44 protein-coding genes and 1 tRNA gene are annotated in these 55,522 nt (G+C 45.0%); 19 read left to right on the top strand and 26 right to left on the bottom strand.

Features of this window, described 5'->3' with window-relative positions:
* Positions 1-519: 519 nt before the first annotated feature.
* Both gap and QUA16_RS12650 read left to right on the top strand, forming a co-directional pair.
* On the top strand, positions 520-1,551 hold the full coding sequence (gene gap / locus QUA16_RS12655; RefSeq protein ID WP_333103712.1) for a type I glyceraldehyde-3-phosphate dehydrogenase: 1,032 nt from the start codon (positions 520-522) through the stop codon (positions 1,549-1,551).
* A gap of 158 nt (positions 1,552-1,709) precedes the next feature.
* A complete protein-coding gene (locus tag QUA16_RS12650; protein WP_333103672.1) occupies positions 1,710-2,075 on the top strand; it encodes a DUF1823 family protein in 366 nt (121 codons plus the stop codon).
* Positions 2,076-2,468: 393 nt separating this feature from the next.
* Here the strand turns inward: QUA16_RS12650 and QUA16_RS12645 are convergent, their stop codons facing one another.
* On the bottom strand, positions 2,469-3,194 hold the full coding sequence (locus QUA16_RS12645; protein WP_333103673.1) for a glycosyltransferase family 25 protein: 726 nt from the start codon (positions 3,192-3,194) through the stop codon (positions 2,469-2,471).
* Positions 3,195-3,356: 162 nt separating this feature from the next.
* On the bottom strand, positions 3,357-5,666 hold the full coding sequence (locus QUA16_RS12640) for a protein phosphatase 2C domain-containing protein (protein WP_333103674.1): 2,310 nt from the start codon (positions 5,664-5,666) through the stop codon (positions 3,357-3,359).
* Between the two features lie 1,284 nt (positions 5,667-6,950).
* Here QUA16_RS12640 and QUA16_RS12635 point away from each other — a divergent pair.
* Positions 6,951-7,307: a hypothetical protein gene (locus tag QUA16_RS12635; protein WP_333103675.1), complete on the top strand. Its 357-nt coding sequence runs from the start codon at positions 6,951-6,953 to the stop codon at positions 7,305-7,307.
* A 380-nt stretch (positions 7,308-7,687) separates the two neighbouring features.
* Here QUA16_RS12635 and QUA16_RS12630 read toward each other — a convergent pair whose 3' ends face one another.
* The 3 genes from QUA16_RS12630 to QUA16_RS12620 all read right to left on the bottom strand — a co-directional run bounded on the left by QUA16_RS12630 (position 7,688) and on the right by QUA16_RS12620 (position 10,579).
* Positions 7,688-8,032 (bottom strand): NAD(P)H-quinone oxidoreductase subunit M, encoded by a 345-nt coding sequence (locus QUA16_RS12630; RefSeq protein WP_333103676.1) that lies wholly within the window; start codon positions 8,030-8,032, stop codon positions 7,688-7,690.
* A 75-nt stretch (positions 8,033-8,107) separates the two neighbouring features.
* On the bottom strand, positions 8,108-8,665 hold the full coding sequence (locus QUA16_RS12625; protein ID WP_333103677.1) for a hypothetical protein: 558 nt from the start codon (positions 8,663-8,665) through the stop codon (positions 8,108-8,110).
* A 237-nt stretch (positions 8,666-8,902) separates the two neighbouring features.
* Entirely contained in the window at positions 8,903-10,579 is a 1,677-nt protein-coding gene (locus tag QUA16_RS12620) for a pentapeptide repeat-containing protein (RefSeq protein ID WP_333103678.1), read from the bottom strand.
* 25 nt (positions 10,580-10,604) lie between these two features.
* On the opposite strand from QUA16_RS12620, the gene QUA16_RS12615 reads away from it, so the two are divergent.
* Positions 10,605-11,405: an ion transporter gene (locus QUA16_RS12615; protein ID WP_333103679.1), complete on the top strand. Its 801-nt coding sequence runs from the start codon at positions 10,605-10,607 to the stop codon at positions 11,403-11,405.
* A gap of 143 nt (positions 11,406-11,548) precedes the next feature.
* Here the strand turns inward: QUA16_RS12615 and QUA16_RS12610 are convergent, their stop codons facing one another.
* Together QUA16_RS12610 and QUA16_RS12605 are read right to left on the bottom strand one after the other, a co-directional pair.
* The gene (locus QUA16_RS12610) at positions 11,549-12,925 is read right to left on the bottom strand and encodes an ATP-binding protein (RefSeq protein WP_333103680.1); all 1,377 of its coding nucleotides are present in this window, start codon (positions 12,923-12,925) and stop codon (positions 11,549-11,551) included.
* 211 nt (positions 12,926-13,136) lie between these two features.
* On the bottom strand, positions 13,137-14,522 hold the full coding sequence (locus QUA16_RS12605) for an ATP-binding protein (RefSeq protein WP_333103681.1): 1,386 nt from the start codon (positions 14,520-14,522) through the stop codon (positions 13,137-13,139).
* Positions 14,523-14,928: 406 nt separating this feature from the next.
* Between QUA16_RS12605 and QUA16_RS12600 the strand changes: the two genes are divergently transcribed.
* Positions 14,929-15,114: a hypothetical protein gene (locus tag QUA16_RS12600; RefSeq protein WP_333181154.1), complete on the top strand. Its 186-nt coding sequence runs from the start codon at positions 14,929-14,931 to the stop codon at positions 15,112-15,114.
* Positions 15,115-15,481: 367 nt separating this feature from the next.
* Here QUA16_RS12600 and QUA16_RS12595 read toward each other — a convergent pair whose 3' ends face one another.
* The 5 genes from QUA16_RS12595 to QUA16_RS12575 form a co-directional block, all read right to left on the bottom strand.
* Entirely contained in the window at positions 15,482-16,048 is a 567-nt protein-coding gene (locus QUA16_RS12595) for a hypothetical protein (RefSeq protein ID WP_333103682.1), read from the bottom strand.
* A 75-nt stretch (positions 16,049-16,123) separates the two neighbouring features.
* Positions 16,124-17,689, bottom strand: a complete 1,566-nt coding sequence (locus QUA16_RS12590) for a hypothetical protein (protein WP_333103683.1) — start codon at positions 17,687-17,689, stop codon at positions 16,124-16,126.
* A 234-nt stretch (positions 17,690-17,923) separates the two neighbouring features.
* Complete coding sequence (locus QUA16_RS12585; protein ID WP_333103684.1) at positions 17,924-19,300, bottom strand: oligosaccharide flippase family protein; 1,377 nt, start codon at positions 19,298-19,300, stop codon at positions 17,924-17,926.
* A gap of 185 nt (positions 19,301-19,485) precedes the next feature.
* Entirely contained in the window at positions 19,486-20,274 is a 789-nt protein-coding gene (locus QUA16_RS12580) for a TIGR03943 family putative permease subunit (protein ID WP_333103685.1), read from the bottom strand.
* A gap of 209 nt (positions 20,275-20,483) precedes the next feature.
* Positions 20,484-21,563, bottom strand: a complete 1,080-nt coding sequence (locus tag QUA16_RS12575) for a permease (protein ID WP_333103686.1) — start codon at positions 21,561-21,563, stop codon at positions 20,484-20,486.
* Positions 21,564-22,230: 667 nt separating this feature from the next.
* Here QUA16_RS12575 and QUA16_RS12570 point away from each other — a divergent pair.
* Together QUA16_RS12570 and QUA16_RS12565 are read left to right on the top strand one after the other, a co-directional pair.
* On the top strand, positions 22,231-22,365 hold the full coding sequence (locus tag QUA16_RS12570; RefSeq protein WP_333103687.1) for a hypothetical protein: 135 nt from the start codon (positions 22,231-22,233) through the stop codon (positions 22,363-22,365).
* 318 nt (positions 22,366-22,683) lie between these two features.
* Complete coding sequence (locus QUA16_RS12565; protein ID WP_333103688.1) at positions 22,684-24,144, top strand: ATP-binding protein; 1,461 nt, start codon at positions 22,684-22,686, stop codon at positions 24,142-24,144.
* 108 nt (positions 24,145-24,252) lie between these two features.
* Here QUA16_RS12565 and dnaN read toward each other — a convergent pair whose 3' ends face one another.
* From dnaN to dnaA, 3 genes are all read right to left on the bottom strand, one after another.
* Positions 24,253-25,392, bottom strand: coding sequence for a DNA polymerase III subunit beta (gene dnaN, locus QUA16_RS12560; RefSeq protein ID WP_333103689.1), 1,140 nt, complete (start codon positions 25,390-25,392; stop codon positions 24,253-24,255).
* A 227-nt stretch (positions 25,393-25,619) separates the two neighbouring features.
* On the bottom strand, positions 25,620-26,084 hold the full coding sequence (locus tag QUA16_RS12555) for a hypothetical protein (protein ID WP_333103690.1): 465 nt from the start codon (positions 26,082-26,084) through the stop codon (positions 25,620-25,622).
* Between the two features lie 11 nt (positions 26,085-26,095).
* Positions 26,096-27,463: a chromosomal replication initiator protein DnaA gene (gene dnaA / locus QUA16_RS12550; protein WP_333103691.1), complete on the bottom strand. Its 1,368-nt coding sequence runs from the start codon at positions 27,461-27,463 to the stop codon at positions 26,096-26,098.
* Between the two features lie 210 nt (positions 27,464-27,673).
* On the opposite strand from dnaA, the gene QUA16_RS12545 reads away from it, so the two are divergent.
* Complete coding sequence (locus QUA16_RS12545; protein ID WP_333103692.1) at positions 27,674-28,915, top strand: HhoA/HhoB/HtrA family serine endopeptidase; 1,242 nt, start codon at positions 27,674-27,676, stop codon at positions 28,913-28,915.
* Here the strand turns inward: QUA16_RS12545 and QUA16_RS12540 are convergent.
* On the bottom strand, positions 28,900-29,034 hold the full coding sequence (locus QUA16_RS12540) for a hypothetical protein (RefSeq protein WP_333181153.1): 135 nt from the start codon (positions 29,032-29,034) through the stop codon (positions 28,900-28,902). The genes QUA16_RS12545 and QUA16_RS12540 overlap by 16 nt on opposite strands.
* Positions 29,035-29,046: 12 nt before the next feature.
* On the opposite strand from QUA16_RS12540, the gene def reads away from it, so the two are divergent.
* From def to QUA16_RS12525, 3 genes are all read left to right on the top strand, one after another.
* Entirely contained in the window at positions 29,047-29,580 is a 534-nt protein-coding gene (def, locus tag QUA16_RS12535) for a peptide deformylase (RefSeq protein ID WP_333103693.1), read from the top strand.
* A 181-nt stretch (positions 29,581-29,761) separates the two neighbouring features.
* Complete coding sequence (locus QUA16_RS12530; RefSeq protein WP_333103694.1) at positions 29,762-30,334, top strand: TerD family protein; 573 nt, start codon at positions 29,762-29,764, stop codon at positions 30,332-30,334.
* Between the two features lie 177 nt (positions 30,335-30,511).
* Positions 30,512-31,111, top strand: coding sequence for a TerD family protein (locus tag QUA16_RS12525; RefSeq protein ID WP_333103695.1), 600 nt, complete (start codon positions 30,512-30,514; stop codon positions 31,109-31,111).
* Between the two features lie 734 nt (positions 31,112-31,845).
* Here QUA16_RS12525 and lysS read toward each other — a convergent pair.
* Positions 31,846-33,399 carry a lysine--tRNA ligase gene (lysS, locus tag QUA16_RS12520; protein ID WP_333103696.1) on the bottom strand — a complete coding sequence of 518 codons (1,554 nt, stop codon included), beginning with the start codon at positions 33,397-33,399 and terminating at the stop codon, positions 31,846-31,848.
* A 230-nt stretch (positions 33,400-33,629) separates the two neighbouring features.
* Between lysS and QUA16_RS12515 the strand changes: the two genes are divergently transcribed.
* From QUA16_RS12515 to QUA16_RS12485, 7 genes are all read left to right on the top strand, one after another.
* A complete protein-coding gene (locus tag QUA16_RS12515) occupies positions 33,630-33,821 on the top strand; it encodes a hypothetical protein (RefSeq protein WP_333103697.1) in 192 nt (63 codons plus the stop codon).
* A 160-nt stretch (positions 33,822-33,981) separates the two neighbouring features.
* Positions 33,982-35,997 (top strand): transketolase, encoded by a 2,016-nt coding sequence (gene tkt, locus QUA16_RS12510; protein ID WP_333103698.1) that lies wholly within the window; start codon positions 33,982-33,984, stop codon positions 35,995-35,997.
* Positions 35,998-36,831: 834 nt separating this feature from the next.
* Positions 36,832-39,630: a PAS domain S-box protein gene (locus QUA16_RS12505; protein ID WP_333103699.1), complete on the top strand. Its 2,799-nt coding sequence runs from the start codon at positions 36,832-36,834 to the stop codon at positions 39,628-39,630.
* Between the two features lie 49 nt (positions 39,631-39,679).
* On the top strand, positions 39,680-40,126 hold the full coding sequence (locus QUA16_RS12500; RefSeq protein WP_333103700.1) for a response regulator: 447 nt from the start codon (positions 39,680-39,682) through the stop codon (positions 40,124-40,126).
* Between the two features lie 444 nt (positions 40,127-40,570).
* Positions 40,571-40,798, top strand: a complete 228-nt coding sequence (locus QUA16_RS12495; protein WP_333103701.1) for a hypothetical protein — start codon at positions 40,571-40,573, stop codon at positions 40,796-40,798.
* 170 nt (positions 40,799-40,968) lie between these two features.
* Positions 40,969-42,471 carry an ATP-binding protein gene (locus QUA16_RS12490; protein ID WP_333103702.1) on the top strand — a complete coding sequence of 501 codons (1,503 nt, stop codon included), beginning with the start codon at positions 40,969-40,971 and terminating at the stop codon, positions 42,469-42,471.
* A 124-nt stretch (positions 42,472-42,595) separates the two neighbouring features.
* Positions 42,596-43,684 (top strand): response regulator, encoded by a 1,089-nt coding sequence (locus tag QUA16_RS12485; protein WP_333103703.1) that lies wholly within the window; start codon positions 42,596-42,598, stop codon positions 43,682-43,684.
* A gap of 230 nt (positions 43,685-43,914) precedes the next feature.
* Here QUA16_RS12485 and QUA16_RS12480 read toward each other — a convergent pair whose 3' ends face one another.
* The 5 genes from QUA16_RS12480 to QUA16_RS12460 form a co-directional block, all read right to left on the bottom strand.
* Positions 43,915-46,521, bottom strand: coding sequence for a PAS domain S-box protein (locus QUA16_RS12480; RefSeq protein WP_333103704.1), 2,607 nt, complete (start codon positions 46,519-46,521; stop codon positions 43,915-43,917).
* Positions 46,518-46,913, bottom strand: a complete 396-nt coding sequence (locus tag QUA16_RS12475) for a response regulator (RefSeq protein ID WP_333103705.1) — start codon at positions 46,911-46,913, stop codon at positions 46,518-46,520. Before QUA16_RS12475 ends, QUA16_RS12480 begins: the two co-directional genes overlap by 4 nt.
* 125 nt (positions 46,914-47,038) lie before the next feature.
* A complete protein-coding gene (locus tag QUA16_RS12470; protein WP_333103706.1) occupies positions 47,039-48,475 on the bottom strand; it encodes a response regulator in 1,437 nt (478 codons plus the stop codon).
* Positions 48,468-51,335 (bottom strand): response regulator, encoded by a 2,868-nt coding sequence (locus QUA16_RS12465; protein WP_333103707.1) that lies wholly within the window; start codon positions 51,333-51,335, stop codon positions 48,468-48,470. The genes QUA16_RS12470 and QUA16_RS12465 overlap by 8 nt, the downstream gene beginning before the upstream one ends.
* A gap of 87 nt (positions 51,336-51,422) precedes the next feature.
* Positions 51,423-51,617: a hypothetical protein gene (locus QUA16_RS12460; RefSeq protein WP_333103708.1), complete on the bottom strand. Its 195-nt coding sequence runs from the start codon at positions 51,615-51,617 to the stop codon at positions 51,423-51,425.
* An 86-nt stretch (positions 51,618-51,703) separates the two neighbouring features.
* Here QUA16_RS12460 and QUA16_RS12455 point away from each other — a divergent pair.
* Positions 51,704-51,776 (top strand) — tRNA-Arg (locus QUA16_RS12455).
* 66 nt (positions 51,777-51,842) lie between these two features.
* Here QUA16_RS12455 and QUA16_RS12450 read toward each other — a convergent pair.
* The 4 genes from QUA16_RS12450 to QUA16_RS12435 all read right to left on the bottom strand — a co-directional run bounded on the left by QUA16_RS12450 (position 51,843) and on the right by QUA16_RS12435 (position 55,330).
* A complete protein-coding gene (locus QUA16_RS12450; protein ID WP_333103709.1) occupies positions 51,843-52,007 on the bottom strand; it encodes a hypothetical protein in 165 nt (54 codons plus the stop codon).
* Between the two features lie 67 nt (positions 52,008-52,074).
* The gene (locus QUA16_RS12445) at positions 52,075-53,682 is read right to left on the bottom strand and encodes a diguanylate cyclase domain-containing protein (RefSeq protein ID WP_333181152.1); all 1,608 of its coding nucleotides are present in this window, start codon (positions 53,680-53,682) and stop codon (positions 52,075-52,077) included.
* A 14-nt stretch (positions 53,683-53,696) separates the two neighbouring features.
* Positions 53,697-54,584 carry an alpha/beta hydrolase gene (locus tag QUA16_RS12440; RefSeq protein ID WP_333181151.1) on the bottom strand — a complete coding sequence of 296 codons (888 nt, stop codon included), beginning with the start codon at positions 54,582-54,584 and terminating at the stop codon, positions 53,697-53,699.
* A gap of 254 nt (positions 54,585-54,838) precedes the next feature.
* Entirely contained in the window at positions 54,839-55,330 is a 492-nt protein-coding gene (locus tag QUA16_RS12435) for an EAL domain-containing protein (RefSeq protein WP_333103711.1), read from the bottom strand.
* Positions 55,331-55,522 lie beyond the last annotated feature (192 nt).

Here is a 55,522-nt window from a genome sequence, read left to right as displayed (position 1 = left end):
TCTTACTCCCTCCCCGCGAGTTCGGGGAGGGTTGGGGTGGGGTAAAAAATTTACGACTCCTGCAAGGATTGCTATAGATTGTACGCCATATGTGTATGGACACGGCAGTGCTGTGTCCTTGCGCGTATCTGCGACTTTCATCCTAGGCTTTGGTTCCCACAATCGCCACTGGTGAGAATGCCAATCCGTTTCTCCTTTTGGATAAGTTTTTTATTATTACTTTAGGCTGATTTAAAAAAGGCAATTTTGAAAATATTTTCTGTCTATTATAGCACTTTTACAAGTTGACAAAAATCAGCCATTAGCCATTAGTCAGCGGTCTTTTCAGGATTAATTGCCCTTCCCAGCCGCGGCAGAATTCAGAATTCTTAAGAGATAGAAAAGAATCAGTTGCAAAAATCCGTAAGCGTGGTAAATTCTAAGCCACAACAGGCGATCCTCTTCGTTGGCGTAGCCCCCGTAGGGGCGGGCGTCGCTAACGCCCGATCGACTAACGATATTTTCAATAGGAGTTTAAACATGGCTGCATTAAAAGTTGGCATCAACGGATTTGGTCGCATCGGACGGCTAGTCATGCGCGCCGGCATCAAAAACCCCAACATCCAATTTGTCGGCATTAACGACTTAGTTTCGCCAGAAAACCTAGCTTATCTTTTCAAATACGACTCCACCCACGGCATTTACGACGGCGAAGTTGAAAGCAAACCAGACGGGATTGTCGTTGACGGACTATTTATCCCCTGTACAGCGATTAGAAATCCTGCCGAATTGCCCTGGGGTAAATCCGGCGCAGATTATGTTGTAGAATCTACCGGATTGTTTACAGACTTTGAAGGCGCATCAAAACACTTGACGGCGGGAGCCAAACGAGTAATACTTTCAGCACCGACAAAAGACCCGGAAAAAGTTCCAACTTTTCTAGTAGGGGTCAACCACCACAAATTTGACCCGGCAAAAGATACTGTTGTTTCTAATGCTAGCTGTACGACGAATTGTTTAGCACCAATTGCCAAAGTAATCAACGATAACTTCGGCTTGGAAGAAGGTTTAATGACGACAGTTCACGCAATGACAGCTACTCAACCAACTGTAGACGGCCCCAGCCAAAAAGATTGGCGGGGAGGACGCGGTGCGGCTCAAAATATTATTCCATCTTCGACCGGTGCAGCAAAAGCTGTTACTTTGGTGTTGCCAGAATTGAAAGGAAAATTGACGGGAATGGCTTTGCGGGTGCCAACTCCCGACGTGTCTGTAGTTGACCTTACTTTCAAAACGGCGAAGGAAACTAGCTATAAAGAAATTTGCGAGGCAATGAAAAAAGCTTCGGAGGGCGAACTCAAAGGCATTCTTGGATATACTGAGGATGCGGTGGTTTCGACAGATTTTCAGGGCGACGCGCGATCGAGCATTTTCGATGCAGGTGCGGGAATTGAACTGAATTCTAAGTTTTTTAAAGTTGTTTCCTGGTACGACAATGAGTGGGGTTATTCTTCCCGCGTGATTGACTTGATGCTGTCGATGGCCGAGAAAGACGGAATTTTGAATAAGTAATATTTGGCGTGTGGCATTTTGGGCGGGTTCGCGTGCCCAACCCCTACTCCCCACAAACAAATTCCTAGGATTTTTTGTGGAACGGGCCGGAGAGCCCGTTCCTGATAATGTTACCTAATGTGAGTTAAACTTTTTTTGTTTCCGATTCGATCGCGCTTATGTCTGAATTACCACCGTTGAATAACGAAACTATTTGGGCTATTCTCAACGAAGAAATCGACGATGCTGCCGTCAACCGATTAGTTTGGCTGTATCTGGGCTACCGCTGGGATGCCGAGACTGGCAAGTGGAACAGTGCAGGTGTTGCAGCCGAGTGGCGGCAAGAGTACCCGGAACCGCCGGATTTTATCGATTCTAGGCCGGCGACGGTGAAATTGACTCGATCGACCCCTCCAGAAAACAAGCAGTTGCTGAAGGAAAAATTGGGGTTTAAGGGCTATAAAATTGGGGAATTCGGGCCGAAACAGACTCGCAGGGCGACGATGGCTAATTGGTTGATGGGTTTTATGGAAGCTGGGGCGTAAGAGGAATTTTGGATGGCTGTGCGGTGGTTGCCACCGTTAGAGTACAGAGATAGGAGATTTTTTGGCAGGAAAACCCCTAAATCCCTATCAAGGATTGAAAGCTTGATTAAACTCTTCCTTTCTTTCTCTGTGTCCTCTGCGTCCTCTGCGGTTAATTAACAAAAATTAAGCCTGTTGAAAGTCAAAACACACTAAAACCAGCCAATTCCAACATCCTCACCCCGAACCCTGACACCGGACTGCGGCAGACTTTATGTGTATAATTTGAGGTCAAAAGGTATCAACCGCCTCTTTCATAAAGGGAATAATAAACCCGGATTTGGTATTAATTATTTTCCGGGCGATTGTGCTAACAGATTTGATATAAGCGAAGGGTTTTAAACTCGAATTCAATTAACTAGAAAGCCAACGCTTCAGCCTTGATTTGCTGGTTCTGGCTGCACCTGCTAATTGCCTAAACCCAGGTACACGGTCAAACCACTGATTAGGATAGATGTCACTACGGGAGCTCCTTTGCCACCCCAGATTTGGAGAAGCAATCAACGTGACAACATCGGGATTTTGAGATCGGAAAGTAGAATAAGCTCCGTCGAGGTGCATCGGGCCCCCGTCGGGATGTCCCGGAGGTCGCTGTTGCACTTCTTCCAGAAACCGCAGGAGGCGATCGAAAATCCTGCCATTTACAGCGTAAAAATGAGTGGTCATCACCCCATCCGAAAAGGGCACGAGGGCGACAGGAGACTTTTGTTCAACCTCTTCGACGTGTCCGAAGTAGACGAAATCCCAATCTTGCTGACACAGTTGTTCGAGGATAACAGCTTGGTCTGTTCTGAACTTTGCTGAAATTTCTAGGTCGTCTTCTACAATCAAAATATTGCTCAACCCCTTATCTTTGGCCTGCTTGAGGATAGCTACATGACTGGAAAAGCATCCCCTCGCCCCAATGCTGGGGAAACCTCCAGCATCGTCGGGGCGGATTGCGGGAAATATCTCAACCTTATGGGGCGTGAGGGGCATTCCTGCTTCCTCTAATTCCTTGACTATGAGTTGGCGTCGGTCTTTCCTCTCAGGGAGATTTACCGCATAAACTCCCTGGAAATAGTCGGTAATTTTCGTCATAGTTTGATCTCGAATCAAAAAGTTGAGGAATCTTCGGCTTGAGCGGTCTCAAATTTTATTTGATGTCTGTGTCTGCCTTAAACTATTCTATTTTTAGCAAGCTGCATCTTCCATTTTCCTAAACTTATTCAAATTACCTCGGCAGGATGTACTATTAACAGTTTAATTAGCCTTGGGGTTTGAGTCAGAATCAACGCATTTTCCCTTTTGAGTAGGGTTTAAGGCTAGGTTAGACACTACTTTAGAAACAGCAGCTTGTTCTTGAATCCATCCGATTTCCCCCGGTTGCAGCTTGGCGCTTTCTACTTCAACTGTTGGCTTAACTGCCTGGGAAGGCGACGGAGTTGCTACAGCGGGAGATGGATTCACTGTCGGTTTTGAAACTGTAGAAAAATCTTTATTTGACTGGGGTTTGGGAGAGTTCGATCGCACTATTTCAGGAATCGAACAAACTTTCAATTCCAGCCAATTGCCTTGAGGTGTAAGCTGTTTGTTTGTCACCTGCAAAACACTGCCGGCTGGGACTGTTCCTTTGACAGTCAACTCACCGATTGCGCCTCGCAAATCCAAGCGATCGCCCTTTTTTCCCAATTCCCCAGCCGCAGAAGTTTTAATCTCTATAAACGAGCCTGTTTCTAAAGATTGGACCGGAGAAGCTACAGATTCAACTGTTTTCTCCGGCGTGCTTCCAGCATTAATTAAACCGCGTTTCCCGAAAATCGACTCCCCGGCAGTATCGATCGCGCGACCCACCGGAGGGATGAAAAAATAAGCAAATACACCCCCCAAACCCAATAAAAATAAAATTTTCAGCAGCAGCGAAAATAAACTTTTGCTTTTTTCCGGCTGTAACAACTGCGTTTTTCCTTGAGAATTCCCCTCGCCAAGGCTTGTGCTTTCGGTCAAATCCGTTGGCAGATCCTCGCTATCGGAAATTAGTTCGATCGGCGTATCTAAAGGTGCGACAGACAGTTCTGTAAAAGTATTGCCGTCTTCCCTCAAATGTGCTTGACAGTGAATTAAAGCAACAGTGACGTTATCGTGACCGTTTCTAGTATTAGCAATCTCAATCAGTCGATCGCGCGCCTTAGCCAAATTAATGCTACCGTCGAGAATTGGCAAAATCTCCGCTTCCCAACATTCCTCAACCCGGTCTTTATCACTCAAACCGTCAGAACACAGCAGCAAAACGCAGTCTTCATCCACCGGAAAACGCTGCACAGTCGGGTGCAAAGTGTTGGACGAAGTAATCCCCAAAGCTTGAATCAGAGCTCCGGCGGCCACTTGTTCCAAAGCATCCCGGTAGAGAGAGTAGCCCAACCGCACCTCGCGGCAAGCCACATTATCATCGAGAGTAACTTGATAGCATCCGGTGCGGGTAATCCAGTAAGCCCGACTGTCTCCGACGTGGGCGACGTAGAGTTCGTGAATGTGGGCTAAACCCATAACTAGCGTAGTTCCCATCCGCTGGCGGCCTTGGCGGTGTTCGCTGTCGTTGCGACTGGCTATCTTGTCATTAGCAGCACAAGCCGCCCGTTCCAGCTTGGAAGTCAGGCTCAACGGGTCCCAATTAGCCTGATGCAGGGGCATTTGCTGCAACTTGTCGCGCAGCACACCAATTGCTTCTTCCGAAGCGACTTCGCCCCCGTCTTGTCCACCGATACCGTCGCAGACGATCGCGCAAGCTTCCGCACCCGGGCTTCCTGCCAACAGCGTACCGCTGGGCGGATAGCAAGCATCTTCGTTGTGAGCGCGGGATCTGCCTACATCCGTGCCCGTGGCAATTTCAACGTGACGATCGTAAAATCGACCGCACTTTGCCAAAGCTTTATCCAACTGGCTCATTAGTTGTTCGCCGTGGCGCACTTGACCGGCAACCATTTGCTGGCAAAGTTGCCTCAAAAAATTGGCAATAGCCGGGTGAGCATCTTCGAGCCACTGCTGCCACAATTTGCCCAACTGCGACAAATGAGGCGGTTTGCGATCGGGCTGCAATTCCAGAAACCGCACCAATTGCCCTTCCACCCGTAGCAGTTCGGGAGTCAGCAGCGTCGAAGCCACGCCCTGAGCGATACAAGGTTGCCACAACTGGGCCATTTGCCACAGCCAATTGAGCTGGCGCATCGCTGCGGATCCTTTCCAGGAATCCGCCAATTCCGGCATTAAAGATTCCGTCACCTTCAAAATAGGCACGTTTTCCAGCAGCCAGATATCTCCCGATAGCTTGCTCATCTTGGACGATACCAGGCCGTATACTTGAGGTACGTGCAACTGATAGGCAAACAGTCTCAGATAAGGAGTGACAACACTCGGAATCTCTTCGGGCAGTTCCGGCAAGTGTTCGGGTTGAGTATCGACAAGAAGTCGATCGCGCTTGACCAAGTAGCGACCAGCGATCAGATCGCCTGGCTTACACCCTTTGATCCCTTCACCTAAAGCCCATAAGTAGTGTTTTGCCACAGAGTTTTGCATAAGGGTTCCTGACGCCTTGGGGCAAGCGTGCTGATCTGAACTATTTTAGCGATTGAACCTCGACGGGTTGATACGTGGCGATTATTTGACACCCCCGCTTTCTCAACAGACGGAGATTCTTAAGACTTCGCAGTCCTAATCTCCTGATTTTTCAGGTTTCCGGGCTCACCACGTTTCCACTGTTGTGTGCGTAGTGATATCTGACTTTCCCCAGTCTAGGGGTAGGTTTTAATGTCTTGTACTGACACGAACAGTTTACCATTTTGTTGACGGTCGGATGAATCTTGCTATGAGCTTTCACGGTTAGACGATCGCGCCACACCCCAGTCATTGGCTTGAAATCACCAAAAAACTGGGTGGAGCGAAGCGGAGGGCTGAAGCCCCGTCCTTATAGGACGGCTTTACATTGAATTAAATCCCCTTTCGGGGTCGGAGAGGGAATTTTATGCAACCTCTCCGATTTTTGGGGAATGGTTGCCCCAAACTCCCATTTCTGGGGTAAAGTTAGCTTCGACAAAGTTATAAAGGCTTGCGCCGGCTAGCAGCACTGTCGAGCGTGACCTTAAGACTGTTTAACCACTAGCGACAGAGCAAGGGACTAGCTTCGCATCAAGCGGGTGTCGTGACCTAAATAACGTAGCTATTTAAAGCTTAGTCTGGTCAGAATGGCCTGTTAGATTTCTCTTTCAAGCCTCACGCCTTTAGGCTGAGGTTTCTGACGCTGTTTTCAGCATATTCCTGATAGTGGTCATTTCCGAAGAAATCGCAGCACTCAAGGGAATTGAAATTTTAGACTAACTATAATGGTATGATGCAGCTAGGTAGAAATCACCTGAGCCGACAGGTATAAATAAATATCAATTGTCGGTTTTCTCGCGAAGGGTCATCTGTGCCTCGCACGCTAGTTTCGCAACAGAAGTTAAATTTAACCCTACCCAAAGACGGATACAGCCCCGCAGATTCATCTGTGGAGTCAATCTAAAATCTAAAATCTAAAATCTAAAATCAGCTGACGGATGCCAGCCCCCGACAGGAATCGTGGACAGCAAAAAAAATTAGATATTAGTTCAAGCGCCCAGATTCATCTGTGGAGTCAATCTCAAATCTAAAATCTAAAATCTCAAATCGACTGATGGACGCAAGCCCCCGACAGGAGTCGTGGAGAGCAAAAAAAATTAGATATTAGTTCAAGCCCGCAGATTCATCTGTGGAATCAATCTAAAATCTAAAATCTAAAATCTCAAATCGACTGACCGGCCTCTGCAAGCTGTTGAGTATTGAACCATGCACCCACATGATCCCAGCGCCTTTCCCAAGAATTTGCCCGATCCGAAGCTGCCGCCTGCTGTTGAAATAGACGAAATACTCACTAGCATTCAACATTCTCACAGTTTCTATTACCAAGTGATGAATCTTGAGGTTTGGGCACTGGTGGAAACCTTGGATGGGATGTTTCCCGGCGCTTGGGGTCAGTTTATGGCCAACCGCCAAGTCGCAGTTAAACAGTTTTTGGAACGAGATCGCGTTCCAAATTCTCCGGTTGATGCTGGGGAGGCGGGGGAGAACTCCGAGGCCAGTCGGGAGAAGGAAGAAGCCGGGAGTCAGGAGTCAGGAGTCAGAAACAAGCAGGAAGAAGAATAAAAGCAGATTTTCTCAATTCTCCCCATCTCCACCTTTCCTCTGTATCCAAGTCTACATCCCCCTCCATCCCCAAAGCGAGAGAGGAAACAGAACCCTCTTTTCCCCCCGTACTCCCAGGGCGGTTTCATTCTCACCAAAAACATGAATTTTGTAGGGGTAGTGCCCCCGTGCCTACCCCCGACCTAGACAATTCGATCGGCAGTCAGACCACAAGGGCCGGCACGGGGAGTAGGGGTAGCACGATCCCTACAAGAAAATGAAACCGCCCTGCCGTACTCCCCTGATTAAGAGGAATAGGAGGGATCGAAACTCAGCTACAAGCGACATTTATTATGGGTTTCAATCTTAAGTTGACATAAATGCCGATCGCCCGATCGCCCTTACAGGTGAACTTTGGCATCAACTTGAGGCAATCCCATGCTGTAGTTGACAGCGCGGCTGTTGAGGTTATAGCTGATTTGGCCTTTTTGTAGGAACGATCGTACCAAGTGCTCCAACTCCGAACCGATACGGCGGAGGTTGTACTCGGTCAAGTCTTCGCCCTCGTAAGCGTCTACGAGTTGGTCGAATTTGGCATATACCTGTTTGATTGACTCGTCATTCCAGTTAAGTTCGTTATCTGGGTCAATGTCGAGGGTCAAAAGGTCATTGCTGGGGACGAGTTCGTTATCTTCGAGGATGGCGGTGTATATGCGAATATGGCGGGTTGTTGACTTAAGCTGCATGACTTCTTATGTGTAAAGATTTTTTGCTGAATTAATTGTAATGGCTGGGAGATACGCGGGGAGGGCGGGCGATCGTCAATTTCTCGGAATTCCGAAATTTTTCAGTTGTTCGGCAGTCCAATTTTTGTAATATTCCGTTTTCTCTAAAAAATCGGAAGCTGGCTTCAGCTTAGAATTTACTTGAACAGTGAAGCCCGGATAGGGCATCCTCCTAGTATGAAGCCCGTCAATATTAAAATCTTCTTCGGGATGGATGTGAAAAGCCAGCAAGCCCAATTCTGAAATCTGATTATTCAATTTGTCTATCAATTCTTTAGTTTCTGGCGCACTAATTGCAGTTTTTTCGGGATTAATTACTACCATTATTTCCAATTCCGAATTGTAAAATTCATAAATTGATTTCATTATGGCAGAATCGCGATCGAACTCAGTCAGGGCTGAAAACCGCTCGATTTTGAATAAAATTTGATTAGCCAACCGTGCCTTTTTAGCGAAGGGACAAATCGGTAAATCGCTGAAAACGGGATGCGGTAACTCGACAAACTCGGTCATCCATCTCAGGGTAGATTCTATTATTTCCGTTTCCGATTCATTCATCGACAATCTATGTATTTGATCTTTAATACTAATCATAATCTATTTCTAGGGCGATGCACACCCCACTCTTGGTATCAATTTAAGACTGAAACCCATAATAAATGTCACTTCTATCGAAGTCTCGATCCCCCTAAATCCCCCTTAAGAAGGGGGACTTTGAGTGCTTCCGGTTCCCCCCTTTTTTAAGGGGGGCTAGGGGGGATCTCCGGGTCAAGAAAACACGCCCTACTCCTGCCATTTCTAAGGACTCAATTCGTTACTACAAACATTAATCTATTTGTGAATTGTGCCATCTGGCATAATTGCGCCTGTGAGTGTTGCATTTTCCAGATTTGCTCCAACCATTTTAGCTTCCTTGAGGTTAGTTTTTTCTAAGTTGGCAGCGCTCAAATCTGCCCCGCACAAGTTTGCAGAAGTTAAGTCGGCTTTACTCAAGTTTGCTCCATATAGGTTAGCTCCAGAGAGATTGAACCCACTCAAGTTTTGCCCACTTAGATTAGCGGTTCGTAAGTTTAGCCCAATCAAATTTACCCCTGTGAGATTAGCATCTCTCAAGTTGGTTCCACTCAAATTCGCCCCACTTAACTTAACACCACTCAAATTCATGCCACTAAGGTTAACGCCACTAAGGTTAACTCTTGTCAAACTTACTCCTGTTAAGTTTACGCCACGGAGGTTGGCATGACTTAGATTGACTTGAGTTACCTTCGAGTGACTTAAATCGGCTCCTGTCAGGTTAGAACTAGCTAGACTTGCCTGAGTTAAGTTAGCTCTACTGAGGTTTGCTGTAGTCAGGTTGGCGCTATCTAACTTTGCTTCGCTTAAGTTGGCTTGAGTCAAATTTGCCTGAATTAGTCTTGCACAATACAAGATTGCCTTAGTTAAGTTAGCCCCACTGAAGTTAACTTCAATCAAATCCGCACTGTGCAAGTTTGTTGAATTCAAATTTGCGCCTTGCAAGTTAGCTCCAATTAAATTTACCCTAGTTAAGTTGGCATTTGCTAGATTGGCATTGCTCAGGTTTGCTTGAGTTAGACTGACATTAGAGTCGAGAGTTTTGCCACTTAAATCCACTCCCGCTAGGTTAATCCCTGTAAAGTCGCGTTCTCCGTCTTCATGCCGTTTCCAAAATTCCTCAGCACCGATCGCTGGTTCCAGATTTTCTAGTGCAGAATCATCTATTTTTGCCTCTTCCTGAGATTGCACAGTATCCGCATTTACAGGAGTAGCAGCCGGCTGTTCTACCGCATCGCTAGATGCTGGAACCGCTGTCTCCTCGATCGCCTCTTCGCGCAATAACCGATCCACCCGATCGCTAAACCGCCTCAAAACCTCAGCATCATCAACCTTCTCACCAGCATTCGAGCTTTTCTCAACCGCATTCTCAACATAATACTTGTCTACAAAACTTTGCAACCCAGCATTATATCCCTGTCCTACCGCCTGAAACCTCCATTCGCCATTCTTCTTATACAAGCGTCCAAATTCTAAAGCCGTTTCTTGGGAAAATATCTGATTCAAATTGTACCGAACCAATTCGCCAAGACTCTCTGAATTGTAAAGCCGGATAAAAGCATTTGTAACTTGACTAAAACTTTGATTCTTTTCCTGTCCCTCGTGAATAGTCACCACAAACACAATTTCCTGAATCGCCGAATTGATTTTACTCAAATCCACATAAACCGTCTCATCATCTCCGTCTATTTGCCCAGTCGCGCTGTCTCCCGAATGTCGCACCGCACCGTCCGGCGATGTCAGATTGTTGTAAAATACAAAATACTTTTCATCAGGAATCCGACCGTCCGCCGCTAACATAAAAACAGATGCGTCAATGTCGCAGTTTTGTGCTGTCTGGCTGACTTGCCAACCCAGGGCGATCGCAATTTTACTGAAATTAGGAGTCTCTTTAGAAAGATTGAACCTTTCACCCTTAGTTAATTCGATACTCATATGCGATAATTCCCTTACCTCATAAATGGTATTAATTATCTCATCTATGTTAACCCGATCGCAAATTGGATTTTATCTCGAAGACATCGAAACCCCAATTGGCAGAACCGTCAATTTAACTCTTACCGGACTAATTCTCCTATCTTCGACCAGCTTCATCGCCGAAACTTACCCGATTTCGGAAACTGTTAGAATTAATTTGCAAACTCTCGATACAGCGCTTTTAGTTGTTTTTGTGTTTGAGTATTTATTGCGGCTGTGGTGTGCCGAAAATCGAGTTAAATTTATTTTTAGTTTTTTTTCTATTATTGATTTGCTGGCAATACTACCATTTTTGCTGGGATTTGTCAACGTCAGTTTTATCCGAATTTTTCGCTGGTTTAGAATTCTCCGACTCATCCGCTTTCTGGAATTGAAAATTTCAATTTTCCGCATCAGCAGCGAAGATGGGGTGATTTTTGCTCGGATTTTGTTTACTTTGCTGGCAATAATTTTTGTTTATTCTGGTTTAATTTATCAAGTCGAACATCCGGCCAATCCCGAAAGTTTTGGAACTTTTTTGGATGCTGTTTATTTCTCGGTTGTCACCATGACTACGGTGGGATTTGGCGATGTTACCCCGATTTCGGAATCAGGTCGTTTTCTGACTATTTTGATGATTTTGACCGGAATTGCTCTAATTCCTTGGCAATTGGGGGATTTGATTAAACAATTAGTTAAAAGTGCTAATCACGGAGAAGCTGTTTGTAAAGGTTGCGGTTGGTCTGTACACGATGCTAATGCTAGATTTTGTAAAATGTGCGGCAGTCAGTTAGATAATGGTTGACAGTTGACAGTTGACAGTTGACAGTTGACAGTTGACAGTTGACAGTTGACAGTTGACAGTTGACAGTTGACAGTTGACTACTGCCTCACCCTAGATAATTCATCCGTGTATCCGTGTCAAAATCCGTGTAGTGCTTTCCTTCTTTAAGCTAACGGTAACAAAATTTCAAATTCAGTGCCTCTGCCTAATTCCGATCGCATTCTGAATGCACCGCCGTGTTTGCCTGTCACTATTTGATAGCTAACTGCTAAACTCGTTTCTTTGAGGGCGCGTTTTTCCGTAGAGAATGATTCTATGATTTTTTTGTACTTGCTAGGTGACATTCCTGGCCCGTTATCTGATATGCAAATCGAAACCCAGCGAACATGAAGTTTGTCTAAATCCGGCGCAGGTTCGGGACAGCAGACTTGAGTTGTGATTTCAATTTTAGGCTGGCGATCGGCGTCTTTGGGTCCTCCACCTTTGAACTCTTTCGCCAATTCTTGACCGACTGCTTCGTTAATTAATGTATGAATAGAATTGGTCAAGATATTCATAAATACTTGGTTTAGCTGTCCTGCATAGCATGGGACTGGTGGCAGGTAGCCGTAGTTTTTCACTACTTGGATTTCCCTAGTCAAACGACTTTTGAGCAGCAAAAGTATGCTGTCTATGTTGGCGTGCAAGTCGGTGGGTTTCGGATAAATGTCGTCTATGTGGCAGAAGTTTTGCAAACTGGTTGCCAACTTGCTCAAACGTTCTGCACCTGATTTGATGCTGGCAACAGTTCGGAGAAAATCGCTTTGCAAAAAGTCATAGTCGATCTCTTCTTTGAGCCGTGCTATTTCCGGCGGTGGGTCAGTACAGTATGCGTCGTAAACTGAGAGCAATTCCATCAAGTTTTTGCTGTAGTCGCTGACGTAGGTTAAATTCCCCCAGATAAAGCCTACCGGATCTAAAATTTCGTGGGCGACTCCGTTGACTAAACGCCCTAAACTAGCCATTTTTTCGCTTTGAATCATTTGAGTTTGGGCTCTTTCGTAGCGGACTTGAGTTTCTATGCCGCGAATTTGCCAGTACGCGATGTTTAGTGCGTTAGGGTCTAAGAGTCGGTAAGATTGGGAGTCTACTTGGACGACGATCGGTTCGGATTGCAATTCGGGCGATCGACGCAGAGCTTGTGGGGCGGCTGCCAAAATAGTTGTACTCTCTGCCACCAATAATATTTCGACGCGAGCGTAACTGTAGAGAACTTTTAGTGGCAGGTGCAAAAATAGCTCAGGGCCTTGGGGTTTGAGCAAATATTCCAGCAGTTGCCTGCGAGATATCATGCCAGCAAACTCTCCTGCTTCCATCAAGACGACTCCCGGCACTAGGGGATACTGTTCAAACATTTCGGCAACTGCCACGGCCAAGCAGCTCGATTTAACCTGAAATTCATACAGGGGCAAATCCCAGAGGGTAGATTCTAGGGAAAGGTCTTGATGGCTGCCTTCGGAGAGTGAAGGGCCAATGAGTTTGGAACTGAATTTATTTGCCACTGGAACTTTTAGTTGCCGAAACGCTGGGAAAGTGAAATGAGAACCTACTACTAAGCTACCCTATCACTTCACTTTTCTGAGCCAACAACCGAGAATATTCTTGGGTTAATCATGTTGTGCCAACTATAGGTCAATACGCTTGGGCCCGTGGAAAATTGTAGCGAAAATTTTGGGGGGAGTGAAACGGAGGGTTCGTTCCACTCCGCCCAACCTACGCACGATCTGTTTTTTTAGCACTAACTGAACCGTATTGAACTATAGGCAGGAGAATTTCAAATTCAGTGTTCTTACCTGGTTGCGATCGCATTCTCAGTTCGCCACCGTGCTTTTCTGTGACGATTTGATTGCAGATAGCCAGCCCCATACCGGTGCCTTTGCCTGCTGGTTTAGTGGTAAAAAAGGTGTCAAATATCTGCTGGTGATTTTCTGGGGGAATGCCGGGCCCGTTATCGGCAATGCAAATTGCCACCCGCTTGCCGTGTTCAGTTTCTATCACTTTAGTGGTAATTTCGATTTGGGGCTGCCAGTTGTCCCGGCATGGGCTGTGTATTTCTCGATCTGCTGCGTACTCTGTCAGGGCGTCTAGAGCATTAACTAACAAATTCAAAAACACCTGACTCAACTGACCGGAGTAGCCGCTAACTAGCGGCAGTTCGCCGTAATTTTTAACCACTTCTATGCTGTTTTTAAAGCGGTTTTTCAAAATTAACAGCGTCATCTCCACGCATTCGTGAAGGTCTGTCTGAGCTGGTTTTGTTTCGTCCATGTGAGAGAAGTGGTGCAGCCCGTTAACTATTTTTAGCAATTGCGAGGCTCCCAACTCCATCCCTTCTAAGGTTATCGGCAAATCTTCTTGTAAAAAATCAAATTCAATTTCTTTTTTAAGGGCCTCAATTCGGGGACACGGTGTCGAATATTCTTCTTCATAAACCGACATTAGCTGAAGCAAGTTTTCAAAATAGGAAAGCAGAAAAGTTAAATTTCCCCAAATACAGTTCAGCGGATTTCTGATTTCGTGGGCTACTTCGGCTACAATCCTCCCCAAACTCGCCATTTTTTCTGTTTGGATGAGTTTGGCTTGGGTTTGTTTGTGGAGTAATTTATTTGTTAATTGGTGAATTCTTGATTGAGCGACCATTAATTGGTGTACGTCTAACAGCTTGTAGGTCTGGGGGGCTATTTCCACTACTACGGGTTCGTAAATTAATTCGGCCGATCTGTAAAGACATTCCTGGGCGGCTTCTACTATTAATTTACTGGCGGGAAGTACGAGTTTCTCTGGCTTGGCAAACTTGTACAGCACCTCTATTGGTCGCTGGAAAAACATTTCTACTCCGTAGCGGCGGTTAACTTTTTCAAAAAATAGGCGCCTGGATATGATGCCGACAAAATTACCCCCATTGGTCAAAATGACGCCGGGAAGCATGGCATTTTCTTCAAAAGCCTGGGCTACTTCTTTTGCCTGTTGAGTTAATTCAATTTGGCAGTTGGAGAGTGGCAGGTCTAGGAGAGTTGATTCTAAGGAGATGTTCCAAGTACAAAATTCAGGTATATGCAACACTGATAACTCCGAGCTAGTCTCACGCACAGCAAACATAGAGGAAACCCCTGTTAAATATTGTATTAATGGACAACTTAAGTTGCTATTAATTCGTAACTGGTAATTGGTAGCGGGTAGTTGCTAATTTGTCCAATTACAACAGCACCCGATGGGAAAACCCGATCGCAGTAGCATTGTCTGCTAAAGATTTTGTTTCTAAGTCAATATTAAACGATCTAAGCTTTTGTGGAACTTACGGATCTCTGCTGTAAACTTTTTACCATGATATACGTGCGATCGCCTGTTTTCCGAAAATTTTTAATATTTATAACTAATTATTGTGATAAATTATACCATTTTTCCACTGATAGAAGGGAATTGCAGAACATCTCGCGGGTTATCAGTGAATATACGGGCATCCTGTGATGGTTCGAGGGCCCGGATTAGCCATTGTCCAAGGGGCTTGCAGGCTCCAATTGTCAAGACTAGGGCCCAGGCCAAAGGAAGTTCGGCAACGGATTCGCTTTCTTCGGATGTAACTGAGATGTTGCACCATTCTCAACAAGCTTTTTATGAACACGCTTTCGGGCCTGTTCCACAAGAAAATTCACTCTTTGTGGAACAGGCCCGAAAGCCTGTTAAGCGATAATGGTGCAAGATGTGAGATGTAACTGATATCTTGCACCATTCTCAATTAGCCGTAGGGGCGGGTTCGCCAACAGCCTTAAAGCTTGTAAATAGGTTCTATAAACCCGCCCGACCCCACGAAAAATCCTCTTATTGATATTGCTGCAAGATGTGAGATGTAACCGAATGTAACGGATGGAAGGCTTTAGTTATCTAGGAGAGAAGGAAGAAGCAATCTTCCGCAAGGGTTTGTGGAATTAAGAACATCCTAACCGTCGGCCACAGTTCCTCTACCACTCAAAAGAAATCCAACTTTAGGCAACTTCCGAACCTCGATAGTCATCAGTTTTTTGCAATCTGCAATCTGCAATCTCCAATCTCCAATCGTCTTAGGGTTCCACCTCCGGCCAGAGGCGTTCTAGCTGATACCGCCAAGCTGCGAGAGTGTTTTCGCGAGACTCTCGCCCTAGTTCCATTTCACCCATCAATCCCTCTGCGTAGAAACGGTCTAAAGTCTGAAGGGTAGTTTCCACAGACTGTCCTTGCATCTTCGCAGCTTTGATGATTTGACGGATGCGGCTTTCTATCAAACCGTCGAAAAAGTCGGACAAACCTCTCTCTTGCAAAGCCAGCAGTCTGGCGACGGCGGCTGAGAAATCGGCGGCCGCGAGTGTGGCCGGGCTGTGCTGAAATACTCCCCACAAAACGTTTTGATGTATGGCGTAGCGAGTTTCGAGGGTGGTGTCAAAGTTAGCTTCTAGCAGTTTATCAAAAAATGGTTGAGCTTCCTGGGCATCGGCGATCGGCAGCAAAATCCGCAGCCAACTCCCGTCTTCTGAAAGGAGGACTAACAGGCGAAAATTGGGGGTTTCTACTTGCCAAGAAGTGGCAGCAGGCATCTCAACACTGTCACCAAATAAGTCTTTAAGGGTATTGCTAATTTCTTCGGGAGTCATAATGATTTTAGATTTTAGATTTTAGATTTTAGATTTTAGATTAGTCAGCAGTGCGATCTCAAATCTCAAATTGATTTATGGTAGCCAGCGGGGGTGATAGCCGGCAAAGGGAAGTTCTTCTGGCTGTACTTTTGCGAGAGAACCGTCTGCGGGTATTTCTACTAAGGGTAGCAGCCAGAGGCGGCTGGTGGCGATCGACTGTCCACTATCGTTGCGGGGACTGTCTGCTACTGAGGGAGTTGCTGCTGTGACTGATTGGTCGAAAATTAAGGCCAGCCCGTCGGGAGATAAACTGATTTGGGTATCTAATTGGTTGGGCAAAATCAGCAGCGGTTTGATGGTTCCTACCAAACGAGTACCCTCTTTTTTGAGGTCGATGGTGGCTATGAAAGGCTGTTCTTTGTAGCTTTCTGTTTTGAGGCGTTGGGCTAACAAACAGTAGAGACGCTGAACTTGGTTGTCTTGGTTTTTGCGGGGGTCGAAATAAACGGCCATAATGCTGCCGGGAATACGCAATATTTCTTGTTCTACACCTTGGTTATCTAAGATGAAAAGCGATCGAGTAAAGTCGCTGTTGTATTTAACATAGGCGGCGGCGGAGTTGTCGCGGGCCATGCCCAATACTTGTTCGTATTTTGGCAAAAATTCTACTGGGTCTGCTTCCGGTTTGAGGGGGACGATCGCTAATCCTTGTTTTTGAGATATTACCATCGATTTGCTGTCGGGGCGAATCATAAAATCTCCGCCTTGTTCATTTTCCAATGGTCTGGGCGGCACTTTTTCTTCCAAAATCCAAGGACTGAAATCGCCGGGATTGCGGCGGTTGACGCGCTGGACAACTATGATTTTTCCGTCTGCTGAGAGGTCGAATTTGAGGTTTTGGTAATCTTTGGAGTCTAAGATTTTGTCGATTCTACCGGCTGGGTATTTTTGTTGATTTCCTGATCCCGATTGGGGGTTGAGGCCGGTGGTGACTGTGAATAGTTCTTGATTGAGAGTGCCGCGACTACGGGCGATCGATCGATCTGTGGCGGAGAATAAAATGCGATCGCTGTCGGGATAGGGTTTAAAATCCGTTACTACTAAATCTTTGGGAGTCAGCGGTATCGGTTTCGAGTCGCTGCTGGTGAGATTGACTAGCATTAATCTGCTTTCTGTTTCGCCTTGGACACCGATGTAAGCAAAAGCTCGATCGCGGCTGCGAAAGGAACTGCTAAACGGTTGCATGGGCGTTCCTTTTTTTTGGTTGTTTTCTCCGAAATACTTGTCGGTTGCTCCGGCGAGTTTTAATGTGTAGGTAACGCCGTAGGGTGCGGGATCTTTGAGGGTGTAAGCCATGCGTCTTCCAGCCCAACTAAATTTACCGGGGAGGGGGGGTTCTAGCTTTAAGTTTTCCTCGACGGTGGAGTGGTTCATCGGCCGAAAGAATGTGAGGATAAAGCCGGTATCTTCGGCGCCGATTTGTTTGTTTTCCCAGGTAAATTCTCGCACTCTGGGTGCTGTGCGATCGCCGCTAAGCAGCAGCAGTCCGATTAAGACGCTCAGCACTAGCATGAGGAAGATGGCCGTGCGGTCGATCGGCTGTTTGAATTGCCCAATAGCGAAGGGTGAAGGATTAATTTTTTTCTTAAAAATACTCACCAATCTTTCTCTCCTACTTTCTGCTGAAAATTAACTACCCAATTTTCCCTGTTAAATTTTACACTTCTGCCCCCATTCCTAACACTCACAAAGCCATTTTTTTACCACAGTAAATTGCTGCAACGAGTTATTTTCCGTAACAAACCTAGTTTTTGAAACTTGTGGTGCCTCCAGGACTGAATGCAACTTAAGATATTAACTAGGTGGGACACGCGGCACTTTCAACAGTTTTTTTTACTGAAACAGTGGATTGATTGGGATTAAATCCATCGGTGATATTTTATCGATCGGCAGATGCAAACCAAAAGCCACTCTACACCAAATTAGAATAGCCAGCACCCCTACAAACAGTGCTGTCAATTGAATATCCTGCCAAAAACAAGTTAGTCCTTCTCGCCACAAACCGTAGTTAGTTACTGCATAGGTAGGAAGGTCGCCGAGAGCTATAGCAATCACCGCACCTAAATTACCTTTTAAGTGGTATGCCAGCGGTATAGTTATACATAGATTCACAAAAGTCAGCAGATTGCCCATAGCTTGGTACTGAGACTTTCCTACGGCTAACAGGCAAGAACCCATCATATTGTGGAGGGTGGTGTGCCAGATACCTAAAGCCAAGATTGGCATCATCCAAGATGCCGCCGCATACTCTTTCCGATACAGTGTTAAAATTAACTGATCTCCAAAGCTCACAAAAATTGCTAAACCTACGGCTAATGGTATGAGAATTAGCTTGCGGTTCTTGAGTATCTTGGCGCGCAACTCCTCCCGGGGCAACTCTGCCAGCATAGAAATCGAGGGAAAAATCACCCTCCCGCTAATGGCCATGATTACTTGGCGCGGCATATCGCCGAGAGTAAAAGCGATGCCATAAATCCCCAACATTGTTAAAGTAAAGATTTTCCCAAGGATGAGTCGATCGGCTTGAGAACACAAGAAAAACAAAGCCGTAGACAAAAATATCCATTTTCCATAAGAAAATATTTCTTTAGCTGCTTCTTTATCCCAAGCAAAGCGGTTTGACTTGCCGGGAATCAAAAAATGGCTCCCTACTAACTCTATTAAAGCTCCACTCAAGCCGCCTGCAACGATCGCCCAGATGCTGCGATCAAACCATGCCCAGACAATCATCACTGTTGTAGAAACAATCTGTTGGCCCAGCTCAAAAATCACTACTTTCTTCACTGCCATTTTGCGTTCTAGACTGGCTATGGCTGTGGATCTAAACCCTCCTAGTAGGGAATTTATACCTATTACTGGAATCAACCACAGGAGACGGTCATCTCCATAAAAACTAGCAACAGGCTTGGTAATTATAATCAAACAAATCCAAACCAAAAAGCTGCGAATGACTTGCAGTGTCCAAGCGGTGTTGAGAAATTGAGGATCTTCCCCGCGCTTATTTTGGATGATGCTTGGGCCTAGACCTATGTCTGAAAATAAGTTGATCCCTACGATGAAAACGTAGGCTAGACCTACCAGACCAAATAGTTCTGGCAAAAGCAAGCGCGTCAGGATTAAGTTGCTGGCAAATCGGATAATTTGACTGCTTCCATAGCTGACGAGCGTCCAGGCTGCACCTTTGATAGCTAATTTTTTTCCGGATGACATATACTCAGAATTTATTTACTAATGACGAGTGTAGTTGCTGAATTTACTTTTGGCAACTCCTACAGGATGCTGTTGCAACTTTTATAGCTGACTGTACCTTGTCTTAATTTGTATACGGAGGACGAGTCTGGGGTGTCCATCTCGCAATCAGAAAGGTAAAATTTAATCTCATACTTACTCCACATCTAATAATCATAAGGGTTTTTGGGCTCAGGAATTGGTTGGAGGGAGGATGCTTGAATGATTAATTTGCGCTTGCCTTGCAGTTCTTCTACGATCGTTTCTCCTTCTATTTCTAGCCAACTGTCTGGCGCAAAGGCAGCGCGGCTTTGACCGATCAGTAATTTTACCGGCAACCCGATGGGATAGGCGTCTGCCGCGCAGCAAGTAATGATAAAACGCCCGATCCACATATATTGTTCTCCTATGTTGGGGGGGTGAATTACAAATCCTTGAACTTTGACTTTTTGACCTCTGTATGTATCGGGTTCTGGATTGAAATTTAACAGCCGCACCCATTCGACGAGCGATCGCTTTTCTGGTTTTGTAGTATTGCGAAATTCCTGGGGTTGCAGTCTGGTGATAGGCAGGGATTCGGTGAGGCCTCGTTCTAATGCTGTCTGGCTGGTAAATGTGCGTGGCGTTGTTAGTAAACCTATTAATGCGACGCTCAACATTAAGGTGCTGCCGATACTGGGGGGAAACAAAGTAACGTGTTCAACTTCTGTAATTCTGAGAGAGTTATTTGCTGGTGATGTCCGCGATTGCTTTGTGGTGCGATCGAGCTTTAAGAGTTCCCAAGCTTTTAAACCCCCAATAATCATTAAGCCGATTCCTCCCGCTAGAGTCAAGCCAAAGTAATTGGGGTGAATGAGAATGCTTAATTTGCCGGTGATCCAATATTTAAGAAGCAGTATTCCCCAGGCTAAGATAGCTATGGCGTCCAGCCAAGGGCTAATTTTTTTAAGATTCATTTTTTAAGATTCCTTTTTTAATATTCATTAGTCATTAGTCATTAGTCATTAGTCATTGGTCATTAGTCATTGGTCATTAGTCATTGGTCATTAGTCATTGGTCATTAGTTATTAGTCATTAGTTATTAGTCATTAGTTATTAGTCATTAGTCATTAGTCATTAGTCATTGGGAATCTATCGTGAGTTGTCAGTCCGGGAAAATTTATTATTAACCTAAATGCAAGTTGACAGCGAGGGTCATTAAAAATGTTAACTGAGCGGCCAAGACAATTAAGTAAACTACGGCTCTACCTTTAAAAATTGACAGCATTAAACCGATGCCTTTGAGGTCAATCATCGGGCCGAAAACGAGAAAGGCTAACAGCGAACCGCTGGTAAATGTGGAAGCAAAAGACAGGGCAAAAAAGGCATCTACTGTAGAACAAATCGATACGACTGCCGCTAATAGCAGCATGGCTAGAATCGAGGAAACGGGGCCTTGGCCGAGGTTGAGAATTAGTTCGCGGGGTGCGCCAACTTGAATGATGGCTGCGATCGCACTTCCGATTACCAACACTCCTCCCAATTCGCGCAACTCCTGTACCATAGTATCTAAAAGTAGGCGCAAACGCTCTTTAGAAACGCGGTGGAACATGGAGGAACGTTTAGAGGTTTTTTCTGTTTTGCTTGTTTGTAATCGCTTCCAGTCGTCTTGTAGCAAAGATTCGATCGGCACCACCCCCCCCGGCTGACCGAGCATAAATGTTCCCGACTGCAACAGCAGCGGAGTGTTAGCTTGGACGAGTTCTTTTTCGGAAAACTCTGGTTTTGGCAAGGGGATTGCGCGGGCTACAGAGGGATGTAGCAGAGGCCGCAAGTCTTTTTGGGCGCTGAACACCCAGCCGATAATTGTGGCTATAAACAGAGAAAATACCACCCGCAAAACTACAATTTCTGGCTGATCCCGAAATGCCGTCCAAGTCGCCCAAATTACCACGGGGTTGATGGTGGGGGCCGCAAGCAAAAAGCCGATCGCCGCTGGTGCGGGAACTCCCTGCATCAGTAACCTGCGGGCTACGGGCACGTTACCGCACTCGCACACGGGAAACAAAAAGCCGATCGAACTGCCCATCAAAGCCGCCAGCAGCGGGTTTGATGGGATGCGCGATACGAGTTTGCGTTCGTCTACAAAGCCCAGCAGCAAACCTGAGAATAAAACTCCCAGCAGCAGAAAAGGTATTGCCTCTACTAACAAGCTGAGAAACAAGGTGAAAGCATTATTTAACTGATTTGTCAGGGCGGGTTGCATCGATCACCTACTGGTAGATTGCTATTTAGCTATACGTCTTTGGTAGAACTCCTTGTATATCATACCAAAGCATAGCACTAAGTTAAGATCCCGTTAATTATTTTTGCCTTTTTTTTGCTGGATTTTGTAGATATTCTAGTTTAATCAATGCTGATGCCTTGAATGATTTGGAATGCTTAAAATTCTGGGAATATGAATGTATTTTTATTGATATCCGCATCCTACTGCCCATCAATAATTGACTCTGCCAACCGTCGCCGATTTGATGGATCTTTCGGTTAACAATGGTTGATTGTAGAACAACTGCTAAGGCAGATTTTGCAGATTGCGGGCGAGGCTAACTGTTTTATAGCAATCCTAAATGATTCGTGTAATTCTTGTAGGGGCAAACCCCCCGTGGTTGCCCCGCCTTGACTGGGGTAGGCACGGGGAGTAGGGGTAGCACTACCCCTACATATTTTTACAAATGATTTAGGATTGCTATATATAACTATCGCTATAAAATTGCTTTGTAGCGATGACTTTAGTTTTCACGACAAACCTATAGGGGACGCACTGGCAGGTGTGCCGCTGGCTGGCCGTTACGGGGGGTTGCGAGTACCGGATCGGGGAGATGGGATGACATGGCCTCAAATGCCCTAGCTTGCAAGGCGTCCCGCCATCGCGATTGCAAGCTAAAATTCAGGGACGCGATCGCCCTAGCTTTGTGCTTTTAACTTGTCTGCTGACGGGCTACATCGTGTTGGCGATCGGGCAATTCCGATTTTCTTCTATTATCAGTCAATTATATTTCTCAGCCTAATAATTTATTAACAAAAGGTTAAGACGATAACTTAAGGTTAATGAATAGTTAAATAGTTAAACCAAGCGTTAATACCGCTCAAGTCAGTATAAAATAAAGTCAGGTATAATTACCAGGGCGCATTTATCTGGGTAATTCTCAATCTTCCCTAATACTTTAAGTGGTAAAATTTCATTTACTACAGTCAGTTTTTTGTGTAATTTAAAATGCAGTTTGCCAGGGGGATGCCGGTCAAAGCACTCAGCAACTCACCTGCTGACCTTTGGTAGCTGAATGTCTGCTGGCAAATAGAACCCCAAAAAGCGTGCTGATGAATTTATGTTGAATACCTCCTGCGTAGAAAGACCCGTCCAACCCATCTCCGAGGCTGACCTAGGAGAACTTTGTTTAGAATCTACTCTCCAACAATTGTCGCTTTACGATTTTCAGGTAGAAGCTACGGATTTGGGGATGCGAATTTCTCAGATGTTAGAAGCTAATCCGCTGTTACCGGGAGTCATTGTCACCCATCAAGGTGAATTTGCCGGTATGATTTCCCGGCGGAGATTTTTAGAATTTATCAGCCGTCCTTTTGGGCGAGAATTATTTTTAAAGCGACCTGTGAGGGCTTTGTACCGCTTTGCCGAAACTGAGAGTTTAATTTTTTCCAGCAATACTTTAATCGTGGATGCAGCCAGGAAGTCGCTGTTGCGATCTAAAGAACTGCTTTACGAACCGATTGTGGTTCAAGTTTCGCCTCAAACTTATAGTTTGCTAGACGTGCACGAACTGCTAGTAGCCCAATCCAACATTCATGAACTAGCAACAAAATTGCTGAGGCAGCAAACTCAATCTCAATTAATTCAAACCGAAAAACTAGCCAGTTTGGGACAGATGGTAGCTGGAGTCGCCCACGAAATTAGAAATCCCGTCACCTGCATCAGCGGAAATCTCGGCTTTTTGTCCAACTACTCGAAAGACATCATGGAGTTGTTGTCTGCTTACGAAGAAATTGTGGGTGACAGCGAAAAAATTGGCGAACTCAAAAAACACATAGAATTTGATTTTTTGCAAGAAGATTGGGTGGAAATCCTCAAAAGTATGAAAGTTTCATCGCAGAGGCTGACCGAACTCGTCACCAGCCTGCACACCTTTTCTCACATGGACGAAGCCCACTTGAAGCAAGCTAACATTCACGAATGTATTGACAGTACGCTGCTAATTATGAAAAACCGTCTGAAGTACGGGTTTAATGTAGTTAAAAACTATGGTGATTTGCCTTTAGTCAAGTGTTACTCTGGTCAGTTGAGCCAGGTATTTATGAATATCATCAGCAATGCGATCGACGCTTTGGAAGAGGCAAAAGCAGAAAAAGATTTTATGGCGGCGATTACTATTGAAACCGAGGTAATAGACAGTTCTGACGGCGACTGCGTGAATTCGGAATTAATTCAAAATTATGTTAGGGGCGATGGCGTCCCGCCCCGCAAGCTACGACAAAATGCCAAACAGCTATCATCCGCCAGCCACAACGGCGACTTCTGCCCAGAAGCAGCGGAAAAAAATCCAAATAACGCTTGGATAGCCATCCGAATTGCCGATAACGGGCCGGGAATACCGCCAGAAATTCAGCGGCGGATTTTTGAGACATTTTTCACCACTAAACCCGCCGGGAAAGGTACTGGTTTGGGGTTGGCAATTACCCATCAAATTGTTACGGAAAAGCATAAAGGCAAGTTAAATTTGCATTCTACGCCCGGTACAGGTACTGAATTTGAAATTTTGTTGCCATTGATTTGAAGGCCTGGGCGTCTTGTCGATATCGATTTACCACCCAAGCGGGGGCGGGTTTATTAGACGAGCAATTTTAGGCGGAGATTGTTTGTAAAACCCGCCCCTACCAATCGGTTACGCTCTTAGCTGAACTGGCATTACCAAGAATGTAGCATTGACTCCGCCCAAAGGCTGGAAAATTACTGGGGCTAAAGCACCGTTTAATTGCAGTTGAATTTCTGGGGATTGAGCAGTTTTCAAAATGTCAATTAAGTATTTCACGTTGAAAGCAATATCTATGCTATCTCCCGAAATTTGTGCGGGCATAGACTCTTTGCCACAGCCGACATCTTTAGCATCTACAGACAAAGTAATTTCCTGATTCTCCTCGTCGATGCTGCATTTGAGAATATTATTTTTTTGGTCTGCAAAAACGGCAATTCTTTCTACTGCTGCTAAGAACGATCGCCTTTCTAAGGTAATTTGTCGCTCAAAGGAGGGCGGAATCAACTGCCGGTATGCGGGATATTGCCCTTCCAAGGTGCGGGTTGTCAGCCGCTGGTCAGCCCATTCAAACACTACTTGACCCTGTTCAAAATGCAGGGTGACAGGTTCAGTCCACTGCCGCATCACCAGCATTCTTTCTACTTCCCGCAATGCTTTAGCGGGGACTGTCACCTCAAATTGTTCTTGGGTTTCTTCGCCTTCAGCTTTTTCATTGGCAGTTTGAACTACTGCCAATCTGTGGCCGTCTGTAGCTGCAAATTCCAGGCAATCTTGCAATACCTTTAAATGCACGCCTGCAAGTACCTGTTTTGCCTCGTCGGGGCTAGTAGCAAATAAAGTTCCTTTGAGTCCTTCTATCAAGGCTTCCGGTGGCAATTTAAGGATTGTTCCGCCTTCTATTGCAGGCAATTCAGGGAATTCTTCCGGGCCCATGCCTCTAACTTGGTAGCTGCCAGAACTGCAAGTAAGATATGCTACGGTGTCCCCCGCTTCGTCTTCTAAAGTAATCTCTCCATCTGGGAGTCTCGAAACAATATCGTTGAGTAATTTAGCGGGTATGGTAAAACTGCCACCGCCAGTCACTTCTGCTGCGAAGCTGGTACGAATGCCTAAACTGAGATCGAAAGCTGTCAAGCTAACCCGCTGATTTTCCTCATCCGCTACTAAGAGCACGTTGGCTAGTACCGGATGTGTCGGGCGGGAGGGAACGGCCCGACTTACCAACGAGAGGTTGGCGTTGAGGTCACTTTGGGTGCAAACCAATTTCATGGTACGAAGGTTAATTAACCGGATTTGAAACAGAAACAAATGGTATCACAGAAAGCCGGTGGGTCGGTTTTTCTCTGTCAGGGCTTAAACCTGGGCGCTTATTCCCGGTTTCTACGCAAAATTTTGTCTGTAAAAACGAGAAATCTTCCAAGAAACCCGGTTTTTAAGGTCAGCGCGCATCGTGAACTATCTGTGTAGGGTGCGAAGGGATCTCCTATTTTTTTAATTTATTGAATTATTTTTGTGTTGCTCGCCCTGTGGAAATTGTGGAAAAAAAAGCTAACTGCTTGCTGGGCTTTACTTATAGGTAATAAATACCTGTGGAAAACTTGTGGAAAAGCTGTTGAGGTCGATCGCCCATTTTTGTGCAAAAGCTGTTTCGGGCGATCGAGTAAAGTTTTCCACAAACGGCAGGCAACTTTTCCACAGGTTTTTCCACAGGCAATATAGTCTATTATGGGGCCTTGGGAATTGGGAATGGGAATTGTTGACTGTTGACTGTTAACTGTTGACTGTTGACTGTTGACTGTTAACTGTTGACTGTTAACTGTTGACGGCGTTGAGTGATAACAACTGACAACTGACAACTGACAACTGACAACTGACAACTGACAACTGACAACTGACAACTGACAACTGACAACTGACAACTGACAACGGACAACTGACAACTGACAACTGACAACTGACAACTGACTTCTTCTCAAGTTTTGCGGCTGACAACATTAATTCGATCGCTCAACTGACGCAAAGTTTGGGCCAAATTCGGGTCAGTGTTCCGCAACTGAGCAATTTTGTCACAACTGTAAAGCACAGTCGTGTGATCTTTGCCACCGAATACTTCGCCAACTTTCGGCAAACTCAAACCAGTATGCTGCCGAATTAAATACATCCCTATTTGACGGGCGAGACTAATTTCTCGCCGGCGGGAAATTCCTTTCAAATCTTCAACAGAAACATCAAACTCCTCAGCCACAACTGCAATTACTGCATCTGGCGTTGCCTCTACGCTTTCAGTTTGCGGATTCAAAACCGGGGCGATATTTTCCACGGTCATCGGCAAACCAGTAATTGAAAGATATGCTACCGCCCGAATCAAAGCTCCTTCCAATTCCCGCACGTTGGAAGTGTAACTAGAAGCAATGTATTCAATCACATCTCGCGGCAGTCGCATATTTTCATACTCGGCTTTTTTCTGCAAAATTGCCATCCGAGTTTCCAAGTCTGGCAATTGAATGTCGGCAATTAATCCCATCGAAAATCGGGAACACAAACGCTCTTGCAGGCGGGGGATTTGCTGTGGCGGACGGTCAGAAGCTAACACTACTTGGTTCCCGGCTTCGTGCAACGTATTAAAAGTGTGGAAAAATTCTTCTTGAGTGTATTCTTTTCCTTCAATAAATTGGATATCATCTATTAATAAAACATCGGCGGCGCGATAATGGTCGCGGAAAGTTTGCATACTGTCTTTGCGAATGGCGGCGATTAAATCGTTAGTAAATTTCTCAGTAGAAACGTAAAAAATCTTGGCGTTGGGGTCAATTTCCAAGCGATAATGACCGATCGCCTGCATCAAATGAGTTTTGCCCAAACCGACGCCACCGCACAAAAATAGGGGATTGAATTCTCGGCCCGGAGACTCGGCTACCGCGAGGGAAGCCGCGTGAGCCATGCGGTTGTTGGAACCGACGACAAAGCGGGAAAATAAGTATTTTGGGTTTAAATTGGCGGGTTTGGGGGGGTGAAGCGAGTGGCTTTCCATATCGGCGATGGGGGAGGGCCAAATTATGGCGGAGTCACTGCTGCCACCTGTTTCGTTTCCTCCGGCAATGGTCAAGTAAATGTCTACGGGATAGCCGAGAATTTCGTAGACTGCATCGGCAATGGTTTTGACGTAATATTTTTGCAACCAATTGCGAGCAAAGGGGTTGGGGGCGCTGACAATCAAACAGTTATTTTCGAGTTGTTCGGCCCTAGCAGTTTTGATCCACGTCTCAAAGCTAGGTCTGCTAAGTTGTACCTGGAGACGTTCAAGTATCTGATTCCACAGACTTTCGAGGGGAATGTCCACTGCTCACCTCTGCCGATCGGCATTCAAGATATTAATTCTACTCTAGAGAGTTTAGTCCTCAGATGCTAAAGTTTAAGGGAGTCTGCCGTAGCACGGGCGAGGGCCCGACGCCATCGCCCAAAAATTTGGCGGCTCTGCAGTCCTGCGCCAGGTATCGGGGAGCGGATCAGCAAATATTTAGATTTGGCAGGAAAGCCTTAAAACATGGCCATGAAGAGTTCTACTGGCAAATTTTGGAAGCAACCGGCAATTTACATATTGCTGCTGGTAACGGGAGCCGGGGCCGCCATGTTGGGCGATCGTCTGACGGTTTCTCAATTTCGTGCAAATTCTGGCGATTCGGGACAAAGGGCGCTGGAACCGAAATTGCAACTGCCTCCTAATACAAAGGATCGAGCTAGCAAAGTCTTGCCGCCGGCTTCCTTGTCAGGCGACGGGACTAATGTGAATTTTATTGTGGCTGCGGTGGCAAAAGTTGGGCCGGCAGTGGTTCGGATCGATGCTTCGCGCCGGGTGAAACCGGGAAATAGAGGGCTGTCGCCGGAAGATTTTTTTGGCACAGAACCGAATTCGGGCGGCCGGGGCGGGATCGAACGCGGCACTGGTTCGGGTTTTGTCATCGGTGCCGACGGCGTGATTCTCACTAACGCTCACGTTGTAGAGGGAGCCGATACGGTAAATGTAACTCTCAAGGACGGCCGCAGCTTTCAGGGGCGGGTGTTGGGGGCTGATAAGGTGACGGATGTGGCTGTGGTGAAGATTGAGGCGAATAATGTGCCTGTAGTGCCGATCGGCAATTCGGATAAGCTGTTGCCTGGGGAATGGGCGATCGCGATCGGTAATCCTTTGGGTTTGGACAATTCGGTAACTGCGGGGATTATTAGCGCTACGGGGCGATCGAGCTCTGATGTGGGCGTACCTGACAAGCGGATCGGTTTTATTCAAACAGACGCTGCAATTAATCCGGGGAATTCCGGCGGCCCGCTGCTGAATGCTTCGGGTCAAGTTATTGGCATGAATACGGCGATTATTCAAGGTGCTCAAGGATTGGGGTTTGCTATTCCCATTCAGGCGGCCCAACAGGTGGCGAAGGAACTGATTACGACGGGGAAAGTCGAACACGCTTATTTAGGCATTGAAATGGCGACGCTGACTCCAGAGGTTAAGCAGCAAATTAACAGCAATACTACCAGCAGCCTGCGAGTTGCAGTCGATCGTGGTGTGGCTATTGTTAGCGTTGTTCCTAATTCTCCCGCAGCAGCAGCCGGTTTGCGGGCGGGAGATGTGATTCAAAAAATTAACAATCAGCCGATTATTCAGTCGGAAGCTGTTCAGGAGTTCGTGCAAAATGCTAAGGTTGGCGGGCTGTTGCAAATGGAAATCAACCGTAACGGGCAAATAGTTAATTTGACTGTTAAACCGGGGAGTTTGCCGGTTCAAAAAGTTGGATAATCTGTTGACAGTTGACAGTTGACAGTTGACGGTTGACGGTTGACGGTTGACAGTTGACAGTTGACGGTTGACAGTTGACGGTTGACAGTTGATGGTTGACAGTTGTTACCAATTACCAATGACTAATTAATATGGTAGAACTCTTACAAATCTCACAATTAGGAAATCCCGTGCTGCGCCGCCGATCGCAAGTTGTCGAGAATATTAAGGACGATCGCATTCAACAGTTGATTGACAGCTTAATATTTACAGTACAGCAGGCAAACGGAGTCGGGATTGCCGCCCCTCAAGCCGCTCAGTCCGATCGCCTTTTCATCGTCGCATCCCGCCCCAACCTGCGGTATCCCCAAGCACCCCACATGGAACCCACAGCGATGATTAATCCCCGGATTGTGGCTGCATCAACAGAGACAGTCAAAGACTGGGAAGGCTGTTTGAGCATTCCGGGGATTCGGGGATTGGTGCCGAGAAGTAGTGCGATCGAGATAGAATACACCAGTAGAGACGGCCAACTCCACCGACAAGAATTGACAGACTTTGTGGCCCGAATTTTTCAACACGAACACGACCATTTAGATGGAATCGTGTTTTTAGACAGAGTGGAAAATACCCACGAACTAATGACAGAAGATGAGTACCAGCAGCAATTTGTCAAGCTACTTTAACCAAAAGCATTCAGCGCCCCCGATTCATCCGCAGGGTCGCTTTCTTCAATTATCCAATCTAAAATCTAAAATCTAAAATCTAAAATCGATAGATGAGTACCAAAAGCAAATTGTCAACTTACTATAACACTTGATATAATTGCTAGTAGTAACGCTAGTGATGTTGTGAATAGGAGGGCGAATGTCTATCAATTTGGAAAAAGGCGGGAGAATCAATCTCTCTAAAGAAGCACCGGCGCTGAAAAATGCCGGGATCGGTTTGGGATGGGATACCAATGCTACCGATACCGGCGCAGTGTTTGACTTAGATGCTTCCGTATTTATGTTAGGTGCAAATGGGAAAATCCCCAGCGACAAATACTTTGTTTTTTACAACAACAAAGAATCGCCAGACACTTCTGTAATACATCTAGGAGATAGCAGAACCGGAGAAGGAGTTGGCGATGATGAAACAGTGACTGTTGATTTAACCAAAGTCGATCCGGCGGTGCAAGAAATTGTGTTTGTGGTAACAATCGACGAAGCAGAATCGAGAAGGCAAAACTTCGGTCAAATTCGGAATGCTTTTATCAGAATTTACGATACGACGACTAACATAGAAGTCACTAAGTACGATTTGGACGAAGATTTTTCTAGAGAGACTGCGATCGAATTTGGCAGACTTTACAAGAAAGACGGCGAGTGGAGGTTCCAAGCCGTCGGACAAGGCTACAATTCCGGGTTGCAAAGCTTTGTAGATAAGTATGCCTCATAAAAGGTAGATCGCTCCTAGCTAAATAAATCGAGGGGAAATTCGGAAGCAGGAATGTTTCCCTCGATTTTAAGCCAGACTCATGAGGTGACAAACCAGATGGGAATTCAATTAAAGAAGGGCGAAAGATTTAATCTTTCTAAAACATCTCCACCATAAACCTTACAAAATCTCAAAACTATGGCGATCAACTTAACAAAAGGACAATCAATAGTTCTCAGCAAAAGCGAATACGACTTGTCCAAACTGACAATGGGTTTGGGCTGGGATGTTGCACAAGCTAAAAAAGGTCTTTTCGGGCGAAGCAGCGGTGCAAATTTTGACTTAGATTCCTACGCTATGCTGCTGGGAGAAAATGGCAAAATAAAGAACTACAAAGAGGATGTAATTTATTACTCTCATTTGGAGTCAAAGGACAAAACAGTTGTTCACTCAGGCGACAATCTCACGGGGGAGGGAGAGGGAGACGACGAACAAATAGTGGTGAAACTGAGTTCTTTGCCAGCACAATATCACAAAATTATTTTGGGAGTAAATATTTACGATGGCAAAGAGAGAAAACAGCATTTTGGCCTGGTAGAAAATGCTTTCGTAAGAGCTGTAGATGCCGCCGGGAAAGAAATAGCTCGCTATCGCTTGTCAAATGACCCATCTTATGAAGGAAAATTAAATATGTTGATGGGAGAAGTTTATCGAGAAGGCGGCGAGTGGAAATTTAAGGCTTTGGGAAATCCTTTGGCTGAGGATATGAACGGTGTTGTCGGTTCATTTATGCGGTGATATCAAATCTGTTAAATTCAGGCTTGTAGGGGCGGGTTCACCAACAATAATTGCCAATAATTGACGATATAAATAAACCCGCCCCCACCCAACCGTAAATCAAAATGCACATTTTCCGCATAATTGTAGGGGCGGGTTCACCAACAATAATTGCCAATAATTGACAATCTATATAAACCCGCCCCCACCCAACCAGCCATCAAAATGCACATTTTCCGTTGAATTGTAGGGGCGGGTTCACCAACAAAATTAGCCAATAATTGACAATCTATATAAACCCGCCCCCACCCAACCAGCCATCAAAATGCACATTTTCCGTTGAATTGTAGGGGCGGGTTCACCAACAAAATTAGCCAATAATTGACAATCTATATAAACCCGCCCCCACCCAACCAGCCATCAAAATGCACATTTTCCGTTGAATTGTAGGGGCGGGTTCACCAACAAAATTAGCCAATAATTGACAATCTATATAAACCCGCCCCCACCCAACCAGCCATCAAAATGCACATTTTCCGCATAATTGTAGGGGCGGGTTCACCCAAAATACCTGTCAATAATTGACGATATAAATAAACCCGCCCCCACCCAAAAGTAAATCACAATGCACATTTTCCGTATTTGATCCAAATCAAAGTTGATGTAGGTTATCTGTGGTGGTGGGGCGGGTTTATATAGATTGTTTGTGGGAATTAAATGTTATTGGTGAACCCGCCCCTACAAAAAATTACGAATCAATCTTTGACCGGCCGCATTGTCGGGAACATCACCGCATCGCGGATGCTTTGAGTATTAGTTAAAAGCATCACCAATCTGTCTACGCCGATACCCATTCCCGCACAATTAGGCATTCCCAAAGATAGCGCTTGAATAAAGTCTTCGTCCATTGGATGCGCTTCGTCATCGCCGGCATTTTTCTGCGCCAACTGTTCCTCAAACCGCTTTCTTTGCTCCTTCGGATCGTTCAATTCTGAGAAGCCGTTCGAGTATTCTGTACCGTTGATAAAGAGCTCGAAACGTTCTACAAATCCGGGCTTGCTGCGATGTCCTTTTGCTAAGGGGCTGACTTCAACAGGGTAGTCGATGATGAATGTAGGTTGAATTAGTTTAGGAACAACTAATTTGTCAAAAACTGCATACAGCACGTAGCCTAAACTCTGTTGTTCTAACTTAGACAGGTGCAATTCTAGCTTGGTTGCAGATGCGATCGCACTTTCTAAGTCCAAACTGTCAAAATCCAGCCCAAACTCGTCTCTGACAGCTTCTACCATCGTTTTCACTTGCCAGTGTTTGCCGCTGAAACCGGGATATTTTTCGCTGTAGTCGAACTTGCGTTCTAAACTAATCGTTTCCCCCTGATTTTCAATTTCTTTGACATCCCCAAATACAGCCGCTGCCGCGAAACAAATCACATCTTCGACAACTCCTAAAATGTCGAAAACATCAGCATAAGCTTGGTAAACTTCTAAAGAGGTAAACTCAGGATTGTGGGTGCTATCAATGCCCTCATTTCTAAATGCTTTCCCTAGTTCAAATACTCGCTCGAAACCGCCGCAAATAGCTCTTTTTAAGAACAATTCTGGAGCCACTCGCAAATACAAATCTACCTCTAAAGCATTGTGGTGAGTGATGAAGGGCTTAGCAGCAGCACCGCCGTAAATAGCTTGCAGTGTCGGGGTTTCTATTTCGTAGAAATTGGCTTTCCAGAGATAGGAACGGATGCTTTGAACGATGCGGCTTCGCAGCATAAAACGGTTGAGCGCATCTTGGTTGCTTGCCAAATCCATTTCGCGGTGACGGCGGCAAACTTCGGGGTCGTTAATTCCATAATAAGAATCGGGAAATTGAATGGTAGCTTTTGATAAAAGCTTTAATTCCCTCACTAAAATAGAAAGTTCTCCCCTGGGGGTGCGGCAGCCGATACCTTCGACGCCGACAAAATCGCCGACATCGAGCAATTTTTTAATTTGTTCAAAGCTCAAACCGACTTCGCCGGTGACGATTGCTTTCTCGATTTTGAGTTGAATTTTGTCTGTGGCGTCTTTTAAATCGATGAAACCAATTTTGCCGCTGTCTCGCTTGGAAGTGATGCGGCCGGCTAATCGCAGGGGAATTTCTTCGGGGTCACTTTCTCCGTTTGCGAGTTCTTTTCCCGGCTGACTAAATATTTCGCGAACAAGCTTGGCTGTGTGCGATCGCGCGTAGGATTCACTGGGATACGGTTCTATGCCTTGCGATCGCAGTTCGTCTACTTTTTGACTGCGGACTTCGGCTTCACTGAGAGTCATTAGTTATTGCCTGATTAAAATTACAAATATCTGACATCTTGCACTATTCTGGCGATCGGGCGATCGAGCGTTGCTCAAAGCAACGCCCTACAAGAAAATTCACTCTTTGTGGAACAGGCATCTTGCCTGTTCGCGATCGAGCTGCAAAATGTCAGAAACACCAAACTCTATCATAACTGGTCAACATAGACCAATTTGTCAGATAATCTAGACACACTGGCGATCGACAGATGCGGAAGGTCAGTAAGGTTTTAATCCTGACGGAAGTCTTCTATCCTCTCCATCCCTCCTACTCCCTCTCCCCAACAGTCAACAGTCAACAGTCAACAGACAACAGTCAACAGTCAACAGTCAACAGTCAACAGTCAACAGACAACTATTGCGATCGACTGCACAAAGCGACCGAAACATTAAAAAATTAAGTTGTCTGTCGATCGCAACAGGTGAGATGATATGTAGTGCAGCCTCACGGCAGTTCCATCGAAACTGAACAGCAAAGACGATCGCCGATCGAACTCGGCTCATCGCACCTCTGTCAGAATCGACCACACACTCTCTCTCTTACATATAAAAACCAGAATTATGGCTGTTGCAACGCAATCACTCGAAGAACTCTGCATCAACTCTATCCGCTTTTTGGCCATCGATGCGGTAGAAAAAGCAAAATCAGGACACCCGGGACTGCCGATGGGCGCTGCCCCTATGGCTTTTGTGCTGTGGGATCGGTTCATGCGGTTTAACCCCAAAAACCCCAAGTGGTTTAATCGCGATCGCTTCGTCCTCTCCGCCGGCCACGGCTGTATGCTACAGTACGCCCTCATGTACTTGACTGGCTACGATAGCGTCACCCTCGACGACATCAAGCAATTTCGTCAGTGGGAATCCAAAACCCCCGGACACCCCGAAAACTTCGTCACCGAAGGCGTAGAAGTTACCACCGGCCCCCTGGGACAAGGAATTGCTAACGCTGTCGGTTTGGCAATGGCAGAAGCTCACCTCGCTGCTAAGTTTAACAAGCCCGACCATAAAATTGTTGACCACTACACCTATGTCATCATGGGTGACGGCTGCCACATGGAAGGCATTTCTGGCGAAGCTTGTTCTTTGGCCGGACACCTCGGACTCGGCAAATTAATTGCCTTGTACGATGACAATCACATTTCTATTGAAGGCGACACCAGCTTGGCCTTTACTGAAGATGTGGGCAAGCGTTTTGAAGCTTACAATTGGCACGTTATTACAGTAGACAATACCGCTCTAGACGAAGATACTAACCTAGAAGCAGTTCACAAAGCTATTGAAGAAGCCAAAAAAGTCACGGACAAACCGTCCATGATTAAAGTCCGCACAGTTATTGGTTACGGTTCTCCTAACAAGCGCAATTCTTACAGTTCTCACGGTGCTGCTTTGGGTACCGATGAAGTGAAAGCAACTCGCGATTTCTTGAAGTGGGAACACGCACCGTTTGAGATTCCTGATGATGCTTTGTCACACTTCCGCAAAGCAGTCGATCGCGGTGCTCAATCTGAGCAAGAATGGCAGAAAGCTTTTGATGCTTATAAAGCAGCATATCCTGCAGAAGCAGCCGAATATGAGCGCACGGTTGCCGGCAAACTTCCTGAAGGTTGGGATAAAGTTTTGCCGACATACAAGCCGGAAGATAAGGCAGATTCGACTCGGAATCATTCTGGAAAATGTTTGAATGCTTTGGCAGGTGTTCTACCTGAATTGATCGGCGGTTCCGCTGACTTGGCATCTTCTAACATGACTTTGCTTAAGGGTGAAAAAGACTTCCAAAAAGGTCAGTACGAAGGACGTAACCTGCGGTTTGGTGTGCGGGAACACGGCATGGGTGCGATCGCCAACGGTATGGTACTGCACGGCGGTTTAATTCCTTACTGCGCTACTTTCTTGGTATTTGCTGACTATATGCGGGGAGCAATTCGCCTCTCTGCACTCTCGGAAGCTGGAGTTATTTATGTAATGACTCACGACTCCGTAGCCTTGGGGGAAGACGGCCCCACTCACCAACCCGTGGAAACCATCGCTTCTCTGCGCGTAATTCCCGATTTGTTGGTAATGCGCCCTGCGGATGGTAATGAAACATCCGGCGCTTACAAAGTGGCAGTTGAAAGCCGCACTCGCCCAACTTTAATGGCTTTGTCGCGCCAAAACTTGCCTAACTTGGCCGGAAGTTCGATCGAAGGGACAGCCAAAGGCGCTTACATTTTGTCCGACGACGGCGGCACTCCCGACATCATTTTAATCGGCACCGGCGGCGAAACCTACCTCTGCGTTGATGCCGCTGAAAAATTGCGCGCCGCAGGTAATAAAGTGCGCGTAGTTTCGATGCCTTGCTGGGAATTGTTCGACTTACAAGATGCCGCTTACCGTGAATCTGTACTGCCGAAAGCTGTTACCAAGCGGTTGGCAGTTGAAGCGGCTGTTAGCTTCGGCTGGGGACGTTATTTGGGCTCCGAAGGCGATAGCATCAGCATCGACAGATTTGGCGCTTCTGCACCGGGCCCTGTTGCTTTAGAAAAGTTTGGCTACACCGTTGATAATGTGGTAGCTAAGGCTCAGGCGCTGTTGGGCTAATAGCAGCAGCATAATTCTTGATGGGGCGGGCTTCGGGCTCGCCCCATTTTTTATAGCAGAAGGAAGTTCGGCAACGGATTCTGTAACGGATGTAACAGATGTAACGGATTGATGGAAGAAGGCTTTAGTTATTTAGAAGATAAGGAAGAAGAAAGGAAAAGCTAAAATCTAAAATCTCAAATCGGCATCTAGGGTTTCACTTGGTCATACCTCACATCTTGCACCATTGTCAGGAACAGGCAAGATGCCTGTTCCACAAGAAAATTCATCTCTTGTGGAACAGGCATCTTGCCTGTCCATAAAAGGATTGAGAATGGTGCAACATATGAGTTATACCTAACCTAGAGCTCGCTACAGCTCGCGAATCATTGAGAATTGCTATAGTGAACAAACCTGACGGTCAACAGAGTACAGTTAGACCGGAGGCTTCTTTTTCCTTTTTTTCAAAGGCTTTTTATAGTGAGGTAGTTCCACCCCCACTTGCTAATATAGTATCAGAGTATTTCCAGAGCATCAAGGGGTATAAAAGAATAATTGTCGGTTTCCGTACCTACACCCGACGAGCCTTTCATCCCAAAGAGTAATTTATTCGGGGTACTTCGCGCTGCGCTCAGATTAATCCCCTCTAAATATACCGAGGGACTTCCCGGCTGGTAGTTAAGACTTACCGAAGAAAAACCCGTTTCTACAACAATATTCGGTTTGGCAACGAGGCATTTATGAAGAAACCGGGTTTTTAGCCCCCCGTGCCTCCAGAACAGTATATTTTAGAGAGTTAAGATAAGTTATAAGTTATTGCGTTAAATTACTCCTTCCCCATTTCCCATTCCGTTTATGATGTGGAATTTTTTAAATCAGTTGTTATTCACCGGGAATTATATTCCTCAAGGCTACTGTTACCTTTGGCAGCGAGAGCTAGTCGCGCTCCACATAGTGTCAGACTCTATAATTGCCCTGGCCTACTATTCAATACCCCTGTCGTTAATTTATTATTTTATCGGTCAGCGAAAAGACTTGCCCTTTCGCAATATCTTTTGGCTGTTTGCAGCCTTTATTATCTCCTGCGGCACTACTCATATAATGGAAGTTTGGACGCTTTGGCATCCTGTTTATTGGGTTTCTGGCATTCTAAAAATTATTACCGCCACGATTTCTGGTTACACCGCTTTTGCATTAATTCCTTTCGTTCCCCAAGCATTAACTCTCCTGAGTCCAACTCAATTAGGGATGATCGATTCAATACTGCAAAAAGAAATAATTGAACGCCGAGAAACGGAAGCTCGCTATCAAACTTTAACTGAAGCTTCGCCGGTAGGAATATTTTATGCAGATGCTGGAGGAGACTGCTTGTATGTCAACGAGCGCTGGTGTCAAATTTCGGGAATTACCTGTGATGAAGCTTTGGGCAAAGGGTGGTTGCAAGGCATTCATCCAGACGACCGCGATCGGGTTTTTACTCAATGGTATAGCGCCGTGCAGCAGAAATTGCCGTTTAAATCTGAGTACCGCTTTCTAGACATTAATAACACTAAAATCAGTTGGATACTCGGTCAAATTGTCGGTCAAATCGGAGAAAATGGGGAGATAAAAAGTTATGTTGGTACTATTACTGATATTACAGAACGCAAGCAGGTAGAAGAGGAAAAACGACGGCTCAATGAAACTCTGGAGCATCGAGTTGCTGAGCGCACTGCTCAAATCGAAATTTCTAACCACAAATTGCAAAAAGAAATAGCTTACCGCGAAAAAATTGCGCTCACTTTGTTGGAATTGACGCAACTGCAAAATGCAATTCTTAATAGCGCTAACTACACAATTATTTCTACAGACCCCGACGGTACAATTAAAACATTTAATCGGGCTGCAGAGCAACTTTTAGGTTATTCGCTAGAAGAAGTGGTCGGAAAAGTCACGATAGAAATAATTCACGATCCTCTGGAGATCGCTAAAAGAGCTGAAGTTCTTTCTCAAGAATTGGGAGTGAAAATAGAGCCGGGATTTGAAGCCTTTGTTGCCTTGCCGCGCCGGAAAATCGCTGACGAAAATGAATGGACTTACATTCGCAAAGATGGTTCGCGGTTTCCGGTACTGCTTTCGGTGACTGCCTTATTTGATAGTAACGGAAATATTAACGGTTTTTTGGGTATCGGTCAGGATATTAGCGATCGCAAACAAGCTGAAAAAGAGCTGCGGGACCTCACCAGTGCTATGCAAAATGCGGTGGAAGGCATTTCGCGGCTGGATATTGAGGGGCGCTACGTGAATGTTAACCGAGCTTACGCTCATAAATGCGGTTACGAACCGGAACAAATGCTTGGCATGGAATGGCAGCTCACCGTACATCCGGACGATGTTGAGATGATGCTCTCAGCTTATCAGGAAATGCTAATTTCTGGCAAAGTAGAAGTTGAAGCTAGAGGAGTCCGAAAAAATAGCTCGTTTTTTTATAAGCAATTAACGATGGTAAAAGCTTGCGACGCACAAGGGATATTTAACGGTCACCACTGTTTTATGAAAGATATCACTGAGCGGAAACTAACTGAAACTGCTTTGCAGGAAAGCGAATTCAAGTACAGGCAAATAGTTGAATTAGCAGAAGAAGGTATTTGGGTAATTGACAGAAATGGTCTCACGACTTACGTAAACCACGCAATGGCGCGAATGCTAGGTTATAGTGAATTAGAAATGTTCGGGCGGCCGCTTTTTGATTTCATGGACGAACGGGACAAAGCACAAGCTATTGAAAATGTCGAGCGGCGCAAACAAGGTATTAGTGAACAACACGAATTTAAATTCAAAAGCAAGGATGGCAAAGATATTTGGACTGATATGTCTACCAGTCCAGTCATGGACTCCCAGGGTAATCTGCTGTCTTGTTGCGCCTTGGTTTACAACATTACAAGCCGCAAAGAAGCAGAGCAGCAACTGCTGCAACTTACAGAAGATTTGAAGCGTTCCAACGAGGAATTAGAACAATTTGCTTATGTGGCTTCCCACGATTTGCAAGAACCGCTCCGAGCCGTTACCAGTTACACTCAATTGCTTGCCCAGCGCTATCAAGGAAATTTGGACGATCGCGCAGATAAGTATATTAATTATATTGTCGATGGCGCCACGCGAATGCAGCAGTTAATTAACGATTTGTTGGCGTATTCGCGCCTGGGAACGAGGGGTCAGGAGTTTGAGGAGGCGGACTGCAACGCTGTGGTTAAGCAAACTATCTGCAATTTGCAAATTGCGATCGCCGAAACAAAAGCTGTCATCACCTGCGACGCGATGCCAACCGTGATGGCGGATGAATTTCAACTGGTGCAATTATTCCAAAATTTGCTCGCCAACAGCATCAAATTTTGTCGCCAAGATGTCCCGTTGATTCATATCGCTGCCCGCAGGCAAGAGAGCGAATGGGTGTTCAGTGTCCGCGATAACGGCATTGGCATCGATCCGCAGTATGCCGATCGCATTTTTATCATTTTTGCGCGCCTGCACTCCCGCCGCCAATATTCCGGTACTGGCATAGGTTTGGCGATGTGCAAACGCATTGTTGAACGCCACGGCGGTCGCATCTGGGTGGAATCTCAAGAGGGAAAAGGAGCGACTTTTTACTTCACTATTCCTATAATTAGTACCTGAAGCCTCTAAAATGCAATTTTGTTTTTATACTTTAAAGGATACGCCGGTTATGAGCGAGCGAAGCACTGTTAGACCTATAGAGATTCTGCTGATTGAGGATTCTCCCAGCGATGCGGATTTGGCAAGAGAAGTCCTCAGTCAGGGTAAAATATTAAATAACTTGCATTTTGTGGAGGATGGAGTCGAAGCAATCAAGTTTTTGCGCCGAAAAGAACCTTATCTCAGGGTACCTCGTCCCGATTTGATTTTGCTAGATTTGCATCTGCCGAAAAAAAGCGGTATTGAAGTGCTAGAAGAAATTAAAACCGACCCCAAATTAAAATTAATTCCTGTAGTAATTCTCAGCACTTCAGCAGCGCCAGAAGATATTTTTAAGTCATACTCGCTCCACGCTAACTGTTACATAACAAAACCGGTAGACTTCGTTGAATTTACTAAAGTAGTCAGCTTAATTGAGGAATTCTGGCTGGCCGTCGTTAAACTTCCTCTAAATTAAACGAACAGATGCTTTCCTTATGAGTGCTCTAAAAATTTTTAACCTATGGAAATTCTGCTGGTAGATGATTTGCTCAGCGAGGCAGCATGGGGTTTATAAAAGCTGGCGACCAAGAAATTTTTAACAATTTGCATAAAAGTATAAAATATGGTATAGCAATCCTTGCAGGAGTCGTAAAAAGATGTAGGGGTAGTGCTACCCCTACTCCCCGTGCCTACCCCTGCCTCATGGGGGCAACTAGGGGGGGGCTGCCCCTACAAGAATTACACAAATGATTGAGGATGGCTATATTAGCAATAAATGTAGTGAATAAAGAAAGCTTGCCTGTTCGCGTTTCCGCCCCGATTTAATTCTGTTTGACTTAATTTTGTCTCAAAAAAACGGTGAGAAATATTGATAGAAATCAATTCATCACTCAAGTGAAAAATGATTCCGGTGGTAATTATGACAACCTCAGCAGCCGATGAAGAGATGCTCAAGTTTGATGCCCTGTCAGCCCGGTGCTACAGGGAGCATCTCACCTTTGCGGCCAAGCTAGAAATTGGAGTTTTGAGGCAGGAGGCAGGAGGCAGGAGGCAGAAGGAAAGAGGAAGAAGGAAGGAGCCACAAGAAGGAAGGAGCCAGAAGAAGTATTTTTACAAATATGAGATGCTCCCGGTGCTACATCACTAAGCCTATCGATTTTAGTCAAGTCGCTAAGCTGTTGAGATGGATTGAGGATTGGTGGCTGGTGGTGACAGTTCCCAAATAATAATTTTCAAGTTGAAAATGGTAAGGGAAAGCGAAAAAGTTTAACCTAAGATTGGTAGAGTAAAATTTTTACAGTCAAAAACGTCTAAGCTATGTGGATTAAGATTCTGTTAGTAGAAGACAATCCTGCTGATGCTGATTTGCTTGCAGAACTGTTAGAAGTATCTGTCGGCGTCGAGTGGGAACTGGCGTCTGTTGAGTTCCTGCATGAGGCGATCGCACAACTGTGTAAACAATCCTTTGATGTAGTTTTGCTCGACCTTTCTTTGCCGGACAGCCGCGGTTTGGAAACCCTAACTCGCCTACGTGAAGTTGCCCCGGATACGGCAATGGTGGTAATGACAGGCTTGGACGATGAGGCTATCGCCCTAGAATCAGTTCGCTTGGGAGCTCAAGACTATATTGTTAAAGGTCACATTACTACTCAATTATTAGTGCGGACGATCCGCTACGCGATCGAACGATCTCAAACATTTCAAATGCTGCGGGAAAGCGAGCGCCGCTTTCGGGCGATTTTTGACTCGTCGTTTCAGCTAACTAAGCTGCTGACTCCCGAAGGAATTGTGCTGGAAGTGAACGAGACAGCCCTCGATTTTGCCGGAGTGCGATCCCAGGGTATTGTGGGCCGCCCGATTTGGGAAATGGCGATTTGGGCCCAGTCGCCACAGGTTTCCGAACAATTGCAATGCGCGATCGGCAAAGCAAGTCGCGGCGAGTTTTTCCGCAGCGAAATCGACTTGTTAGGCAAAAGTGGCCAAATTATGACAGTTGATTTCTCACTGAAACCTGTTAAAAATGAAACAGGACAAGTTTTGCTGCTGATTGCGGAAGCCCGTGACATTAGCGATCGCAAACGAGCCGAAGCGGAAATTCTCAAAGCCCTCGCACGAGAAAAGGAACTTTCAGAACTGCGAGCTAAATTTGTCACAATGGTTTCCCACGAGTTCCGCACACCTTTGACAACCATCCAATTTTCCGCCGGATTGCTGCAAGATTACAGTTCTCAGTGGTCCCAAGATAAAAAATCTACTCATTTTGTGCGGATTCAATTAGCAATTAAACGCATGACAGAGTTATTAGAAGATATCCTCGTAATTGGCAAAATCGAAGCCAATACCTTGCAGTTTCAACCGGTTTCCTTAAACCTTGAAAAATTTTGCCGTCAACTGGTAGAAGAGCAGCAGCTCAACGACAGCAACCAACACCCGATCGCCTTTCAATATGAAGGCGGCAACTGCGAGGCTCAAATGGATGAAAAACTGCTGCAGCAAATCTTGGGAAATGTCATCTCAAATGCCATCAAATATTCCCCCGTCGGCAGTACAGTTTCCTTGCACCTCAACTGTCAAAACAAAGAAGCTGTTTTCCAAGTTCAAGACCAGGGCATCGGCATTCCCCAGGCCGATCGAGAGCGGATATTAGAAACTTTTTACCGATCTCCAAATGTCGGCACTATTTCGGGAACAGGTCTCGGTTTAGCAATTGTGAAGAGAGCTGTGGAACTTCACGGTGGCCAACTCTCGATCGACAGCCAAGAAGGAAAAGGCACAACTTTCACTATTACCTTGCCTCTAATTTGCCCTCCCAGTCAATAACAACTGAATTATCAACTATACATATTCGGGATTTAACGATTAATTAAGCGCCTAACCAACAAACTTATCAAGTGTCTGAACCCAGATTTTTCCAACAGACTACTAACAAAAAGGAGCTATCACCGTGGCTAAGATTTTGGTAATAGAAGACGAAGAAGCGATTAGAGAGAATATTTTAGAGTTGCTGGAAGCCGAGAATTTTGAAGGAATAGGAGCGATTAATGGCAAAGTCGGCATCAAATTGGCGATCGAACAAATCCCTGATTTAATTTTGTGCGACATGATGATGCCGGAAGTAGACGGTCACGGCGTCATCAAAGCTTTGCGATCCGAACCATTGACTGCCACAATTCCGTTTATTTTCCTCACAGCCAAAGCCGATAAAGTTGACGTTCGCACGGGCATGGAACTGGGAGCTGACGATTACATTACTAAGCCGTGTACGCCACAAGAACTGCTAAAAGCCATTGCGATTCGACTTGAGAAACAAAAAACAATTAGCCGACAATCTCAAAAGACGCTAGACGAATTACGCACTAATATTAGTATGTCGCTCCCCCACGAATTGCGGACTCCTTTGAATGCCATTCTGGGTTTTTCTGAGCTAATTCTGTCAGAGTATCAGGTATTAGAGGAATCAGATATCTTAGATATGATCGGTCAAATTCACACTTCCGGTCATCGCTTGTATCGGCTGATTCAGAACTTTTTGCTGTATGCAGAACTGGAGATAGCAGCCACAAATCCAGAACTGCTAAAGGAGATGCGAAACAGCGAATTTAGCTGCGTAAAATCTTTGCTGAGTCAAAAAGCGCGGCAGCAAGCAAAACACGCGAATAGAACAGACGATTTACAATTAAACTTGCAAGATTCATCGGTAGCTATTGATTCTGTCAGACTCGCAAAAATTGTTGAAGAATTATTGGACAATGCCTTCAAATTTTCTTTAGAAGGAACGCCTGTTTTATTAAGCACTTTCGTCGAAAATCAGACTTTTATTCTCTCTGTGAAAGACCAAGGCCGCGGCCTGACTACCGATCAGATTGCACAGCTAGAAGCTTACAGGCAGTTCGATCGCAAACTTTACCAACAAGCAGGTTTGGGATTGGGATTGGCTATTGTTCAACGCCTTGTAGAATTGCACGGAGGGGAATTTAAAATAGAAAGTTTGCCACAGCAAGAAACCATAGTTTGCGTTTCCCTGCCTGTCTAAACAATGATTATTCCAGTTTCCAAAAAGAATACAACTGTAGGCCAACTCCCAACCCTTATGGAATAAATCATTGCCAATTCTCACATCTAAACTCTAATATCATGTCCGGTCGATTACCATTCATCAGGTAGGGGCGGGTTCACCACAATATCTGCCAATAATTGACAATCTCAAAAACCCGCCCGGCCGGGATATTATGGTCAATCGATCGGACATCATATAAAATGGTATTATGCAGGAGCGATCGCTCCTTTCAGACACCGCTCCATATAAATTTGAGCTACCTTATCATTAGGGTTGATTTCCAAGCATGTCGAAAACAATCTTATAGCTTCGCCACACTTGTCACTATTGTAGAGTACCAAAGCTTGCTCAAAGATTGTCTTGGTCTCTAACTTTTTCTGTCGTAACTCTGGCGGATCGGCCGCAAATACTTCATAAAGTGTTACCATTCGCGATTTGCCTTTAACTGTTACGCGATCGATCAACCTCAAATCATAAATATCGTTCAACTTTATAAAAGTATTGTGAGTAATTAACATCGAAACTCCATACTCTTTCGTCAAACTTTCCACGCGGGAGGCTAAGTTTACCGCATCGCTAATCACCGTGCTGTCCATGCGACTTTGACCGCCCACCGTGCCTAACATCAAAGAACCCGTATTGATTCCTATGCCAATTTGCAGCGGCGGGCGATCGACCTGATTACGAATAATATTATACTCGTTAAGCTCTTCTAGCATTGCAATTCCAGCTTTCACAGCATCGTCCGCACTGCCATTAAACAGCGCCATAATCGCATCGCCAATGTATTTATCAATAAAACCAAAATTGTCAGTAATTGCCGGTTCCATCCGCGACAAATAACCATTAATAAATTGAAAATTCTCTTCGGGACTCATCCTTTCCGAAAGAGAAGTGAAATCGCGGATATCTGAAAATAGCACCGACATTTCTTTCTGCACCTGATCGCCTAATTTGACTTCCAGAATACTTTCATATCCCAGAAAGTGGAGAAATTCGTGCGGTACAAACCGCCCGTAAGCATCTGTTAATTTTTCTTCTGCAGCTAAAGCTTTTTGCAACTCGTCTGTGAATTGGCGGCGCTCGGTTTCTACCTCTAGACGTTCCGTGATGTCTTGAAAAGCGGCGATGGCGTAAACGATGTTTTTCCGTTCGTCGTAGATTGGAGTCGCCCAAACCTCGATCGGCACAATCCGATCTGACCCACGAATTTCTATATCGTCCATACGCACAAATTCTCCCCGCAACGCCCGAACAATCGGTTGGCTATCCCTCGGATACAATTGATTAGTTCCAGCGTCGTAAAAATGATAAGCTTCAGGAAATTGCTCAGTACCCCCATCAAAAATTAAACCTTCGGCTAGTATTCTTTCGCCCCAAGAATTCATGTAAAAAGGTTTACCATTACCCTCCACAACAAATATTCCCACCGGCATCGCTTCCAGGAATTGAGTCAATCGGCTTTCGTTTTCTGACAGTGCCTCATTTAACTTTTCTTGGGCATCCAAAGCTTTTTCTAAATCATTAGTAAACCTGATTCGTTCCACTTCCACCTCTCTTTGCAAACTAATATCCTTAGCAAAACCCTGATAGTAAAGCACTTCACCGTTAGCATCATAAACGGTGCGCGCATACTCAGAAATCCAGATAATGCTGCCATCTCGACAGTAAACCTGAGACTCAAACTCACACAGAGTACCGTGCTGTTTCATCAGCGCCAGAAACTCTTGACGGCGGTTCGGTTCCACGTACAATTGCTGCTGAATATCATTAATACTTTCTATCAATTCTGACGCAGAATCGTAGCCGTAAATTTCCGCCAGAGCAGGATTTGCACTGAGAAAATGTCCGTCCGGCGTCGTCTGAAAAATACCTTCTAGAGCATTTTCAAATATCCCGCGATACTTCTCTTCAGCTTGAATTAGCGCCTCTTCAGCTTCCTTGCGTTCACTTATGTCACTAAAAGCAATAATCGCATAGGAAATGTCGCCTGTAGAATCATAAATTGGAGTTGCCCAACTCTCTACAGGAATAATCTTATTAGCTGTACGAATTTCTACACCCTCAGTCCGCACATTTTCGCCCCGAAGGGCCCGCATAATTGGCAATTCTTCCACGGGGCATCTCTGATTAGTCCCGGCTTTATAGAATTGATAAATTGCTGCTTTTTGCTCTGAATTAATATGCGGCACAGTGCCTTTGCCAAATACATCCCGCGCTTTCTGGTTAGCGTAGAAAGATTGCCCGTTTGCATCAAGTACACATACGCCCAATGGCATAGCTTCTAAATATTGTGTCAAGCGACTTTCGTTTTCATGGAGTTTGGCAATTAGCATCGCCTGCTTGCGGTTTAATTTTACCAACTCCTGATTCATTTCCTGAAGTTCTCTTTGTTTTTCAGCTAATTGTTTATCTTGAAAATATCTATATATGGCCTCAGTGACAGTTAATTTTAAGTCATCACATTGCCAAGGTTTAGGTATATATCGGTACAATTTAGCATAGTTAATAGCATTGGCTACCGCATCCACATCTGCCTGCCCCGTCAGCATAATCTTGAGACAGTTAGGCGAGATAGCATGAACTCTGCTTAATAGTTCGTCTCCTTTCATACTAGGCATGATATGATCCGAAATCACCAAAGGAACTTCATACTGTTCTGCTAAAAGTTCTGACAGCAACTCTAAAGCTTCTTCGCCACTTTGGGCCGTTTCAATTAAATATTTATCTTCAAAGGCTTTTAGCAGGTCTATTTCCAGACTATCAAGTATAGTCTGCTCATCATCGACACAAATAATGACTGGTTTTTTCATAAATTTGCTAGACCAGACTTAATTGCTTCAATTAATTCTTGATTTTGCCAAGGTTTTTCTATAAAAGCATGAAGATTTGCTTGAGCTTTTGTGCGTTCGATTGCTTCTTTGTCTGCTTGTCCTGTCAGCATTACTTTCACAATTTGCGGATATTTTTGATGAATTTTAATCAGCAACTCATCTCCTTTCATTCCGGGCATCAACCAATCAGAGACAATTACTAAAATCTTAACATCAGCTTCACATAGCTCTTCAATAATTTCCAGGGCTTCGGCAGCACTTTCAGCAAATTCGCAAAGATATTTACCGTTAAATGCCTGTTGCAGTTCAATTTCCAGACTTTCCAACACCCCTACTTCATCGTCCACACACAAAATTGCTGATTTAGACATCGCTAGTTTCCTTATTTAGTGTGGCAGGGTTAACCCTCATGGGCTGCACACCGTTTTTCAAATTCTACATTCTGCGTGGCTAGACTGCAAATTTTCGCCCCAGACTTCGCTCTGCGGCGCTTTACCTACTCAGTTAAATTAATCGGCAAAGACACGGTAAATGCTGTTTTACCTGGCCTCGACTCCACATCAATTTTACCCTGATGTTTTTCAATTATTTTTTTCACAATATCCAATCCCAACCCGCTGCCTTCTCCCGCAGGTTTGGTAGTAAAAAACGGCTCAAAAATTTTCCGAATAATCTCTGGTTGAATTCCCTTACCGCTGTCAATAATTTTGACCAACACGCTGGTATCTTGTTGTACCGCGTCAATTGTTAAAGTTCCTTGATTGTCCATCGCTTGTAAGGCATTGTGAATTAAATTTGTCCAAACTTGATTGAGTTCGTCGGGATAACACAGTACCACAGGCAATTGATCTTGATAGTTTCTGATGACTTCCACACCCTGCTTGATGTGGTTTTGATAAAGAGTTAATACAGTTTCAATTCCGTCCGTAATATTCACTTGTATTTTTTCCCCATTTACATCGTAACGCGCATAATTTTTTAGAGCAAAGACGACTTTTGCAGCGCGTTCAGTAGCGGTAGCGATGGTTCGGGCGCTTCTGTGAATGCTAGCAAAATCGTAGGCTGTTTTTATAATATTTTCGCTGTCAGGATCTTTGAGCAACGACAAGAATTCTTGCAGATTTCCTTGCAATCCGATATTGATTAAAATGCTAGCAATGCTGTCCGCATTGTCAATGCCTTCCGACTCTAGTTCCTGCTTCACGCCTTTTTTCAATACCCGTTTCTCTCGCGTAGATAAAGAGTAATTTTGTTGACTAGAACTGTACATCAAGCGCAAGAAATCGTGCTGGCGTTCGGCTGACAGTTCTTTAAAAAAAACTGGCAAACTTTCGAGATTGTTATCCAAAAAGCTGGTAATATTTCCAATAGACGACCGAATTGCCCCCAACGGCGTATTAATTTCGTGAGCAATGCCGGCAATTAGTTGCCCTAATGCCGCCATTTTTTCTGATTGCACTAATTGATTCTGAGTAGCTTGCAGTTGGTCTAAAGTAACTGTAAGTTCATTGTTTTTTTGTTGGAGTTTTTTTCGCAACTGGCACATTGCTAAATGGGTTTCTACCCTAACTAGAACCTCTTCCACCTGAAAGGGCTTGGTAATATAATCTACCCCGCCCACTGCAAAGGCTTTGACCTTATCAAGTACGTCATTAATCGCGCTAATAAAAATCACCGGGATGTCGCAAGTTCGTTCATCAGCTTTGAGATTTTGGCAAACTTCATATCCATTCATTTCGGGCATCATAATATCCAGCAAAATCAAATCTGGAGGCATACCTTTTGCCGCCGAAAGCGCTAAGTCGCCGCTAGGTACCGGGCGCACTTTATAACCTTTGCTATTCAAAATTCCGGCTAGCAGCCGCAAATTAGCTGGGGTGTCGTCAACTACTAAAATATTACCGCGAGCGGTGCTAGAAATGTCGTTATTCATGTGATATTGCTTCAGAAATTAAATTTAAAACTTTGTCGTACTCAAAATTTTCTATACAATTGGCGATCGCACCAGCCGTTACTGCATCCTTTAATCGAATTTGCTCTATCAAAGTATTAATTAACTCCATATCTGCATTCAGTATAGCTAGCTTTAAATCAGCTACCAGTGAATCAGGCAAGTTTACGAAATCAGTCGCACTCATAGCGCGATCGCCCTCTTTGATTGCCGATAAATCCGTTTGATCCGCATCTTCATAAATATAGCGCACTCCGATATGTTTGTGCATAGCATCAAAAATATCGGCTTCCCGGAAAGGCTTCCTCATAAAAGCATCGCAGCCCGCCGATAAAATAACTGCCCGTTCTTCCTCCAAAACGCTCGCTGTCAGCGCAATAATAGGTGTAGATTGACCTTTAATAGTACCTTTAATGTATTGCGTAGCTTCGTAGCCGTCCATCACAGGCATTCTCATGTCCATCCAAATGAGATGCGGTTCCCAACTATCGCAAATCTCAATAGCTTCTTGACCGTTAGTAGCTTCTTTGAGTTCAAAACCCAGAGGAGAGAGGATTTTAATTAACAGTTGGCGGTTGAGCGGTTTATCGTCTACTATCAAAATTCGATATGTCTGTTGGTTGGGAACCAGGGCAATAACATTCCTGCTCGGTTTTGGGCTTTCAATATCAGTCGCCTCGACCGCAATAACTTGAATGTCAAACTTAAAATTAGTTCCCTTACCCACAGCAGAACAGACGCTCATTTCGCCGCCCATTAATTCTACAAATTTGCGACTGATGGGCAATCCCAAGCCGGTACCTTCTTGCGAATCTTTGCCTGTCTTGGTTTGCACGAAGGGTTCAAAAAGATCGTCTAATTCATTGGTAGCAATACCGGGTCCAGTATCCTCGACTTCAAAATGAAGAAAGAAGGAAGAGGTAGAAGCTGAATCGTCATTTTTGGTTGCAATGATCTGGTTGTTCGACGCACTGAATAGAGATATTTTGATACCATTTATCGCGGAAATTTCAGTATCATTCGATACTTCCAATCCATAAAAAAATCCCCCTTCTGCCTGCTGATTTCTGCCTAGTGACTGCTTGCTAACTCTTACCGCTACACTGCCTTCATCGGTAAATTTAAGAGAGTTATTGAGCAGATTAATTAAGATTTGCCGCAATTTTAAATCGTCCGTTTCTACGTATTGCGGCACTTCGGGACTGCGCTCAAAAACTAACTGCAGGTGCTTGTCATCTGCTTTGATTTGAAACATATCTTCCAAGTCGTTTAGCAGGCGATAAAGGTCTAATTTTTTGGGATTTAGGGTGGTGCGCCCCGATTCAATTTTAGATAAATCGAGTACGTTATTAATCAGGGTGAGCAGGTGTTCTCCGCTGCTGCTAATTATGCTAATATTTTCTTGATCTTCTGGGGAGAGAGTTTGGCTGCGAGTCATCAGTTGGGAAAAGCCGAGAATTGCATTGAGAGGCGATCGCAATTCGTGGCTCATATTAGCAAGAAAAGTGCTTTTAGCTTGGTTCGCTACTTCCGCTTTGTCTTTCGCTACAGCCAATTCTGCCGTCCGCTCTTGCACTCGCTGTTCTAAAGTTTCAAAAGATTGTTGCAGTTGTTGAGCCATGCTGTTAAATGATTTGGCTAATTCCCCCAATTCGTCAGAACGTTCGCTTTCTACTGTTTTGTCCCATTCACCTTTAGCAATATTTTTGGCTGCTATATTTAAGCTCAAAATAGGATTTGTCACCCACTGAGAAGTCAGAATGCCAATCGCCACAGCTACTCCTAAAGCTGCGAAACACAGCGAAATCGCTGTGCGGGTATTGGCATCAATTTCTTTGGTGAAATCTGCTTCGGGAACAACTACGACAATCAGCCAGTCTAAACCTTTGCCGTCTTGAAACGGCAAGACTTTTAAAAATTGTCGCTTGTCATCTATTTCAAAGCTCAATAACTCGCTTTTTTTAATTTGGTATAATTTTTTAAACTTTGCAGTCAAATATTTAACGGTAGCTTGAGTAAAATGGTTCCTGCTTTCTTCCACTTTAAACAATTGTCTTTCCTTACCTTTAGTGCGAAACGGTTTTTCTGTTGTGGAAGTTGCCAACAGAGTACCCTGGCGATCTATAATAAATATTTGACCGGATTTGCCCACTTTTAAACTGTTGAGAAATCTCCCAAGATGGTCGAGACGCAAAGCAGCAAATAAGACCCCTTTTAGCTGATTTTTGTCGCTGTATACGGGTTGGATAGCGCTGATAATTAAGGTCGGCTCTAGCAAGGAAACATAAACCGAACTCCAAGTAGGTTTGCCGAGTTTTACGGCACTTTTATACGCAGTATTTTGCCTATTATCAAAGTTTTTGACAACGGTGGCAACTGTAGTGCGATCGCCTCGCTCGTTCGTATTGTAAGAATAAAAATTTAACCCAGTAGATTTTTCTATCACATTCATCATTCGGGAGCCGTTAGACATTTGTTCACCGGCTCTATAATCTCCATCATTGTTTCCAACGGAGGTAAAATTGATATATGGATATAATTGTACTTGCCGCCAAAGATATTTTTCCCAAGCTGATAAGTTTTCCATCTTTAACAAGCCGAGTTTGACAGCATCCAGCTTGGTTTGATTGATTTGATGGGGAGTTGTCAGGTAAACTTGGAGGTTTTGCTCGACACGCAAACTCACCTCGCTCATTAACTGAGTGGCAAGGTTATTAACTGCTTTTTGCCCGTTTCTAAAAGACAGATATCCTACGAGTCCCACGCATCCCACTATTTGCAGTATAAATGGAACTATGAGAACAGTTCGCAGCGGTAATTTGTCTAAAATTTTAGAAACCATAAGATTGAGGGGTTTGGTGAACTTAGTCTAGAGCCGTATTTGCACAACCTGTCTTAACTGCAGCACCATTTATTTACTGCCGCTTAGCTAGGGGAAATTGATGCGGGCTATTTTAGCTGTGGTAGGCGATCGACCCCGATCGAATGTGAACCTAATGTTTGCTCGATTAAAGGCTATTATTTTACCCATTGTCGTATTATTGTTACCATTTAGGTAAAAGTTGCAGTCTCTGGCTGCGAGAACTGCCTGATATTCGATCGCACGGGCGAGTTTAATCCGCATGGGTCAAGCGGTTTGGAGGCCGGCCAGGAAATTTGCGATCGGCACTCGCCATTTTCCGCAACACGTGTTATACTCTAAAAAGTCGAGGGCACGTAGCTCAGTGGATAGAGCATCAGGTTCCGGTCCTGAGGGTCGGGGGTTCAAATCCCTCCGTGCTCACTTTCTATGTCTTTTGTGGAGTAAGGGTTTCAGGTTAATTGTATTACCGATAGTCCTATTTTCCGCTCAAATTTCGCTCCCATCTGTTCCAAGTATCTCCAAAACCACCTCCATATCTGCCAAGTTTGCGCCGGACTTTTTGCGTCGCGCTTTCAACTGGTTGAGCAGGTCGGCTGGCTCTGGAAATTCTGCGACGGTCGGAGCGGAGTTTTCCAATCGCTCCGTGCTCATTTAAATTTATAGAATGACTGATTTTGAGAGACCGGGGACAAATTTTTGTCCTCGGTGTCAATGTGATTTAAGCGTCAGTGTCAAAAATCGAATCGCCGCTGTAGTCGCAGGTTGCGGACTGATTGCGCCCCTGTTGCTTGGCACGGTAGAGTGAACGATCGGCGATCGCAATCAAGTCAACCGATGATAGTTCCGAAATCGGAATCAAGTTGGCGATACCCATACTAATAGTAACTACATCGCTCACATCAGAGGTTTTGTGAGGAATATGTAAAGCTTGAATAGCAGCGTGAATCCGTTGGGCCACCGAACTCGCTCCTTCAATATCAGTATTCGGCAAAATGATGGCAAATTCTTCCCCGCCGTAACGCGCCACTAAATCCGCCGGACGGTACACCACCTCTTGCACCGTCTGAGCAAGTTTGAACAGACAACTATCCCCCATTTGATGACCGTAGCAATCATTATAGCGTTTGAAATAATCCACATCAAACAACAAAAGAGAAATAGGTTTTTGTTCCCGGTATAGCCGCTGCCATTCCTGCTCTAAGCGGTCATTAAAACAGCGGCGATTAGCAATTTGAGTCAACCCATCAATATTTACCACTTGTTCTAAGAGATGAGTAGCGCGGGCTAGTTCTTCGTTAGAGAGTGCCAGTTGTTGATTGATTTCTCTCATGCGCGCTTGGGCCTGCTGCCTTTCTGCCAATTCCTTCTGCAACTTCTGAAAAATATCCGCTTGTTTAATGGCGATCGCTAACTGACTAGCAATCTGTTTAACAAGGTCAACTTCAAATTCTTCCCATTGCCGAGGAGCAGAACATTGATGAATACATAACAACCCCCACAAATCTTGTCCATTGAGCAACGGCGCAACTAAATTAGCCCGAACCGGAAATTGTTTCCAAAGAGCACGGTAACAGTGTTGAAGGTCAATCTTATTGATATCTTCAACTACCTGCATTCTCCCTTCTTGATATGAATCAGGATATTGTTCACCACCACACGGGTCGTTAAATTGATTTTTGCTTACCAATTTACATCCTTCGCCTACGGATTCTGAAACCAACTCACCATATCCAAAATTACTGTCAGGATCGAACTTAAATATGCCGACGCGCTCGGCATCAAGAAACAGGCGAATCTCCTGCGAAGCAATCTCAAAAATTGTAGACAAATCAAGAGATTGACGGATGTGTTGAGTAATTTCTTGAAGTAATATAGCCTTGTCGTACTGTTTCCGCAGAGCGATTTCCGCTTGCTTTTGGGCGAGAATAGCTGCCTCTGCTGCTTTTTTGGCTTTAATAATTTCACCTTCGTATAGGATCCGCTGGCGGATACAGATCAAGATGCAATTGTTGATGAAGTTTCCTCCCTGATTCCGACGCACAGCGTTGATCAGCATGGGTATATCATTACCCTGCTTTGACCTTAATGAGAAGTAAATTTCCTCTACTTTACCGTCGAGCTTTAACAGGGGGAAGAAATGGGTTTGAAAAAAAATCCGGCTGGCTATTGGCAGAATGGAATCCATTTTCCGTTCCCGCAGTTCATCGGTTTCGTATCCAAGTAATTGCAGTAATGTGGCGTTGACCATTAGGATCGTACCATCGTCAGCAAACGAGAGGAATCCGCAGGGTGACGTGTTTAGTAGCTCGTCTATCTGGTAGGTCATGTTTGCCATACAAATCAGGTAGTATGAGGTACACTCAAATACTCCTTAATCATCTCGATCGTCTCTTGTGGATGACTCATGTGCGGGCAATGTCCCGTAGCTTTCATCAGCCGTAGCGTACTTTTAGGTAGGTGGTTGTGGAGGTAATGCCCTACCTCGGTGGGAGCAATCACGTCATCAGCGCATTGCAATATCAGTGAAGGTACTGAGGCCTTCGGTAAATCAGTGCGGTTGTCAGAGTAAAAAGTCACCTCGGCAAAGCGACTTGCAATCACCGGATCTGTGGAACAAAAACTTGCCTCAAGTTCCTCACTTAACTCAGGACGATCCTCATTCTGCATCACCATTGGCGCCAGAAAGCTTGCCCAACCAATGTAATTTTTCTCCATGATATCGAGGAGATCCTCAATATCTTTGCGATCAAACCCTCCGCAATAATTTGGTAAATCATTTATGTAGCAGGGTGAAGGCCCTACGAAAATCAGGCGGTTAAAGTAATTAGGAGCTTGAATTGAGGACAGAAGGCCGATCATACTGCTGACAGAATGACCGACAAAAATCACATCCGTCAAGGCCAATTCTTCACAGATATCGAGGAGATCCTGAACATAGCCATTGATGTGGCTGTACCGTTCAGGACTGTAGGCACTAATATCAGACTTTCCCGAACCTACATAATCAAATAGGATGATTTTGTAGTCCTTCTCGAAGGCCGGTGTTACGAAACGCCACATATTTTGATCGCACCCAAATCCATGAGCAAACATCATCGTCTGGGTGCCTTGTCCAAACACTTTTATATTATTCCGTAAGAAAAAATTTTTAGTCATTTGAGCAACATGAGCATTAAATTGATTATAAGACTTTTGCGCGCTTTCATGAGGGAGGATTGCTGAGCCCACATAGTGGTAGACAACAATTCAGGATGCGGGATTAATTGAATGGCAACCTCAGCAATGGCAGGCTTCCTCAACATCTAACGCTCCCCGATTTCCTAGGCGATCGCTTGTAACTATTCCCATTTTGCTGGGGTTTCCATTCCTTCGGCAATTATCCTCAGATTTAAGCCATCTGGGATTGCAACTAGGGCTTTGGCAAGTCCGCGATCGCTCGGAGCGCTGGCTAAATCGCGGACAAATGAGCGAGCAATTTTGAGCTACTTCACCGGAAAATTTTTCAGGTTGTTAAAAGCAGCATAGCCAGTCCCAAAATCCTCGACATAAATCCCCATACCACGCTTCGATAATTGGCTCAAAAGATTGTAGGTAATGTCAACATTAAGCATCATTGCCTTTTCGGTAATCTCTAGCCCTAGATATTTCGGCTTCATATCGGTGCGATCGAGGATGCGATCGCTCTTAGCGATTAAAGTCGGTTGGCTGAGTTGACGTGCCGACAGATTCACCGCGATATTAGGAAGAATTAGTCGGGCTGCTAGCCACTGCTGATATTGCCAGCAAGTTTGCTCTAAAACCCATTTGCCCAGTGGCCAAATCAATCCAGTTTTTTTGGCGATGGGAATACATCCAGGGCCATGAACCCAAGCTAGTTCAGGAGAATGCCCTCCTACTAGAACTTTAACACGAGCAAGGCTACCTGTTTGCAAATCGAGCGGAGGTTGATCGTACAGCAAGTATTGGCTTTCCAAGCACAATTCAAGGCGATCGCCAGGGTATTGGATTCGGGCGAAGGTATTGTTGCTGTGTAAAAACTATAGGTATTGGGCTCGATAGGGAATAAAAGTTCATATTTCAGCAATTAAGGATCGTGAATTAAATAACTTACAATTTTAATTGTTATTGTGGGATGGGCGTCCCGCCCGTCCTTTTTGGACGGGCGG

The organism is Microcoleus sp. S13_C3, from assembly GCF_036700905.1.
In the GTDB taxonomy this organism is placed as follows: Bacteria; Cyanobacteriota; Cyanobacteriia; order Cyanobacteriales; family Microcoleaceae; genus Microcoleus.
This window is presented reverse-complemented; position numbering and strand designations above follow the sequence as displayed.

Bases quoted from the DNA above. Each gene is read 5' to 3' on its own strand.
- gap (WP_333103712.1), top strand. From the start codon at position 520: ATGGCTGCATTAAAAGTTGGCATCAACGGATTTGGTCGCATCGGACGG.
- QUA16_RS12650 (WP_333103672.1), top strand. From the start codon at position 1,710: ATGTCTGAATTACCACCGTTGAATAACGAAACTATTTGGGCTATTCTC.
- QUA16_RS12645 (WP_333103673.1), bottom strand. From the start codon at position 3,194: ATGACGAAAATTACCGACTATTTCCAGGGAGTTTATGCGGTAAATCTC.
- QUA16_RS12640 (WP_333103674.1), bottom strand. From the start codon at position 5,666: ATGCAAAACTCTGTGGCAAAACACTACTTATGGGCTTTAGGTGAAGGG.
- QUA16_RS12635 (WP_333103675.1), top strand. From the start codon at position 6,951: ATGCACCCACATGATCCCAGCGCCTTTCCCAAGAATTTGCCCGATCCG.
- QUA16_RS12630 (WP_333103676.1), bottom strand. From the start codon at position 8,032: ATGCAGCTTAAGTCAACAACCCGCCATATTCGCATATACACCGCCATC.
- QUA16_RS12625 (WP_333103677.1), bottom strand. From the start codon at position 8,665: ATGATTAGTATTAAAGATCAAATACATAGATTGTCGATGAATGAATCG.
- QUA16_RS12620 (WP_333103678.1), bottom strand. From the start codon at position 10,579: ATGAGTATCGAATTAACTAAGGGTGAAAGGTTCAATCTTTCTAAAGAG.
- QUA16_RS12615 (WP_333103679.1), top strand. From the start codon at position 10,605: ATGGTATTAATTATCTCATCTATGTTAACCCGATCGCAAATTGGATTT.
- QUA16_RS12605 (WP_333103681.1), bottom strand. From the start codon at position 14,522: ATGTTTGCTGTGCGTGAGACTAGCTCGGAGTTATCAGTGTTGCATATA.
- QUA16_RS12595 (WP_333103682.1), bottom strand. From the start codon at position 16,048: ATGACTCCCGAAGAAATTAGCAATACCCTTAAAGACTTATTTGGTGAC.
- QUA16_RS12585 (WP_333103684.1), bottom strand. From the start codon at position 19,300: ATGTCATCCGGAAAAAAATTAGCTATCAAAGGTGCAGCCTGGACGCTC.
- QUA16_RS12580 (WP_333103685.1), bottom strand. From the start codon at position 20,274: ATGAATCTTAAAAAAATTAGCCCTTGGCTGGACGCCATAGCTATCTTA.
- QUA16_RS12575 (WP_333103686.1), bottom strand. From the start codon at position 21,563: ATGCAACCCGCCCTGACAAATCAGTTAAATAATGCTTTCACCTTGTTT.
- QUA16_RS12565 (WP_333103688.1), top strand. From the start codon at position 22,684: ATGTTGAATACCTCCTGCGTAGAAAGACCCGTCCAACCCATCTCCGAG.
- dnaN (WP_333103689.1), bottom strand. From the start codon at position 25,392: ATGAAATTGGTTTGCACCCAAAGTGACCTCAACGCCAACCTCTCGTTG.
- QUA16_RS12545 (WP_333103692.1), top strand. From the start codon at position 27,674: ATGAAGAGTTCTACTGGCAAATTTTGGAAGCAACCGGCAATTTACATA.
- def (WP_333103693.1), top strand. From the start codon at position 29,047: ATGGTAGAACTCTTACAAATCTCACAATTAGGAAATCCCGTGCTGCGC.
- QUA16_RS12530 (WP_333103694.1), top strand. From the start codon at position 29,762: ATGTCTATCAATTTGGAAAAAGGCGGGAGAATCAATCTCTCTAAAGAA.
- QUA16_RS12525 (WP_333103695.1), top strand. From the start codon at position 30,512: ATGGCGATCAACTTAACAAAAGGACAATCAATAGTTCTCAGCAAAAGC.
- lysS (WP_333103696.1), bottom strand. From the start codon at position 33,399: ATGACTCTCAGTGAAGCCGAAGTCCGCAGTCAAAAAGTAGACGAACTG.
- QUA16_RS12515 (WP_333103697.1), top strand. From the start codon at position 33,630: ATGCGGAAGGTCAGTAAGGTTTTAATCCTGACGGAAGTCTTCTATCCT.
- tkt (WP_333103698.1), top strand. From the start codon at position 33,982: ATGGCTGTTGCAACGCAATCACTCGAAGAACTCTGCATCAACTCTATC.
- QUA16_RS12505 (WP_333103699.1), top strand. From the start codon at position 36,832: ATGATGTGGAATTTTTTAAATCAGTTGTTATTCACCGGGAATTATATT.
- QUA16_RS12500 (WP_333103700.1), top strand. From the start codon at position 39,680: ATGAGCGAGCGAAGCACTGTTAGACCTATAGAGATTCTGCTGATTGAG.
- QUA16_RS12495 (WP_333103701.1), top strand. From the start codon at position 40,571: ATGACAACCTCAGCAGCCGATGAAGAGATGCTCAAGTTTGATGCCCTG.
- QUA16_RS12490 (WP_333103702.1), top strand. From the start codon at position 40,969: ATGTGGATTAAGATTCTGTTAGTAGAAGACAATCCTGCTGATGCTGAT.
- QUA16_RS12480 (WP_333103704.1), bottom strand. From the start codon at position 46,521: ATGAAAAAACCAGTCATTATTTGTGTCGATGATGAGCAGACTATACTT.
- QUA16_RS12475 (WP_333103705.1), bottom strand. From the start codon at position 46,913: ATGTCTAAATCAGCAATTTTGTGTGTGGACGATGAAGTAGGGGTGTTG.
- QUA16_RS12470 (WP_333103706.1), bottom strand. From the start codon at position 48,475: ATGAATAACGACATTTCTAGCACCGCTCGCGGTAATATTTTAGTAGTT.
- QUA16_RS12465 (WP_333103707.1), bottom strand. From the start codon at position 51,335: ATGGTTTCTAAAATTTTAGACAAATTACCGCTGCGAACTGTTCTCATA.
- QUA16_RS12460 (WP_333103708.1), bottom strand. From the start codon at position 51,617: ATGCGGATTAAACTCGCCCGTGCGATCGAATATCAGGCAGTTCTCGCA.
- QUA16_RS12450 (WP_333103709.1), bottom strand. From the start codon at position 52,007: ATGAGCACGGAGCGATTGGAAAACTCCGCTCCGACCGTCGCAGAATTT.
- QUA16_RS12445 (WP_333181152.1), bottom strand. From the start codon at position 53,682: ATGACCTACCAGATAGACGAGCTACTAAACACGTCACCCTGCGGATTC.